The organism is uncultured Brachyspira sp., assembly GCF_944390845.1.
GTDB lineage: Bacteria > Spirochaetota > Brachyspiria > Brachyspirales > Brachyspiraceae > Brachyspira > Brachyspira pulli.
Genome location: NZ_CALXRM010000006.1, coordinates 1 through 57,671 on the forward strand (window position 1 = coordinate 1; position 57,671 = coordinate 57,671).

The 57,671-nt window shown below is 26.5% G+C and carries 46 protein-coding genes and 1 tRNA gene (1 of these 47 running past the window's edge); 19 read left to right on the forward strand and 28 right to left on the reverse strand.

Features of this window, described 5'->3' with window-relative positions; genetic code table 11:
* Positions 1–481 precede the first annotated feature (481 nt).
* From argC to Q0K52_RS02075, 4 genes are all read left to right on the forward strand, one after another.
* On the forward strand, positions 482–1,540 hold the full coding sequence (gene argC / locus Q0K52_RS02060; RefSeq protein WP_297295946.1) for an N-acetyl-gamma-glutamyl-phosphate reductase: 1,059 nt from the start codon (positions 482–484) through the stop codon (positions 1,538–1,540).
* A 369-nt stretch (positions 1,541–1,909) separates the two neighbouring features.
* The gene (gene argJ, locus Q0K52_RS02065) at positions 1,910–3,139 is read left to right on the forward strand and encodes a bifunctional glutamate N-acetyltransferase/amino-acid acetyltransferase ArgJ (RefSeq protein ID WP_297295948.1); all 1,230 of its coding nucleotides are present in this window, start codon (positions 1,910–1,912) and stop codon (positions 3,137–3,139) included.
* A gap of 358 nt (positions 3,140–3,497) precedes the next feature.
* Positions 3,498–4,364 carry an acetylglutamate kinase gene (argB, locus tag Q0K52_RS02070; RefSeq protein WP_297295951.1) on the forward strand — a complete coding sequence of 289 codons (867 nt, stop codon included), beginning with the start codon at positions 3,498–3,500 and terminating at the stop codon, positions 4,362–4,364.
* Positions 4,365–4,396: 32 nt separating this feature from the next.
* Positions 4,397–5,626, forward strand: a complete 1,230-nt coding sequence (locus Q0K52_RS02075) for an aspartate aminotransferase family protein (protein WP_297295953.1) — start codon at positions 4,397–4,399, stop codon at positions 5,624–5,626.
* A gap of 421 nt (positions 5,627–6,047) precedes the next feature.
* On the opposite strand, the gene Q0K52_RS02080 is transcribed toward Q0K52_RS02075, so the two are convergent.
* The 8 genes from Q0K52_RS02080 to Q0K52_RS02115 form a co-directional block, all read right to left on the reverse strand.
* The gene (locus Q0K52_RS02080) at positions 6,048–6,584 is read right to left on the reverse strand and encodes a hypothetical protein (protein WP_297295954.1); all 537 of its coding nucleotides are present in this window, start codon (positions 6,582–6,584) and stop codon (positions 6,048–6,050) included.
* Between the two features lie 8 nt (positions 6,585–6,592).
* Positions 6,593–6,847, reverse strand: a complete 255-nt coding sequence (locus Q0K52_RS02085; protein ID WP_297295956.1) for a hypothetical protein — start codon at positions 6,845–6,847, stop codon at positions 6,593–6,595.
* Positions 6,848–6,889: 42 nt separating this feature from the next.
* Positions 6,890–7,771 (reverse strand): ABC transporter ATP-binding protein, encoded by an 882-nt coding sequence (locus tag Q0K52_RS02090; RefSeq protein ID WP_297295958.1) that lies wholly within the window; start codon positions 7,769–7,771, stop codon positions 6,890–6,892.
* 18 nt (positions 7,772–7,789) lie between these two features.
* A complete protein-coding gene (locus Q0K52_RS02095; RefSeq protein ID WP_297295960.1) occupies positions 7,790–8,404 on the reverse strand; it encodes a TetR/AcrR family transcriptional regulator in 615 nt (204 codons plus the stop codon).
* A gap of 146 nt (positions 8,405–8,550) precedes the next feature.
* Positions 8,551–9,105 carry a GNAT family N-acetyltransferase gene (locus Q0K52_RS02100; protein ID WP_297295962.1) on the reverse strand — a complete coding sequence of 185 codons (555 nt, stop codon included), beginning with the start codon at positions 9,103–9,105 and terminating at the stop codon, positions 8,551–8,553.
* 19 nt (positions 9,106–9,124) lie between these two features.
* Positions 9,125–9,658 (reverse strand): methylated-DNA--[protein]-cysteine S-methyltransferase, encoded by a 534-nt coding sequence (locus tag Q0K52_RS02105; protein ID WP_297295964.1) that lies wholly within the window; start codon positions 9,656–9,658, stop codon positions 9,125–9,127.
* Positions 9,655–10,296 carry an isochorismatase family protein gene (locus Q0K52_RS02110; protein ID WP_297295966.1) on the reverse strand — a complete coding sequence of 214 codons (642 nt, stop codon included), beginning with the start codon at positions 10,294–10,296 and terminating at the stop codon, positions 9,655–9,657. The genes Q0K52_RS02105 and Q0K52_RS02110 overlap by 4 nt, the downstream gene beginning before the upstream one ends.
* Before the next feature lie 16 nt (positions 10,297–10,312).
* Complete coding sequence (locus tag Q0K52_RS02115; RefSeq protein WP_297295968.1) at positions 10,313–10,885, reverse strand: HDIG domain-containing metalloprotein; 573 nt, start codon at positions 10,883–10,885, stop codon at positions 10,313–10,315.
* Positions 10,886–11,076: 191 nt separating this feature from the next.
* Between Q0K52_RS02115 and Q0K52_RS02120 the strand changes: the two genes are divergently transcribed.
* Positions 11,077–12,363 carry an ankyrin repeat domain-containing protein gene (locus Q0K52_RS02120; protein WP_297295970.1) on the forward strand — a complete coding sequence of 429 codons (1,287 nt, stop codon included), beginning with the start codon at positions 11,077–11,079 and terminating at the stop codon, positions 12,361–12,363.
* 7 nt (positions 12,364–12,370) lie between these two features.
* On the opposite strand, the gene Q0K52_RS02125 is transcribed toward Q0K52_RS02120, so the two are convergent.
* From Q0K52_RS02125 to Q0K52_RS02145, 5 genes are all read right to left on the reverse strand, one after another.
* Positions 12,371–13,117, reverse strand: a complete 747-nt coding sequence (locus Q0K52_RS02125; protein WP_297295972.1) for an ankyrin repeat domain-containing protein — start codon at positions 13,115–13,117, stop codon at positions 12,371–12,373.
* 54 nt (positions 13,118–13,171) lie between these two features.
* Positions 13,172–14,116 carry an Rpn family recombination-promoting nuclease/putative transposase gene (locus tag Q0K52_RS02130; protein WP_297295974.1) on the reverse strand — a complete coding sequence of 315 codons (945 nt, stop codon included), beginning with the start codon at positions 14,114–14,116 and terminating at the stop codon, positions 13,172–13,174.
* Positions 14,117–14,274: 158 nt separating this feature from the next.
* On the reverse strand, positions 14,275–15,309 hold the full coding sequence (locus Q0K52_RS02135; protein ID WP_297295976.1) for an NADH:flavin oxidoreductase/NADH oxidase: 1,035 nt from the start codon (positions 15,307–15,309) through the stop codon (positions 14,275–14,277).
* Between the two features lie 157 nt (positions 15,310–15,466).
* A complete protein-coding gene (locus Q0K52_RS02140) occupies positions 15,467–18,172 on the reverse strand; it encodes an ankyrin repeat domain-containing protein (protein WP_297295978.1) in 2,706 nt (901 codons plus the stop codon).
* Positions 18,173–18,701: 529 nt separating this feature from the next.
* Positions 18,702–19,397, reverse strand: a complete 696-nt coding sequence (locus Q0K52_RS02145; protein WP_297295981.1) for a YggS family pyridoxal phosphate-dependent enzyme — start codon at positions 19,395–19,397, stop codon at positions 18,702–18,704.
* Positions 19,398–19,596: 199 nt separating this feature from the next.
* Here Q0K52_RS02145 and Q0K52_RS02150 point away from each other — a divergent pair, with 199 nt between their 5' ends.
* From Q0K52_RS02150 to Q0K52_RS02160, 3 genes are all read left to right on the forward strand, one after another.
* Positions 19,597–20,052 carry a YaaR family protein gene (locus Q0K52_RS02150; protein WP_297295983.1) on the forward strand — a complete coding sequence of 152 codons (456 nt, stop codon included), beginning with the start codon at positions 19,597–19,599 and terminating at the stop codon, positions 20,050–20,052.
* A complete protein-coding gene (gene tsaB / locus Q0K52_RS02155) occupies positions 20,049–20,738 on the forward strand; it encodes a tRNA (adenosine(37)-N6)-threonylcarbamoyltransferase complex dimerization subunit type 1 TsaB (protein ID WP_297295985.1) in 690 nt (229 codons plus the stop codon). The genes Q0K52_RS02150 and tsaB overlap by 4 nt, the downstream gene beginning before the upstream one ends.
* A 156-nt stretch (positions 20,739–20,894) precedes the next feature.
* On the forward strand, positions 20,895–23,078 hold the full coding sequence (locus tag Q0K52_RS02160; RefSeq protein ID WP_297295987.1) for a methyl-accepting chemotaxis protein: 2,184 nt from the start codon (positions 20,895–20,897) through the stop codon (positions 23,076–23,078).
* Positions 23,079–23,162: 84 nt separating this feature from the next.
* Here the strand turns inward: Q0K52_RS02160 and mnmH are convergent, their stop codons facing one another.
* Entirely contained in the window at positions 23,163–24,191 is a 1,029-nt protein-coding gene (mnmH, locus tag Q0K52_RS02165) for a tRNA 2-selenouridine(34) synthase MnmH (RefSeq protein WP_297295989.1), read from the reverse strand.
* Positions 24,192–24,336: 145 nt separating this feature from the next.
* Positions 24,337–24,966, reverse strand: coding sequence for a hypothetical protein (locus Q0K52_RS02170; RefSeq protein WP_297295991.1), 630 nt, complete (start codon positions 24,964–24,966; stop codon positions 24,337–24,339).
* 166 nt (positions 24,967–25,132) lie between these two features.
* On the opposite strand from Q0K52_RS02170, the gene Q0K52_RS02175 reads away from it, so the two are divergent.
* The gene (locus Q0K52_RS02175; RefSeq protein ID WP_297295993.1) at positions 25,133–26,116 is read left to right on the forward strand and encodes a regulatory iron-sulfur-containing complex subunit RicT; all 984 of its coding nucleotides are present in this window, start codon (positions 25,133–25,135) and stop codon (positions 26,114–26,116) included.
* A gap of 22 nt (positions 26,117–26,138) precedes the next feature.
* Positions 26,139–27,137: a tryptophan--tRNA ligase gene (gene trpS / locus Q0K52_RS02180; RefSeq protein ID WP_297295995.1), complete on the forward strand. Its 999-nt coding sequence runs from the start codon at positions 26,139–26,141 to the stop codon at positions 27,135–27,137.
* Between the two features lie 292 nt (positions 27,138–27,429).
* On the opposite strand, the gene dnaE is transcribed toward trpS, so the two are convergent.
* The gene (gene dnaE / locus Q0K52_RS02185; RefSeq protein ID WP_297295997.1) at positions 27,430–31,149 is read right to left on the reverse strand and encodes a DNA polymerase III subunit alpha; all 3,720 of its coding nucleotides are present in this window, start codon (positions 31,147–31,149) and stop codon (positions 27,430–27,432) included.
* 377 nt (positions 31,150–31,526) lie between these two features.
* On the opposite strand from dnaE, the gene Q0K52_RS02190 reads away from it, so the two are divergent.
* From Q0K52_RS02190 to Q0K52_RS02205, 4 genes are read left to right on the forward strand one after another with little or no spacing between them, the layout of a single operon-like run.
* Positions 31,527–32,027, forward strand: a complete 501-nt coding sequence (locus Q0K52_RS02190) for a chemotaxis protein CheX (RefSeq protein ID WP_008726787.1) — start codon at positions 31,527–31,529, stop codon at positions 32,025–32,027.
* Between the two features lie 10 nt (positions 32,028–32,037).
* Positions 32,038–32,727, forward strand: coding sequence for a peptidoglycan recognition family protein (locus tag Q0K52_RS02195; protein WP_297295999.1), 690 nt, complete (start codon positions 32,038–32,040; stop codon positions 32,725–32,727).
* Between the two features lie 24 nt (positions 32,728–32,751).
* Positions 32,752–34,155, forward strand: a complete 1,404-nt coding sequence (locus tag Q0K52_RS02200) for a hemolysin family protein (protein WP_297296002.1) — start codon at positions 32,752–32,754, stop codon at positions 34,153–34,155.
* A gap of 44 nt (positions 34,156–34,199) precedes the next feature.
* Positions 34,200–35,381, forward strand: a complete 1,182-nt coding sequence (locus tag Q0K52_RS02205; RefSeq protein ID WP_297296004.1) for a CapA family protein — start codon at positions 34,200–34,202, stop codon at positions 35,379–35,381.
* 320 nt (positions 35,382–35,701) lie between these two features.
* On the opposite strand, the gene Q0K52_RS02210 is transcribed toward Q0K52_RS02205, so the two are convergent.
* The 5 genes from Q0K52_RS02210 to Q0K52_RS02230 are packed head-to-tail and all read right to left on the reverse strand — an operon-like array spanning position 35,702 to position 42,454.
* Complete coding sequence (locus Q0K52_RS02210; protein WP_297296006.1) at positions 35,702–39,508, reverse strand: ATP-binding cassette domain-containing protein; 3,807 nt, start codon at positions 39,506–39,508, stop codon at positions 35,702–35,704.
* 17 nt (positions 39,509–39,525) lie between these two features.
* Positions 39,526–40,263, reverse strand: a complete 738-nt coding sequence (locus Q0K52_RS02215; protein WP_297296008.1) for a methyltransferase — start codon at positions 40,261–40,263, stop codon at positions 39,526–39,528.
* Entirely contained in the window at positions 40,253–41,149 is an 897-nt protein-coding gene (locus Q0K52_RS02220) for a radical SAM protein (protein ID WP_297296010.1), read from the reverse strand. Before Q0K52_RS02220 ends, Q0K52_RS02215 begins: the two co-directional genes overlap by 11 nt.
* Complete coding sequence (locus tag Q0K52_RS02225; protein WP_297296013.1) at positions 41,130–42,293, reverse strand: radical SAM protein; 1,164 nt, start codon at positions 42,291–42,293, stop codon at positions 41,130–41,132. The genes Q0K52_RS02220 and Q0K52_RS02225 overlap by 20 nt, the downstream gene beginning before the upstream one ends.
* 8 nt (positions 42,294–42,301) lie before the next feature.
* Positions 42,302–42,454, reverse strand: coding sequence for a hypothetical protein (locus Q0K52_RS02230; RefSeq protein WP_297296015.1), 153 nt, complete (start codon positions 42,452–42,454; stop codon positions 42,302–42,304).
* Positions 42,455–42,663: 209 nt separating this feature from the next.
* Between Q0K52_RS02230 and Q0K52_RS02235 the strand changes: the two genes are divergently transcribed.
* Together Q0K52_RS02235 and Q0K52_RS02240 are read left to right on the forward strand one after the other, a co-directional pair.
* Positions 42,664–45,204 (forward strand): helicase C-terminal domain-containing protein, encoded by a 2,541-nt coding sequence (locus Q0K52_RS02235; RefSeq protein WP_367270949.1) that lies wholly within the window; start codon positions 42,664–42,666, stop codon positions 45,202–45,204.
* 11 nt (positions 45,205–45,215) lie between these two features.
* On the forward strand, positions 45,216–45,836 hold the full coding sequence (locus Q0K52_RS02240; protein ID WP_297296019.1) for an N-acetyltransferase: 621 nt from the start codon (positions 45,216–45,218) through the stop codon (positions 45,834–45,836).
* On the opposite strand, the gene Q0K52_RS02245 is transcribed toward Q0K52_RS02240, so the two are convergent.
* The 4 genes from Q0K52_RS02245 to Q0K52_RS02260 form a co-directional block, all read right to left on the reverse strand.
* Positions 45,831–46,724 carry a DMT family transporter gene (locus tag Q0K52_RS02245; RefSeq protein ID WP_297296022.1) on the reverse strand — a complete coding sequence of 298 codons (894 nt, stop codon included), beginning with the start codon at positions 46,722–46,724 and terminating at the stop codon, positions 45,831–45,833. The genes Q0K52_RS02240 and Q0K52_RS02245 overlap by 6 nt on opposite strands.
* A gap of 9 nt (positions 46,725–46,733) precedes the next feature.
* The gene (locus tag Q0K52_RS02250) at positions 46,734–48,203 is read right to left on the reverse strand and encodes a phosphotransferase (protein ID WP_297296024.1); all 1,470 of its coding nucleotides are present in this window, start codon (positions 48,201–48,203) and stop codon (positions 46,734–46,736) included.
* A gap of 117 nt (positions 48,204–48,320) precedes the next feature.
* The gene (locus Q0K52_RS02255) at positions 48,321–50,372 is read right to left on the reverse strand and encodes a sugar-binding protein (RefSeq protein WP_297296026.1); all 2,052 of its coding nucleotides are present in this window, start codon (positions 50,370–50,372) and stop codon (positions 48,321–48,323) included.
* Positions 50,359–52,119 (reverse strand): SpoIVB peptidase S55 domain-containing protein, encoded by a 1,761-nt coding sequence (locus tag Q0K52_RS02260; protein ID WP_297296028.1) that lies wholly within the window; start codon positions 52,117–52,119, stop codon positions 50,359–50,361. Before Q0K52_RS02260 ends, Q0K52_RS02255 begins: the two co-directional genes overlap by 14 nt.
* A 199-nt stretch (positions 52,120–52,318) precedes the next feature.
* Between Q0K52_RS02260 and Q0K52_RS02265 the strand changes: the two genes are divergently transcribed.
* From Q0K52_RS02265 to Q0K52_RS02275, 3 genes are read left to right on the forward strand one after another with little or no spacing between them, the layout of a single operon-like run.
* On the forward strand, positions 52,319–52,993 hold the full coding sequence (locus tag Q0K52_RS02265) for a bifunctional nuclease family protein (protein WP_297296030.1): 675 nt from the start codon (positions 52,319–52,321) through the stop codon (positions 52,991–52,993).
* A 22-nt stretch (positions 52,994–53,015) separates the two neighbouring features.
* A complete protein-coding gene (locus Q0K52_RS02270; RefSeq protein ID WP_297296032.1) occupies positions 53,016–54,188 on the forward strand; it encodes a hypothetical protein in 1,173 nt (390 codons plus the stop codon).
* A gap of 27 nt (positions 54,189–54,215) precedes the next feature.
* Positions 54,216–54,770 (forward strand): hypothetical protein, encoded by a 555-nt coding sequence (locus tag Q0K52_RS02275; RefSeq protein WP_297296034.1) that lies wholly within the window; start codon positions 54,216–54,218, stop codon positions 54,768–54,770.
* Positions 54,771–54,773: 3 nt separating this feature from the next.
* On the opposite strand, the gene Q0K52_RS02280 is transcribed toward Q0K52_RS02275, so the two are convergent.
* The 3 genes from Q0K52_RS02280 to Q0K52_RS02290 all read right to left on the reverse strand — a co-directional run.
* On the reverse strand, positions 54,774–55,676 hold the full coding sequence (locus Q0K52_RS02280) for a carbohydrate kinase family protein (protein WP_297296036.1): 903 nt from the start codon (positions 55,674–55,676) through the stop codon (positions 54,774–54,776).
* A gap of 28 nt (positions 55,677–55,704) precedes the next feature.
* A complete protein-coding gene (locus Q0K52_RS02285) occupies positions 55,705–57,597 on the reverse strand; it encodes a penicillin-binding protein (RefSeq protein WP_297296038.1) in 1,893 nt (630 codons plus the stop codon).
* A gap of 12 nt (positions 57,598–57,609) precedes the next feature.
* A tRNA-Cys gene (locus Q0K52_RS02290) sits at positions 57,610–57,671 on the reverse strand (it continues 9 nt past the right edge of the window).

The following is a 57,671-nucleotide window of genomic DNA, read 5'->3' on the forward strand; positions in this document are numbered from 1 at the left end:
AAATTATGATACACCTATGTTATACTTTAAAAAACTAAGGAATACTTAATGCAATATGTCTGGCTCCTGTGCATTATTTAATAATTAATTCAATAAATATTATAGTATTTTTATTTAACTTTTATAATATAATTTTTATATTAAACTATAGCATTATAAATAAATGATTAAAATAAACTATAAAAAAATATATATTTATTTTTATACAATTAAAACAATATTGTACCAATATAATAAATATTAAAAAATAAATATAAAAGTTCTTGACATTTTTTATTATTTATAATAATATTATTGTCAATAGTAAATGTTTTTTAGGAAAAAATAAAAATGTACACATTAACTAATTACAATTTATTTTTCAACAATTCTTCAAGGCGTTAAGCCTCCAATTCTTATTTTCAAAAAATATAATTCTAAAAAATAATTAACAATTTAAAAAACTAATATTATTCATTAATATTCACAGGAGTATTGTATTATGGTAAAAGTATCTATCGTAGGTGCAACAGGATATGCAGGAATAGAATTAATAAGACTATTATTATCACATAGTCAAGTTGAATTAAAAAATCTATCATCAAAAAGTTTTGTAGGTCAAAATATTGATGAGATATATGCAAATCTAAACAAAAACTGCAGTAAAACATTAGTAGATGAAAATGAAATATTTGAAGATACTGATGTAGTATTCGCTTCATTGCCTGCAGGTTTAAGCGATGAAATAGCAAATAAATGTTTTGAAAAAAATATTTTATTCATAGATTTAGGTGCTGATTTCAGATTAGACAATGAAGAAGATTATAAAAATTGGTATGGAAAAGAATATAAATACAAAAACCTTCATAAGGAAGCAATATATTCTATACCAGAAATAATTAAATATGATAATGTATATAATAAAAAAGAATTAAAGAATGCAAAAATTATAGGAAATCCGGGCTGCTACCCTACTTCTATAGGTTTAGCATTAGCACCCGCATTAGTAAATAAACTTATACAAAAAGACGATATTGTAATCGATTCCAAGTCTGGAGCTACAGGTGCAGGACGTGAATTAAAATTAAATACTCATTATACAGAATGTAATGAGGCATTTGCTCCATATAAAATAGCAGAGCATAGACATACACCAGAAATAGAACAAACATTATCAAATATATATGGTGAAGATATAAAAGTTACTTTTGTACCTCATTTGCTTCCATTAAACAGAGGAATAGTTTCAACAATATATGCTAAATTAGAAAAGAAAGATACAAGTTTAGAAACTATACATAATATTTATAAAGAATTTTACAAGGATTCAAAATTTATAAGAGTATTAAATATAGGTGAAATAGCAAATTTAAAATATGTTAAATACTCAAACTATTGTGATATATCATTACATTTGGACAGCAGAACAAATAAATTAATAATAGTATCAACAATAGATAATATGGTAAAAGGAGCAGCAGGACAGGCAATACAAAATATGAACTTGGCATTAGGCTTTAAAGAAGATGAAGGATTGAATTTCATTCCTCCAGCTTTCTAAAAATAAAAATTGTGAACGTCTGCTAAGTTCACTTGGCAGACACTTAATGTGAACAATTTTTATTAGCAATAATAAAAGATGAAGGTTTAAATATGATACCTCCAGCCTTCTAAAATATAATAAGTTTATAGCTAGTAATTTTTAAAGCAATAAACGAGCAGCTGATAACGAAGTTGTCAGCTAATAATACTAAAATAAAAATTGTGAGTATCTGATAAGTTTACTTATCAGAGCCTAACAACGAACAATTTTTATTAATAATAAATTTATCACTAACAATTTTAAAGTGATAAACGAGCAGCTGATAACGAAGTTGTCAGCTAATAGGAAGCGAGTTTATCACTAACAATAATAGGAGATTTAAATAAAATGATAGATATTAAAAAAATAAATGGAAATGTATGTGCATCAAAAGGTTTCTTAGCAAATGGAATTTACTGCGGAATAAAGAAAAATAAAGAAAAAAAAGATTTAGCAATTATATATAGTAGCACTTTATGCTCTGTAGGTGCTGTATATACTCAAAATAAAGCATGCGGTGCAAATATAACAGTTAGTAAAGAACATTTAAAAGACGGTAAAGCTAAAGCAATTATATGCAATTCTGGTAACGCTAATACTTGTAATAAAAACGGCGTAGAAATAGCAAAAGAAATGTGCAAACTTACTGCTGATGTATTGAATATAGATGAAAAAGAAGTTGCAGTTGCTTCAACAGGAGTTATAGGAGTTCCTTTGCCAATAGAACCTATAAAGAATAATATAAAACAATTAATAGACAATGCAAATCATTCTGAAGAACATGCTAAAAATGCTGCTTCTGCCATAATGACTACTGATACATTTATGAAAGAAGTGGCTTACGAATTTGAAATTGACGGAAAAACTGTTCATATTGGAGGCATAGCAAAAGGAAGCGGAATGATTCACCCAAATATGGCTACAATGTTGGCATTCTTAACTACCGATTGTAATATAACAAGCGAAATGCTTCAAAAAGCTTTAAGTGAAGATACAAAATCCACATATAATATGGTAAGTGTTGATGGTGATACTTCTACAAATGATATGTGTGTTGTACTTGCAAACGGAGAGGCAGGAAACACTTTAATAGATAAAGAAGATGAAAATTATAAAATATTCTGCCAAGCATTAAATATGACAAATACTTATCTATCTAAAGCAATAGCTAAAGACGGAGAAGGTGCTACAAAGTTAATAGAATGCGAAGTAATAAATGCTGAAAGTTTGGCATTAGCAAGAAAAATAGCAAAATCTGTAATAACATCAAATTTAGTAAAAGCAGCTATGTTTGGATGCGATATGAACTGGGGACGTATTTCATGTGCCATTGGATATACTGAAGCTGATTTTGATATAAATAAAGTTTCTATAAATGTAGGTTCAAAATACGGTGAAATGAATGTTTATAAAGACGGATTCGGAGTTGAATTCAATGAAGATGAAGCTTTAAAAATATTAAAAGAAGATGAAATAAAAGTTACAATAAATATGAACTCTGGAAATTATAAAGCTACAGCTTGGGGTTGTGATTTGACTTATGATTATGTAAAAATTAATGGTTCATACAGAAGCTAATAATTTTAACTATATAAGGAAATTATATTTTGTTAGTTTTTTAATTATTCTTTTGTAATAATATTACTATAAAAATAAACTTTTTAATTAATGCGAAAAATGTACTAAATATATTTTATATATAAAATAATTTATACTTGTTTTTAAACAATATTAATCAATATTTAATTGGGGCTTTGCCCCAAACCCCAGTTCTTTTTGTGACCAAAAGAACCAAAAAGACTGCATTTTTTAACAATTTAGATTTAGAATAATTTTAAAACATATTTTAATAATAGAAAATAATATTTTATTAATAAATTATAATTGTATTTATAAAAAAGTATAAATTTTCAATATATAAAAAAAGGAAATAAAAATGGAAAATATTTCAAATAGAGATAAAGCTTTTATATTAAATCAGGCTTTACCTTATATAAAAAGATACGAAGGTAAAACTGTTGTTATAAAATACGGCGGAAGTGCTATGGAAAATCCTGAATTAAAGAAAAAAGTTATGAGCGATGTTGCTTTGCTTTCTACTGTAGGAATAAAAGTTATAGTAGTTCATGGAGGCGGAAAAGATATAACTGCAATGCTTAACAAGATAGGCAAAGAATCTAAATTTATAAACGGACTTAGATATACTGACAAAGAAACTGCTGAAATAGTTAAAATGGTTTTAGCTGGTAAAGTTAATAAAGAGTTAGTTGCCTCACTTGAAAACTGCGGTGGAAAATGTCTCGGAATATGCGGTATTGACGGAAACATGTTTAAAGTAAGCAAATATAAAGGAAGCGAAGATTTGGGATTTGTAGGCGATGTTGATGATGTTGATACAGATTTACTTAATACAATTATATCAAACAAATACATTCCAATAGTTGCTACTGTAGGATGCGATAAAGAAGGAAATGTTTATAATATTAATGCTGATACTGCTGCAGCTAAAATAGCTGAGAGTTTAAAAGCTGAAACATTAATATATATGACTGATACTCCCGGACTTCTACAAAATAAAGATGATGAAAGCACTTTAATAAGTCAGATAAATATTAAAGATATAGATAATTTAATAAATAACGGCACTATATCTGGAGGAATGCTACCTAAAGTTAAACATTGTATAGATGCTGTTGATAATGGAGTGTCAAAGGTATTTATAATAGATGGAAGATTATGTCATTCATTATTAATAGAGATGTTCACTGATGAAGGTATAGGAACTATGTTTTATAAAGATTAATAAACATAAAAAATTATGATTAGGAGTAAAAAATGCCTTGTAAAAAAACAAATAATAATCAAGATAATGAAAAATCAAAATTAAAAAAAGAATATATCAATAATAGTAAAAAATATGTTGCAAATACTTATGCAAGATTCGATTTAGTTTTAGAATTAGGTAAAAATGCAACGTTAAAAGATATAGAAGGAAAAGAATATATAGATTTAGGAAGCGGTATAGGTGTTAATAGTATAGGTTACGGAAATAAAAACTGGATTAATACTGTAACTAATCAAATAAAAACTTTACAGCATACTTCTAATTTATATTATAATAAACCTTATATAGATTTGGCAAAAAAATTATGTTCTATTACAAAATATGATAAAGTATTTTTCTGTAATTCTGGTGCTGAAGCGAATGAAGCTGCTATAAAATGTGCAAGAAAATATTCATTTAATAAATATGGACAAAATGGAGAATACAAAAGAAATAAAATAGTAACATTAAAAAACTCTTTTCATGGCAGAACTATGGCTACAATTTCGGCTACTGGTCAAGACGTTTTTCATAATTTCTTTTTCCCATTTTTGGAAGGTTTCTCATTTGCTGAAGCCAACAATTATGAGGATACTATAGAAAAATTACAAGATAATGCATGTGCTGTAATGATGGAGCTTATACAAGGCGAAGGCGGAGTTATACCTCTTGATAAAGAATACGTACTAAAGGTAAAAGAGTACTGCGAAAAAAATGATATACTTTTCATAGTAGATGAAGTTCAAACAGGAGTTGGAAGAACAGGAAAATTCTTATGCTCCGAACATTTTGGATTCAAACCAGACATCACAACATTAGCAAAAGGTTTAGGAGGCGGACTTCCTATAGGGGCAATGCTTATGGATAAAAAATGTTCCGATGTATTCGTTCCGGGAGATCATGCTTCTACATTCGGAGCTAATCCTGTAGTTGCTGCTGGTGCTTTAGAAGTATTAAATACAATAGACAAAGATTTATTAAAAGAAGTAACTAAAAAATCAAAATACATAAAAAGTCAATTAATGAAGCTTGATAATGTTGTAAGTGTAGATGGTATAGGTTTAATGCTTGGAATAGGTTTAAAAGAAGGATTAAATGCAAGAGAAATAGTAGAAAAATGCATATCAAAAGGAGCTATTCCATTAACTGCTAAAAATAAAATAAGACTTTTACCTCCTCTTACAATAAGTGATAAAGAATTAGAAAAAGCCGTTTCAATACTTTGTGAGTGTTTAGGATAAAGATAATAGACCTGCTTTATAATGATATTTTTAGTATTATAAAGCAGGTTTATATATACCTAAACAACTATATTTTGTCAAAATAATTTTTTTAATTTAAAATATTTTCAGGGCTTTGCCCCGAACCCCAGTTCTTTTACCGAGTAGGTACCTTTCGGTATTGGTATAAAAGAACCTATATCCTCGACAGGCTCGGATACGCTTCGCGAAGAACTGAATTTTTGACCTAAAACTATGATATTACACTATATTTAATATATATTCTTAAAATATAAAGTTCTAGAAATTGCGTTTTTCGCTCTGCGTGCCGTAGGCAGCAACTTTGGCGAAGCCCGCAGAGCGTGTGCGGCAAAAAAGTTGATAATTCTATATAAAGTGCATCGGTTGACAAACTTTAAAATTTTCAGTATATCATAAAAAATTATGCTGATATATCTCTCTTATTAAAAATAATCACAGTAAGTAGATTAGTTACTATTCCAATAACAAATAAGCATATAGTCCCAATTAAAAATATATTAAAATCGGTACTATATTTAGATGGTGCAAATAAACTTATCAAACTTAAATATTTAAAAAATTCTGCTTTATCGCCTACCCTTGATATCATTTGAAATAACATAAATAATATACAAAGTCCAGCACCAGACCAAAGAGAAATTGTAGTAGAAGAAAAACTAACAGAACTCAAAAAACATATACCTAAAAAAGAAAACCATAAACCGAAAAGCCCAATATTTATAATTATGAGTTTTGATATATCAAGTTCGCCTTTAAACATAATCTCGCTTGTAACTATAAGAACTACAGTTATATATAAATTTAATATAAATATTTCTAAAACAGCATTCAATATTTGTGTAGCTATTATTTTTATTCTTGAATTTGGTGTAGCAAATAAATATGCAATACTTCCTTTATCAATATATCTTATTACAAGTCTATTAACTAATAACACAACAAAAACTAATGGAAAATAATAAGCAAAAATGAATATAAATAATCAATTAAAAAGTCAGTTAAATTACTTGAAAAATTATTCATTCCAAATAATGCAAACATCTGAGGCATACTCTCAACCATAGAATTTAAACTATCAACAAGTTTAGGATCAAACATAGAAACTATAATTGCTCCATACATAGTTAATACTGCCGCAAATATTAATAATATTTTTAAATTTGATTTGAATTCTTTTTTAAGTAAAATGAAATTTATCATGTTTATCTCCATTTATAAATAAAAATTATATCTTTACAATTTTTATTTATTATAAAAATGTAAAAATAATTCCTCCAAAGTTTGATTTACAGAATTAATATCCAATATATCATAATTAGCAATTTCTTTTATAAAGTTATTAACTTCATTATTTGAAATTATAACTTTTACAGTATTATCATTTAATTCAGATTTAAAACTAATTTTATTTTTAAAATTTTCAGCATCTTTTTCTGTTTTAAAAAACACTTCAAAATTCTTATTCTTTTTAGATTTTAATTCCTCCATATCTTCTATTGCTATAAGTCTTCCGTCTTTTAATATAGCAGTTCTGTCACATGTTTTTTCTATCTCCTCAAATATATGCGATGACATGAAAATTGTAGTGCCTTTTTTCTTTTCTTCTAAAATTAAATCAATAAACTTTTTCTGCATCAAAGGATCAAGTCCGCTTGTAGGCTCATCCAATATAACAACTTCAGGATCATTCATAAAAGCACATACTATGCCTATTTTTTGTTTTGTACCTTTTGACATACTTTTTATTTTTCTATTAGCATCAAGTTCAAAAAAGTAAGTAAGTTCTTTAATTCTATTTTTATTTTTTATGAACTTCATATCAGAAATAAAATTTATAAAATCATTTCCTTTCATCTCGTCCATAAAAGCAATTTCACCTGGTAAATATCCAAGTTTTGATTGTATATTTTCTCTTTTATCAAAACAATTCATATTTAATATTTCTGCATTGCCTTTATCTGACTTTATAAATCCCATTAATTGTCTTATAGTTGTAGTTTTGCCTGCCCCATTAGGACCGAGCATTCCGAATATTTCACCTTTATTCACTTCAAAGGATAAATCAAATACTCCTCTGCTGCTTCCATAATCTTTAGTAATATTATCTACTTTTATTACAGACATAAATAACCTCCTATGTCTTTATAAATATTCTTTCTTGTATGAAATCTGCTTAAACATTTTCATCCATTTAGAATACTGTTTTATCATATCTTCTTTATCTATTTTGATACTCATTTTTTTTCTGCTTTGCAAATAACCTTCCGATGTGTATGTTATCATTTCTACAATATCTTGCATATTAATATCATCTTTAAATTTAGATGTATCAATATTTTTAAAATAAGCAGCTATATCAATTTGTTTTTTATTTTTATAATTATTAACTATTTCCTTAACAACTTCACTTTCATCAAAATATCCCTGTATCAAAAAATCAAATATAGATTTATGTTTTTCCATCATTTCTAATTTTTTATAAAAAGAATATTCCATAAGCTCAAAAAAATCTGTTATCTTGAAAAAATCAGAATCCGCTACAACTTTTTCTATATATTCATATACATACTTATAAACATATAAATATAAATTTTTCTTATTTTGAAAATGATACAATAAAAGTGACTTTGATATATTGGCATTGTTTGCAATATTTTCTAAAATAGCATGTTTATATTCATGCTTTGCAAACTCATCAATGGAGGCATTAATAATAGCTTCTCTTTTATCTTCTGGTATATTAGTATTTTTATTCATAACAAACCAAATTAATATAAAACTAACTGACCAGGTTAGTCAGTTAGTAAAATTTAACATATACTGATAATATTGTCAATAACATCACAAATATTTTTAAAAAATTTATTTAAGAAATAGAAAATAAAATACTAGAAAAATACAGATCATACTTCATCATTCAATATGGTCATATGAACATGATCTTCCCATTTACCATTAATCTTTAAATAGTTTTTGGCAAGACCTTCATTTTCAAAACCAAGTCTTTTTACCAATTCTAATGAAGGTTTATTATGAGGCATTATATTAGCTTCTACCCTATGGAGTTTAAGTTCTTTAAATACAATTATTATAGCTGCTTTAAGAGCTTCTGTCATATAGCCTTTATGCTGTTCAAATTCATCTAATTTATAACCAACAGTACAAGATAAAAAAGAACCAAGAACAATATTACTAAAATTAATCATTCCTATAATTCTTTTTTTATCTTCAATTTTATAAATCCAAAATTTAAGCATTCTTTTTTGTTTAACTTCTTCAAGCTCTCTTTTTATTATATCTTTATGTGTGGATACTTTATAAAAAACTTCTGGTCTTAAAGGATCAAACACTTCAAAAAAATCTCTGTTTCTGCTATAAAAATCAACTATTTGTGATGCCATATTAACATTTGGCTGAACTAAAAAAAGTCTATTAGTTTTATAAGTTTCTTTAAGCATAAAAATCCTTCAAGCTTCATCAAACCATAATTTTATAATCAACTATATTAAAACCTTCATGTTTAAGCAAATATTCTTTTTTATCAAGTCCGCCTGCATAACCAGTGAGCTTTTTATTTTTTCCAACAACTCTATGACAAGGTATTATTATAGCTATTTTATTTTTTCCTTCTGTCATTCCTACAGCTCTTGATATACTGCCTTTACGGCTTGAGATATTTTTTGCTATATCTGAATAAGTTAGAATATTTCCAAAAGGTATTTTAGAAGTTTCTATCCAAACATTATATTGAAAATCTGTTCCATATATTGCTAATGGTACAGTAAATATCTTTAATGAATTAGAAAAATAATTATCAAGTTCTTTTTTAGTTTTTTTTATAACGGAAGGTTCATCATATTCAATAATATTTTGATTATCATTTAGGGCAAATTCTAATGATGTTATGTATTGACAGCTATTATCTGTTGTAAGTATTAAATCTCCAATAGGGCTTTTATAAATATAGGCTTTATTATAATCTTCTTTTTTTTCAAGCCTAATTATATTCACAGTCTAACCTTTTTAAGATTAATAAGCGGACATGAAGTATATAAAGCTTCAACAACTTCAGGATTAACCGCAACAGATGCATATTCAAGCACATTAACGCTTACTAAATATTCAGCATCAATAGAAGCCACATATTCAGCAGTATCTCTGGCTGTGAAAAATACACAATAATCAAGTGAAACACCTACAAAATCAAGTATTAAAGTTTCTTTGTTTTCTCTGGCAGCATCAATAAATTCTTTGTGCATATAAGAGAAACCAGAATTACCTTCATCATCAGGATCAACACCTTTTTGAACGTATATATAATCCCTTTTCTTTCTAAGTCCGTCAACTATAGCCGAACCATAAGTTCTAGCAACACAATGACGAGGCCATAAAGTAAGAATTTCTTCATCTCCGGTATCTTGATCTATAACTTTTATTTTTGAAAAAGGTTCTTTTTCATGAGTTGAAGCAAAAGATATATGATTAGAAGGATGCCAATCTTGAGTAGCAATTATAGCATCATATTCACCGTTTTTTATAAGGTCATTTATAACAGGAACAAGTTTTGTAGCACCTTTTACTGCCATAGGACCGCCTTCCATATAGTCATTTTGCATATCTACTATTGTTAGTATTTTTATCTTACTCATAACTTATATCCATAATTTAAGAAATTTTTTGAAGCCCTATACTCTCTTGTACAGGAATAAGTGCTTGTATAGTTTCTTTTATAAGTTCGTCCATCGGAATACCTAACATCTCAGCACCTTTATTTATAACTGTTCTATCAACTTTGGCAGCAAATGCTTTGTCTTTTAATTTCTTTTTAACTGATTTTACTTCCATATCATCTAAACTCTTTGAAGGTCTAACCAAAGCACAAGCAGTAATAAAACCAGCAAGCTCATCAACTGCATATAATGTCTTTTCCATATTGCTTATAGGTTCAATATCTGTACAAAGTCCATATCCATGACTTTGAATAGCACGTATAAAATTCTCAGGCAAACCTTCTGCTTCTAATATTTCCTTCACTTTAATACAATGTTCATTAGGATACTTTTCATAATCCATATCATGTAAAAGCCCTACCATTCCCCACTCGTCTTCATCTTCTCCATTCTTTTTAGCAAAATATCTCATTACTGCCTCAACTGATAAGGCATGTTTATATAAAGAATGTTCGTCATTATACTTCTTAAATAATTCAATAGCTCTTTCTCTATCTATACTGGCCATTTAAAAAACCTCCAAAGATTAGCATAAGTATATATTATATTTTTCTATTTTTCAATATTTTTATTCTTATATTTATATAATATTTTATATAAATAAAATAAATATCACAAAAAAATTGTAATAAAAATAAATATAAAAACGAATATTATAATAGCAATTTAGTATACATAATACAATAAATAGGGACTATAATGAAAAAATTTATTATAATAGCTGTATTTTTTAATATAATAACTCTATATGCATTGACTGAAAATGAAAATAAAATGATAAATGCTGTAAAAACCGGCGATGCTAAGACTATACAATTGATGCTCTCTCAAAATGTTAATCCTAATCTTAAAGATGAAAGAGGATACACTTTAATGCATATAGCTGCTGAAAATAATCAAATTACATCTATAAATGTTTTAAGAACTTCAAAATATACTGATTTAAATACCCTATTAGATAAAAATACTAAAATAACAAAAAATAATAAATCAATAGACGGTTCCTATTGTTCTGCTATGGATATTGCAACTATTAATGATAATTTTGAATCTGTAAAATTATTGATTGATTGTGGAGCAAATATTAATTTTCAAATGAAAGAAAAACCAAGAAGTGAATTTTTAGCTTCAGAATATGCAAGTCCAAAAATATTAGAATTATATCTTAATAAAAATATCTATTTGCTTATGAATAGTGAAGATGTTGTATCATTAATTAAATCTGCAAGTATTGGAAACAATGTAGAGAATATAAACTATTTAGTAAAAACTTTAGGAATAGATGTTGATACTAAAGATACTAATACAATGCTTCATTATGCTGTAGGAAATGGATCCATAGAAGCAGCAAATGAACTTATAAAATTAGGTGCTGATATAGATAATACAAATGCAAACTTTAAAACTTCTTTGCATTACGTTATAGAAAATAATTCCAATAAATTATTAGAAAGTGTTAATCTTCTTCTTTCTAAAAATGCCAATCCTAATATACAAGACAAAAACGGAAATACTGCTTTACATTTAGCCGTAATTAATGCTCATAATTCAAAAGAATACAGCAAATATATAGAAGTTATAAACGCTTTAATAAAATACAATGCTAATGTAAATATATTAAATAATAAAAATCAATTAGCATTAAATATATCAGTTTCTAACAATGACACTGAAATATCAAATATATTAATCAATGCAAAATCAGAATTAAATAATATTGATAATGGATATGCCCCAATACATGTAGCTGTTAAAAATAATAATATTTCTATAGTTGAAAATCTTTTATTAAATGGTGCTGATGTTGATATGAAAGATAAAAAAGGATATAGTCCATTGGCTATAGCTGTAGAAAACAATAATTATGAAATGTGCAGAAAGATTATAAGAAGTAATGCAACTGTAGACAGTAAAGCAATAGAATTAGCAAAAAAAAGCAACAATAAAGAAATAAGAAGATTATTAGGTTTGGAAGAAGTAAATTAAAATATTATTATCTCACTGCACCGTATTTAATTAAAAGTTCAGCCATTTTATAATTTTTATTTTCTTCAGCCATTGTTAAAGCAGTTTTATTGTAATTATTTCTCTTATTTACATTTGCACCATTTTCTATAAACATGGTCACTAAATTTTGATAATCCAATATAGAAGCATACATTAAAACACTATAACCATGAATATCTTGAATATTAAGATCAGCACCTAAACTAATAAAAGTATCAATAGTATTAACATCAGCGGTATTTAAAACATTATACATTATAGCCGTTTTACCGTCCAAATTCTGAGCATTAACATCAGCACCAGATTCTATTAATAATTTTATAATACTAGAATCTCCATTTGAAGCATACATTAAAGCTGTAGATTTATAATTATCAGTGATATTAACATCAGCATTATACCATATAAGCATTTGTATAATATCAAAATCGCAATTATTGCATGCATATATTAAAGCTGTTTTTCCGCTGTCATTTTTCATATTCGGATTGGCTTTATTTTTTAATAATAATTCTAATGTATAAATATTTTTATTTAACACACAATACATTAAAGGAGTAACTCCGTATTTATCCTGAACATTAACATTTATATTTTGTTTACTCAATATACGTCTCATAGCAGCAACATCGGAAGTTTCAGCTGCCATAAGCAAATCGTTTTCATCTTGAGTGAATGAATATATAACATTACATAAGATACTGATAAATATAATAACAAATACGGATCTCATAATCTACAGTTCTATTACAAAAAACATAATACTTTATTAAATCAGTAAAGAATTCTATATATTCTCTATTTCTTCTATATTCAGTCCTGTTATTTCACTTATTAATTTTATATCCATATTTTTGTTTTTCATATTTTTAGCAGTTAATATCAAAGCCTCTTTTGTTCCCTTTTCCATACCTTCTTTTATTCCTTCTTCTTTTCCCTGTTTTATTCCTTCTTCTTTTCCCTGTTTTATTCCTTCTTCTTTCCCTAATCTTCTTTCTTCTTCCATCATTATTTGATTGCCGTATAAATAAGCTTCTTTTTTTTCATATTCCATCATCATCAATTTACTTTTTACAAAATTATTATATTTTCTTTGCACTTCTTCCATTATGGGTTTTTCTTTTACTATCTCTGACATAGAAGCCTCCAAATTTTTACTTGTGAATATTTTTAGCCAAGAATTCAAATCTTTAGCTAGCATATTTTTCTTGAATTTTTTTAACTCTATTATATGTATTTGTAAATGATCTGTTAAAAGTTTTTTATTATTCATTTCATAAAGCATATAACAAGAATGTATATTTTTAGTTTTATCCAAATTGAAATTTAATAAATTAATACTTATTACAGGAGTTAATTCATCGTATTTTTCGCCATGTTTTAATAACTTACTATAATTGGCAGCCCAATAATAAAGTATCCTCTCTGGAAATCTTGAATTACCTTGTAATTGTATTTCTATTATAACTACTGAACCATTCTGTGTAAGACATTTTACATCTACTATTGTCTCTTTTAAATTTCTATTCTTTTTCAAATTAAATGGTGTTAAAATTTCAACGGAACGAAAAGTTTTCATATTAGCATTAAGCATTATAGAATTTATAAAATCTAATAATATAGCCTCACTGCTGCCTTTATCAGTAAAAAGATATCGTATAAAATAATCATTTAAAGGATTAAAATATTTTATTTCTTTATTGTTCATTAATTTTTTACTAATATTACTCATAAAAATATTATACTAAAAAGAATATTATTTGTCAAAGTTATAAATATTTTTCAATAACTTTTTATTATAGTAAAATAATAATATTAATACAATTTTTCAATAAAAAAGCCTGACTATGTACAAACATAATCAGGCTAAAAAATTACAATATTTAATGATTATCTTTTGGCTTGTTCATATTGTTTAGGGAATGGTACATCAATACCTAAAATTCTTGCTGCCTGCAATGCCCAATATGGATTTCTTAATAACTCTCTGCCTATATAAACTGCATCAGCAGCTGAATTTCTTACTATCATATTAGCCATTTTAGCATCAGTTAAAAGTCCTCCTCCAATACAAGGAACTTTCATATATTGTTTTAATTCTCTGCAGAAAGGAATTTGATATCCTTCATAAGGAATAATTTTTCCGTCAGCAGTAACAGCACCTGTACTTACATTTATAGAATCAAATAAACCTTCTTCTTCTAATGGCTTTAACATTTGAACAAAATCTTTTACTGTGTTTCCGCCCTCTCTCCAATCGTAAGAAGATATTCTTATTTGTATAGGATAATCTTTTCCAACTGCTTCTTTACCTTTTCTTAAAATTTCTTCTAAGATTTTAGCTCTGTTTTTACCATATTCATCAGTTCTTTTATTTGATAATGGTGATAAGAATGTAGATACCAAATAACCATGAGCAGCATGTACTTCAACCATATCAAAACCAGCTTTCTTAGCTCTTACAAATGCTTTAACAAATGCATCAACAACTTCATTTATATCATCTTGAGTCATTTCAACCGGAGTTCTATATTTATCATTAAATGCTTCAGCAGAAGGAGCATAAATTTTATCAACTTTTGTAGATTCGCATTTTCTTCCAGCATGGTTAATCTGTATACAAGCTGTTGCTCCATTATCTTTTATAACTTTTACAAGCTTGCTTAAACCGTCAATATATTTATCGTCCCATATACCTAAGTCATTATCAGTAATAGAACTTACATAAGGAAGTACTCCTGTAGCTTCAACAATAATTAAACCTGTTCCTCCTATAGCTCTTGTAGCATAATGCTGTAAATGCCAATCATTAACATAACCATCTTCAGCAGAGTACATACACATTGGAGGCATCACTACTCTATTTTTTATTTCAATATTACCTATTTTCAAAGGCGTAAAAAGATTACTTTTTTCTGCTTTCATTTTCAAATCTCCTTCTATTATTTCTTTTTATACTAATATAAAGTATATACATATTAAGATATATTTCAATTTCACAATATAATTAATTTATGACAATATAATATGTAATTATATTGTGAATAAAAGATTACAAATAAAAATAATACATATAACACATTTATTTTTTAAGTAAATCTGATGGAAGAAGTCCTGCATTATTTGTTATATTAGTCTTGGCACCGCTATTTATCAGCAAGTCAATTGTAGAGGCAAATCCATTTTCACTGGCATAATGTAAAGGTGTATTTCCTTCATTGTCTATGGCATTGATACTCAAAAAAGTATTAGATAAATAATATGATATAGCATCATCATTACCATAAATAGCAGCAAAATGCATAACGGTTCTTCCGCTTAAAGATTTTTCTCTAGTTAAGGTATGATCTTTTGTTAATAGGAAATGTATCATATTAGGATCAGAAAATGCAGAAGCATAAAATAAACTGCAATATCCATTATAATCTTTTTTTCTCGTATCAGCACCGCTATCTAGAAGCAAATTAACAACATTAGTATTACCTTTAAATATAGCATACTGCAATGGAGTTGTTCCATTGAATAAAACTTCACCGCTGAAATTTTTACCTTTAACAGAATATATATTAGTATATCCATTAAGAGGCATTTCTATATCTATAAAATTACTGTAACTTAAAAGTGCCTTTACAGCTTCTACCTTATCATAATTTATTGCATATAGCAAAGGAGTAAACCCTTCTGCATTTCTTTGATTTATATTAGTACCATTTTCAATAGCTTTCAACAAATCCGCAATATTATCATTATATATAGCATCGAAAATAGGTTTGCTTGCTTCATATATATCAGAATAATCATCATCTGTATCCGGTTCAACATAATCATCATTACTGTCATCAATACTTCCCTCATCGCTATATTCATATATTAAATCATCAGCAAAAGTATTGGCTTGTATAACTTTAACATTACCAAATATATCATTATTTATATTATATGAATCAGCAGTTATATCATAATTATTTGGTTTAATATTATTATATGAATTTGTACTTATGTTGTTATTTTGTTCGATATAGTTATATGAATTAGTATTATTTGTACTGTTTAAATTAGTGTTATTAAAATTACTATTACTGAAATTGGTATCAATGAAATTTGTAGTTTCTAATGAATTAGTATTGCTATTATTTTTGTTATTTAATTTAGTATTAGTATAATAGTTAGTATTATTCAATGAATTAGTATTCATACTATTACTTATAATACTTTCTATACTTTCAACACCATCGCCATACAATAAATCGGATGCAGTTTTTCCATCATAATTTTTTATAGTATAATCAGCACCCTTTAATAATAAGAATCTATATGTATTACTATTATGATTTTTTACAGCCAAATGCAAAGGAGTATTACCGTCAATATTCTGAGCATTTATATTTATAGGAGTTCTATTCATAAGCGCAGTCAAAGTATTAGTATTTCCTAATAATGCGGCATTATGTAAAGGAGTATCACCATTTATATCAACAACTCTATAAGAATTACTTGAATAATTTAAAAGCGTATCAATAACTTCTGCATTTCCATAACTTGCTGCATACATTAAAGCATTATTTCCTAAACTATCTTTTCTGTTTATATCAGCACCAAGTTTTAAAAGAGTATTTATTATATTAGTATTACCGTTAAATATAGCATACTGCAAAGGACTTGCATCACCTAAATATACATTTCCAGTAAACTCTATTCCATTAGTACTTTCATCAAAATATATTTCTTCTGCTGGTATGAAAGAAGTTTCTATATTTATAATATTTGTACCGCTCATTTTATATCTAAAAAGCTGATTAACCATATCATCTTTTCCAAGATGTATAGCATAAGTGAGAGGAGTGTCATAGGCTATAATTACATCATTCATATTAAAATTAGAATACATCATTATATTTCTTAAAGCATTAGTGTCTGATGTTTGAATAGTTCTTGCAATGAACATATTTTCTTCATAAGTATTCGTAAGTGAATTATTATTTTCTTCTTGATTATTTTCTAAATCGACAGCAGAACTTCCTCCTGATAAAACATATTCAGGCTTTACTCCATAATTATCTCCTATATCTTTATTAGCACCAAGTTTAATAAGAAGATTATATGCCTCTTTTTTTGCATAGTAAGCGGCATAATATAAAGCAGTACATCCGTTTGAATCTCTGTCATTAATATTCATATCAACATTTTTAATCAAGAAATTAATAGTTTCTAAATTATTAAGAGAAGCGGCATAATGAAGGCCATTAACATTAATATTAGGAGTTTTATCATTTACTAAAGTTCTGTCTTTTACAAGAAGCATTCTTATAATATTGCCGTTTCCAAAACCGCATGCATATAAAAATACAGAAGTTCCTTCATTATCTCTAGCTTTAACATTAGCACCTTTATCTATTAGCTGTTTAACTATTCTTGGATTATTTTTGAATATAGCAAACATTAAAGGAGTAGCTCCTCCTATATTAAAGCTATCACCTTCATTTTTATTTATATATGGATAATCTGCAAAATCATTAGGGAGTTTAGCTTCTATATTAACATCATTATATTCAAGCAATACTCTTACCGCTCTTTCATTATTACATTCGATAGCATACAAAAGCGGAGTTAATCCTTTTTCATTTGTAGCATTCAAATTCATTTTATATCTTAAAAGATTTTTTAATTGAGATTCATATTTATTTTCTTTTATAGCATTAAAAAATTCTTGCTCCTTTGAAGTGAGGGCAAATATATTAAAACTGATAGTAAAAAGTAATATAATTAATAAAAATCCGTTTCTAATCATAAAAGTAATTTCCTAAATATATTTATTTTAGTAAACATAATGTCAAAAATTATATAATAATAATAAATTAATAACAATATTCTAAAATCAAAATATTATATACTATAACAGCTATTCATTGTAAATATAAAATATATAGTTATAGCCAATTTATATTGCAATAACATATAATATATTTCGAAATTATTATATTTAAATTATATAGAGTTAATATTTTATAATCAGATAAACTATAATAAACAATATGTCAATATAGTATATAGCTAAACAAATATACTTTTTCAAAAATAATTTTTTTAAATTTTAAATATCTGCAGGGCTTTGCCCCGCACCCCACTTCTTTTGGTGCCCCAAAGAAGCAAAAGGACTGCATTTTTAATTAAATTTAGAATATATCCTATATTTAATAGAAATGTTTTTAATATAAAGTTCTAGCAATTGCGTTTTTTGCAACTTTTTTGTGCGGCAAAAAAGTTGATAATTCTATATAAAGTCATCGATTGACAAACTTAAAAATTTTCAATATATATTAAGAATATCCTAAAAAACTGCTTCCTATTCTAAGCATGTTAGAACCATGCTTGATAGCCAATTCATAATCCGATGACATTCCCATTGAAAGAATTGAGATAGGATTATTATATTTAGAATTTATATCTTTGTATATTTTATTAAGGCTTTCAAATTCATTTTCAATAATGGATAAATCTTCAGTATCTCTGCCAATACCCATTAAACCTTTTACTGAAATATTAGTAAATTGTGTAATGGTATTATATACATCAATGTAATTATTTATACTAAATCCGCCTTTTTGTTCCTCATCGCTTATATTAAATTGAAGAAGTATATCCTGAATTTTATTATTTTTTACAGCTTCTTTATTTACACATTCAGCAATTTCAATAGAATCAACACTTTGTATTAAATCAGCATACCTTACTATATATTTAACCTTATTACTTTGTATGCGTCCTATGAAGTGCCATTTAACATTGTTTTTTATATTTGAAATTTCTGCTGCCCTATCTCTAAGACTTTGAGCTTTACTTTCAGCAAGAGGCAAATCGAGATCTAAAGACAAAAATTCTTTTATAGTTTCAATAGATGAATATTTACTTACAGCAACAATATTAATATCATAATCAATATTGTATTTTTGTTTTATTTTACAAACATTATCTAATATAGAATTATATCTTGTTAATATTTCATTTCTATCCATTTTGCACCTTGATTTCATTATAAATCTTTTTATTTTTTTTTCAATCATATAGAAATATTAAAAAATGTAAAAAATGGTAAAGCAAAATATTAAAAATACGATTTATAATATATTGATATTTTATCCAATCTATGTTAAGTTAACATAATATATTTTAAGTTAACATAACTTTAATAAAAAATAAAAATGGAGAAAAATAATGAGAGTCCAAGAAAGAAGAAACAGAGAGATGAATTTAAACAGCTTATTAATGACTTCGCAAGATGCTTCTATGAAAGTTGCTGTATCATCATCTCCGTTTGCAACAATGTTGGAAGAAGAAAAGGAAATAAGAAAGTATTCTTATGAATTAGATGAATTAAAGAGACAAATTTATGATGCCGGCAATCTTTTAGAAAAAAGTGCTAACATCAAAGACTTTCAGAAATTCAGAGATTTAATTAGATCTTTAACAGACAAATTAGTAAAAGACGCCTATAGAATCAGAATAGTTTCATCATATATGAGGAGAGGGCGTGAATATCAAGTAGTTTCTAAAATCAATGAAGAATTGGATTCTCTATATAAATTGATTATGCAAGAACAAAAAAACCATATTGCAATAGCAAATAAGGTAATGAGACTTAAAGGTTTAGTATTAGATTTAATGTCATGAATAAAAATATATTAGCTTTTGATACAGTATCCTCTAGCTTTTCCATAGCTATACAAAAATCAGAAAATCCAGAAATAATATCAGAATATAATAAAGAGAATGTAAGAAACCATAATGAAGAATTACTTCCAATATTACATAATTTCTTGGAAGAAAATAAACTATCATTAAATGATATAAATTACATAGCATTAGGAATTGGTCCTGGTTCTTTTACAGCTCTTAGAATAGCATTTGCAACAATAAAGACTATATGTTATGCTAGAAATATACCTATAATAGGAATTTCCAGCTTAGATACTTTATATGAAAACATTAGAGAATATAAAGGTATCAAAGCATCTATAATTGATGCCAGAAAAGGAAGTATTTACGCTAATATCTACAACAATGATAAAAAAATAAAAGAAAATTTAGATTTAACTTATGAAGAATTCGTAAACATAATTAAATCCATAGAAACTAATAATAAAGATATCACTTTATGCGGAGATGGATTTGTTAGAAATTATAAATTTTTCAAAGAAAATCTTAAAGATTATAATTTACCTATTTTAGATAATTCATATCACATTATAAGAGCCTCAAACACAATAAAACTATCAAGAGGCAAGGAATTTGATGATATTTTCACACTTTTACCACTATATATAAGAAAAAGTGAAGCTGAATATAAAAAAATCTAATTTTTTTAAAAAACAAGTAAAATTTATACGATAATTTATATGATGTGTAAAAAATATATCTTGACTTCGTAAAAAATATTGTTATTATATATTATTATATATAAGAATATTAATAGTTATATTTTAACATTAATAAAAAATTGTTGGAGTTTGAAAGTGAGAAAGTTACAGTCCTTGAAGGTAAAAATTCCGTTCTTCGTAATGCTACTCGTTACCATTATGACAACTATATTAGTTACCTTACTAATCAATATAGGTGTTCAGGGTATAAGAAAATCGGCTATATTTGGATTTGAAACTACTACAAAAGTATATTCAAGAATGATAAATGTATGGCTAGGTCAGGCAATATATACGTCTGAAGCTATAAGCAGCGGTTACCCTGAATTTATAACATATATTAGAACTAGAACACCAGAATCAAAAGCAGCTGTTGAAGCAAGCTTAAAAAACATTGTAGCTAATAACCATAACGTTGAAGGTATTGTTATACTTGATGGTTCTGGAAATGTAATAGCTGATAATTTAGATGGAAAAGTGGTAAATACTGCTAGAAATTTTAGTAATACAGAATTATGGCAAAAAATTATGGCAGGACAATCATCAATGCATTACACTGTTGATCCTTCTCCTGCAGACAATAATAAATATGTAGTTAAGATTTTTTCACCAATAAAAGACAGTACAGGTAATATAGTTGGGGCAATATCAACTATGATTGATTGGTTAGGATTTATAGATAAAGAATTAAATCTTGTTAAATTTGGTGAAACAGGTCACCCATTCATTGTAGATAAAGATAGATGGGTTATTGCTGACCCTGTTCCTTCACATGTTAGAAATGAAGTTTTAAGAAATGCTGATTATATTAAATATGCGGTTGAAAATGAATCTGGATATTATGAGTTTAAATCACCATTTAATAATAAAGATTCTATAGCTACTTTCTATAGAGAACCTATTTCTGGTTGGTCTATTGTTATGAGTATAGAATCAGATGAGTTATTCTCTCATATTATAGCTATGAAAAGATATGCTGTTATTGGTACTATAGCAATACTTATTTTAGCTTCTATAGTTATTAGTTTCTATATTAGTAAAATAACAACAATATTAAACTTATTAGCAATAGATTTAACTAGCCTTTCTCAAGGTGATTTAAGTTGGTCTACACCTCCTGGATTCGAAAACAGAAAAGACGAATTTGGTGAAATTGCTATTGCTTTAATAAAAATATTAGATCAATTGAATGAAAAAGTAAGAATAGTATATGACAGTGCTTATACTGTAAAAGCATCTGCTAATGAGGTAGCACAAGGTAATATAGATTTATCTAACAGAACAGAAAATCAGGCTTCCGGTCTTGAAGAAACAGCTTCTTCTATGGAAGAGATTGCTTCTACAATAAAATCGTCTGCCGAACATACTTTAGAAGGTAACAATATGATGATCAATTCTAAAGGTGCTATTGAAGATGCTGGAAGGATTATTGAAGAAACTACTCAAAACATTGAAGCAGTATATGAATCTAGTTCTAAAATTAGTGCTATTACAAAAATAATTGAAGATATAGCATTCCAAACAAATATACTTGCTCTTAATGCTGCAGTTGAAGCTGCCCGTGCTGGTGAACAAGGTAGAGGTTTCGCAGTTGTTGCTTCTGAAGTAAGAAACCTTGCTCAAACTACTCAAACTTCAGTTAAAGACATTACTACTTTGGTAGCTGATTCAGAAGAAAAAATAGCTACAGCAACAGAAACTGCTAGAGAATCTCAAGAAATATTCCAAAAATTAAGAGCTCAAATTGAAGAAACTGCAAAAATTATGCAGGACTTAAGTTCTACAGCTATGGAACAGCAAGCTGGTGTTGATCAAGTTAATGTTGCCATCACTCAAATGGATATGACTACTCAGCAAAATGCTGCTTTAGTAGAAGAGGCAACAGCTGCTTCTGAAGCTTTATTCTCTCAAGCTGAAGAATTATTAACTGCTATGGAATTCTTCAAATTAAGAGGTTCTAACTATAAAAAGAATATAGATAAAGTAGAGAAGAAAAAAGTTGAACCAAAAACTGATGCAAAAGCAGTTCAAGAAAATAAACCTTCTTCTAAACCTGCTCCAAGCACTACAACACATTCTTCTTCAAGCAGCAGTACTACTGCTAGCCATACTACAAGCAGCAGTAAACCTGTAACTAAAAAACCAGAATTAAAAAGTCCTATAAAAAAACATCATGAGGAAAAAGCTCCTGCTGTTTCAAATAGAACAGTAAAAGATAGTGAATTTGGAAATACATTTGATACTTCTAAAGATACTTCTGATGGTTTTGAATCATTTTAATCTTTTTTAATAAATAAAAAATTAAAGCGAGAGATTTTAATTAATCCCTCGCTTTTTTATTGCAAAAAATTAAACAAATATATATTAAACTTTAAACAGTATAAGCTCGATTATCTCATCGAAATTTTGATTATTACATTCTATAGATACAAGTCTTTCTTCATTTATACTAAGTTTATAAGCCTTATCATAATAATATAGCATATTTAGTACACATTCATACATCTTACCGCTATCAAGCAGTTCTAAAGACTCTTTTAATCTCTCTCCTCCCAAACGTTTTTTTATCTTTAATATAGATTCTTTTAAATCATCTAAACTATATTTTCCATAAGTATTCACTATATATTCTGCCCTACACTCTTTAGGTATATCTAAATATATTATCTTTTCAGCATCTCTCATGTTATTGAATAAAGGTTTTGGTATTGCTCTTTTTCCTATAAGAAGGCTCTCATCTTCAAACCAAAGAATATCATCTTTATTATATTTTGATAATTCATAAGAAAGATCATTTTCAAACTGCTCCTGACTTGGCTGTTCTCCCTCATCTATCCAACCAAAAGCAGAACCTTTATGTTTAGCTAATTTTTCTAAATCTATTACATTACAGTTTTTATCCTTTAATTTCTTCAATATAAGAGTTTTTCCGCTTCCTGTTCTTCCTGTAAGCAAATATATTTTATAATTCTTCTCAAAAGAGTCTAAAACATAATTCCTATATCTCTTATAGCCGCCTTCCAATACATAAACATCATAACCATAGCTAGAACAAAGCCAAGCTACAGACTCGCTTCTCATACCGCCTCTAAAACAATGCATAAGTATCTTATTAGTATTATTATGATTGCATACTATTTCATCAATACTTTTTAGTATTTCAGTCATTCTAACAGATACAAATTCCAAACCTTTTAAAACAGCCTCTTTTCGGCCTACTTGCTTATAAATAGTACCTACTTCCTTTCTTTCTTCATCATTAAATAAATAAATATTATAAGCATTTGGAATATGGGCATGAGAATATTCTATAGGAGAACGTACATCTATTACCGGCAAATTATCATTTCTTTGTAAATTTAAAAATTCTTCTATATTTATACGTTTAACCATTGATGCTCCAATATTAATAATTTAAAATATTATAATATAAATAAAAAATGTAAAGATATTTAATAAAAATATTATACATAATCACTATACTATTATTTTTTGATAAAATAAAAAATTTCAGACAATATTATTAAAAATCATTTTACTAAAATAATATACCAACAAATTCAGTTTTATCCCAATTAATTTCATGTTCTGTAGGTACTGGATAAGAATCCCAATCAGCATTTATAGCAGGCCGCCATTCTTTACCTCTGCCATAACCATTTTTTCTAAGCCAATATCTTAATTTATCCCTATAGCCCGAATCATATACTTTAGCTATATATAATTTATTATCTTCTACCATTAGTCCTATAGGCATATATATGCTTCTATCTTTGAAATTCCTAGAAAAATAAAAAGAAAAATCAAGATATAATGGAGTATAAGCATTTTTTGTAACAACATCTTCATATAAATTAAGAGAAGGCAAACTCTCTATAATATAATTTTTTAAAGTAAATTTTTTATAATAAAAAGCCTGATTATGCTCTTTCATTAAAAATAATGTATATTTAATTTTGCTTTTATATCCATAAACAATTAAGCTCATATTAGCATTTTTATCAAATCTGTATATATTTTGATAACTATCTGAAGCTACTTTGTTTTTTACAAGTTCCTTCCAATATGAACCATTATTAGTTTTTAAATAAATTTCTGGTACAGTTGCACATGAAAATAAAGAAAATGATAGTACCATTAACGAAAATAATTTTATCAAAAACTGCATATATACTATAATATACTATATGTAATATTTATCAATCAAAAAAATATACATTAATATATATTTTTTTATCCTATATTAAAAAATAATACTTGCAATAATATCAACTTAAAAATAAAATATAATATCTATAAATTTAATTATTTTTAATAAATATTGGAGTATTTTAATGATAAAAAATATAGCCCATATAAAGTTTAGGGGTTCTAATATAGGAAAATTTGAACATTTACACATAGAAAATATAAAAATTAAAGATAACTGTGTTATAGAAACAGATGAAGGTATAGAAATAGGCCAAGTATTAAATTTTGAAGATGTCGATATAGATTCATTAGAAGAAGAAAATAACAATGAAAATAATGAACATATAGAAAACAATGATGATACCTCTGTTGATGACACTATTCATGATGAAGAAATTTCAGAAGAATTAAAAGATATGGTAGCAGAAGAAGAAAATCATCATATCAAAACTAAAAATAATAAAAATAAAATATTCAATATATTAAGAATAGCAGATGAAAAGGATTTAGAACAGCATAGAATAAATACAGAAGATGCTGCAGAAGCCTTTAAAATATGCAAAGAAAAAGTAAATAATCATAATTTAGATTTAAAGTTAATAAGTTCATATTATTTTTTGGACAGAGCTAAACTTCTATTCGAATTTATCGCTGAAGAAAGAATAGATTTTAGGGAATTAGTAAAAGATTTAGCAGCGCATTTTAAAACAAGAATAGAATTAAGACAAATAGGTGTTAGAGATGAAGCCAGATCTATAGACGGATGCGGAATATGCGGACGTGAATTATGCTGCAAAGTAATAAAAGGTAAATTTGAAACTATTACTATAAAGATGGCAAAAGAACAAGGAATGCTTTTAAATACAATAAAAATATCAGGACAATGCGGAAGACTTATGTGCTGTTTAGGTCATGAATATAAGGCTTATTGTTCATTAAAAAAAGACTTACCTAAGGTTGGAACGAAATTGGTATTTAATAGCGTACCTGCTGTAATTAAAGATTTAAATCCTTTAAATAAAAAACTATTAATAGAAACTGAAGATAAAAGACTTATATATATTAATGTTAGCGATTTAAAAACCACTGAAGAAGGTTTCTTAATTGCTAATATAAAAGCTGAATAAATTAATAAAATGGAGTTATAAAATGTCAAAAAAAGTTATGTTAAGCGGAATACAGCCTACTGGTTCACTTCATATTGGTAATTATCTTGGCGCTTTGAAAAATTGGGCTACTATACTTGATGATTATTACGGATTCTTTTGTATAGTTGATTATCATGCTATAACTGTAGAATATGATGTTACTCAAATGCAAAAAAGAATAATGGATGCAGCTACAGAATATTTAGCATGCGGACTTGATCCAAAAAAATGTTCTATATTCGTACAATCTGATGTAAGAGCTCATACTGAACTTGCTTGGATATTTAACTCTATTATACCTGTAGCAGAGTTAGAAAGAATGACTCAATATAAAGATAAATCAAGAAAAAATGTAGAAAACATTAATGCAGCTTTATTAACCTACCCTTCATTAATGGCTGCTGATATATTGCTTTATCACCCAGACATTGTACCTGTTGGAGAAGACCAAGAACAGCATGTTGAATTAACTAGAATGATAGTTAGAAAATTCAATAACAGATATGGAGAATATTTTAAAGAACCAGATACTTATCATGGTAAGGTTTTAAGAATATTAGGATTAGATGGTCAAAATAAGATGAGTAAATCTTTAAATAACCATATTGCATTATCTTTAACAGCAGAAGAAACTGAAAAATTAATAATGCAGAAAGCTATTACTGATACAAACAGAAAATTAAAAACAGATGCTGGAAATCCTGATATATGTAATGTTTATAATTATCATAAAATATTTTCTACTGAAGATGAGCAAAAAGAAATTTGCGAAGGCTGTAAAAATGCGAGCATAGGCTGCGTACAATGTAAGAGAATGCTTGCTAAAAACATCAATAATGAATTAGCACCTATTAGAGAAAATATCAATAAATTATCTAATGATAAAGATTATATTTATGATGTTCTTAAAGAAGGAGCTAAAAATGCTTCTGAAGTTGCTGAAAAAACATTATATGAAGTAAGAGAAAAAATGGGATTAGTAGACAATAAAAGAAAATAATAATTTTTAAATATTGTAAAACTAATTATAAAAATTGTGAGCCTCTGGCAAGTTTACTTGACAGAGCCTTTGAGCGAACAATTTTTATTAGCAATAATAAAAAAATAATAATTTTTAAATATTGTAAAGCTAATTATAAAAATTGTGAGTCTCTGGCAAGTTTACTTGACAGAGCCTTTGAGCGAACAATTTTTATTAGCAATAATAAAAAAATAATAATTTGTATTCCACATAAAAAAGACTGTTAATTAACAAAATTAACAGTCTTTTTTTATATATAATCAATCATATTTTAAGCATATTCTATTTCTATTAAAGATCTTAATGAACTTTTAGCTTCATTCAAGAATCTCTGATTAGGATCAACCTTATAATCCTCACCTATTTTAAATACTTCTGTACCGCTTTCAGATTTTAATTTTAAGAATATAGTATAATCACCAGGATTTAAAGATATGGCATTTTGCAAACATAATAAATCCATATCATCAAATATATTTTTATTTACATAGAGAGCTAATTGTTTTTTACCGCTATTAGAGTATTTAACAGCTATACTATTATTAGGTCTGCTTGTAAAAGGAGTATTTGAAACAACATTATCAGAACGTTTAATATCATTTTCTTTATTAATATTCTTAAATGGAACTTCATTTTGAGATTGAACCTGTTTATTTTCTGCTGCTGTTTCAATTACATTATCTCTCTTTACATTATCTCTCTTTATATTATCTCTTTTAACTTCTTTAAGTTTAAGATTTTTATCTTTTAAGAAAGAATCCAATAATTTAATATCAACTATATTGTTGTATATTTTATCAGAAAATCTGTTCTTCTCTCTGCGTCCTTTTATCACAATACCAACTTGTTCATTTAACATATCTTTAAATTTTTCTATTTGGCTTTTAGCTGTTATATAGAATACATACTCAGAGAATAAATCTATAACTTTTAATGTAAGCATAGGAGTATTTTTCTTTGTAGTTGATTCTATAACATTAAGAACAACGGCAGGAATTAAAAATTCGTCTTTATCTTTTAAATTGTCTATATCTAAAGTATTATTGAAATATTTATAATCAATTTTAGTAATATACCTTGAAAAAGGATGATATCTTAATGAAAATCCTAGAACTTCTTTTTCATTTTCCATCAAAATATTAGAAGCATATTCAACTTGTTTTTCTATTACCAAAGAAGCACCGCCTGTATCATCTTCAGACATAGAGTCAAATAACATAGTCTGACCTGATAAAGTTTCTTTTTGATAATTAGAAGCATGAGCTAATATTGCATCAAGTGAAGAAATCAAAGCACTTTCAGTATGACCGAATTCAGAGAAAGCACCGCATTTTATGAGTGTTTCATATACTTTTCTATTAACTAAATGAACATCAACACGTTTTACAAAATCTTCTAAATTTTTGAATTGTCCATTCTTCTCTCTTTCTTCCTGAATAGCTAAAGCAGCATGAAGTCCAACACCTTTAACTGCATGTAAAGCATAAACTATTTTACCATTCTTTTGAGAAAATAAAGCATCACTTTCAAATACGCTTGCAGTAACTATCTCTATATTTTTCTGTTTAATTTCATTAAGATACAAAGATATTTTATCAGTATCAGCTATAACAGTATTAAGTAAAGCCACATAATATTCCATTGGATAATGTGCTTTAATATAAGCTTCCTGATAAGCAATTAATGCATAGCAAACAGAGTGAGATTTATTGAAACCATATTCGGCAAAACCTTTCATTGTATCGAAAAGATAATTTAACAACTCTTCATCATAACCTCTTTCAAGTCCGCCGGTAATGAATTTCTCTCTCATAGAGTTCATTTTCTCTACGATTTTTTTACCCATAGCCTTTCTTAAGTCATCAGCTTCAGCAGCAGTAAATCCGCCTATAACCCTACTTATAGCCATAATCTGCTCTTGATATATAAGTACTCCCTGACTTTCTTTAAGTATAGGTTCTAAATCTGGGTGTTTATATACTATTTCTTTTCTTTTATTTTTTCTATCAGCATAGTCTTTATCCATGCCAGAGTTCAAAGGACCAGGACGGTACAATGCTACGCTTGATACTAAGTCATCAAAACCTGTAGGCTGAATATTTATAAGCATTTGACGCATACCAGGACTTTCAAACTGGAAAACTCCTCCTGTATCTGCACTTCTAAATATATCGTAAACAGCTTCATCATCTAAAGGAATCTTATCTATATCTATTTCAATATCATATCTGTCTTTTATATCTTTTATAGCATCTTTTATAAGTCTTAAGTTTTTAATACCTAAAAAGTCCATTTTTATAAGACCGGCACTTTCAACATAAGTCATTTCATATTGACAAGCTCTAGTACCTGTCTTAGAATCCTGATAAACTGGTGCTAAATCAGCTATAGGGTGAGAAGATATAATAACACCAGCAGCATGAAGCCCCACATTCCTAACCAAACCGTCAAGTCTTGTAGATATTTCATACATATTTTTTAATTCTCTATTGCCTTCTATCTCCTTAACAAGATCAGCACAATCAGGATGATCATATATATCTACTACTCTTTTTACATCATCTGGTATACTTTTAGCAAGTCTGTCAGCTGTAGCTAAATCTATACCCATAACACGGCAAACATCTCTTATAACAGAACGTCCACCCAAAGCACCGAAAGTAGCTATTTGTGAAACATTATCTTTACCGTATTTATTTTTTACATAATCTATTATAACTTCCCTCTTATCATCTTGGAAGTCAACGTCAATATCGGGCATGCTTTTTCTTTCCGGATTCAAGAATCTTTCAAAAAGCAAATTATAATCAAGAGGATTAACTTTAGTAATTCCTGTAGCAAATGCAACTATTGAACCAGCAGCACTTCCACGTCCTGGACCTACAGCAACATCATGATTTCTGGCATAGTTAATGAAGTCCTGAACTACCAAGAAATAACCTTCAAATCCCATTTTACCTATAACACCTAATTCCATTTCCAGCCTTTCCATAGCTTCTTTAGGTATATTATTGTTATAATATTTATTCAAACCTTCCATACACATATTTCTAAGTGCTGTAGTTTCAGTTTCTCCATTAGGAAGCTCATAATTAGGCATGTAATAGGTTTTTGTCATTATATTCAAATCTTTACATTGCTCTGCTATTTTTACTGTATTTTCAAATGCCTTTGGAAGTTTGGCAAATGACTTCATCATTTCTTCTTCAGTTTTTAAATGGAATTCATTACTTGGGAATTTATATCTTCTAGGAGAATCCAAAGTAGCCTTTGTCTGTATAGCTAAAAGTATTTCATGTGCCTTAGCATCTTCTTTGGATACATAATGCACATCATTAGTTACAACCAATTCTATATTATGATGATTTGCCAACTTATATAAAGCACTATTTAAAGTCTTTTCTTCAGGTATTCCATGATCTTGAAGTTCTATATAAAAATCGTCACCAAAAATAGATTTATAATATTCAGCTAATTTTGATGCCTGTTTATAATCTTTTTTTCTTATAGCTATAGGTATTTCTCCCCCCATACATGCTGATAGACAAATAAGACCTTTATTATATTTTTCTATTAATTCATGATCTACCCTAGGACGATAGTAGAAACCTTCAGTATATCCAAAAGTAACTAATTTACATAAATTATTATATCCCTCTTTATCTTTAGCAAGCATAATAAGATGCATTGCACTTTTTTCTTCTGAGTTTTCTAATTTTTTATCGAATCTAGTTTTAGGGGCAACATAAAGTTCACAGCCTATAACAGGTATAATACCTTTATCTTTAGCTTCAGAAAAAAACTCCATGGCTCCAAACATATTACCATGGTCTGTTATAGCTATTCCAGGCATTCCCAATTCTACGGCTCTGTCTATCAAACCAGGTATAAGTCTTTTCTTCTTATCTGTTTTTGAGTATAGTGATTTTATCCTTGAAGCTCCGTCAAGTATTGAATATTGTGTATGTACATGCAAATGAACAAATGACATAATAAACCCCTATTTATTGTTCTTATTCTATATCATTTAGGTTAAATATCAAGTTAAATTCATAAAAAATATATAAATAGTTTTTATATTTCTACTATAAATATTTACGGTATATTTATTATAAAATTAATATACTCAAAATATTTTATTTCATATTAATAAAACATATACTTCATAAAACAAATCATAAAAAACTTAACAAAATTATTTTAAAAAAGCCGTATAGAAAACATAATTACTAATAACAACAAAAAAATATAACTATAAATAAATCATTTAATTACATAAGTAATAAATATTTGGCAATTTAGATTGAAATAAAAATTAAGTATGTTATAATTATAAGTAAAATAAAATAATATGAAGGAATAAAAAACATGGCTACAACTCCTATAAAATTTATGGATGTTAGATTTATCAATCCATTTATAGTATCTTTAGTATCAATATTTAAAGAGATGGCAGGACTTACAATGGAAAAAGGTACTTTAGTAAAAGGTCAGGGACGTAAGTTGTTTTCTGGATATGGCGTTGCTATAGGAATTGTAGGTGATGTTAATGGACAGGTTCTTTATGAATTCCCAGAGAATTTTTCTCAGCTTTTAACTGAAAATCTTACAGATAAAAAACGCGGTGAATATGACTCTGAAGATGATTTTGAAGACATGATGAGAAGTGTTATAAACGAAATGGGAAACACTATAAGTGGTCTTGCTATAACTAAATTAGCTGAAGAAGGAATAAGCTGCGATATTACTCCTCCTATACTTTATTTTGGAAAAGAGATACAAATAATTCCTAAAAATTTGCAAACTATAATTATACCTTTCCAATCTTCTCTTGGATTCGTTAGCGTTAATATAGCTATGGATGCTTAATTAATATTAAATGTTAAAAAATATAATTGGTACAATATTTATTATAATAACAGTATTATCTTGTAACAACACAATGAGAGATACTGTTATTAATACTAATTATGCCAAAACAAGAAATAATACTCCCAAAATAGATATAAATAACAGTTATAAAATCACACCTAATTCTTTAAGATTAAAATTATTGTCTGATTATACTAAAGTTCATTATGGGCAGCCTTTAATATATTTAGATAATCCTCAAATAATTGTTGTTCATTCTACAGAAACACCAAATCTAAAAATAGCAGTTAATATATTCAAAAATGATTTATTAATTGGAAGACCAGATATAGAAGCTGGAGGAGAAGTAAATGTTGGTACTCATTTTCTAGTAGATTATGATGGTACAATATATGCAAATACTCCAACTGAATATATAGCAAGACATACTGTAGGATTTAATTATACTTCTATAAGTATAGAAAATATAGGATATCCTGATAAACTTACTAAAGAACAATTAGAATCTAATGTCAAATTAATAAAATATTTACAAAGCAAATATAAAAGTATAAAATACGTTATAGCTCATTATGAATACAAAGATAAAAAACTTCCTCATTATTCTTTATATAAAGAACTAAACACAAAATACATAAATCCTGGAAAAAGAGATCCAGGCAGCAATTTTATGAAGGAATTAAGAGAAAGATTATAAAAAAGTAATAAGGTTTATAAAATCATGGAGATTATATTAATTTATTTATTTGAAATACTAACTATTGTCATACTTATAATATTATCAGCATTATTTTCTGGAAGTGAAACAGCATATACTTCTATTGATGATGTTACATTAATGCGTTTGGTAAGAGAGAAAAAAATAAAAGAAGAAGATAAAAAGTATTGGGAAAAATCAAGTTCTATGATCCCTACTCTTTTAGTTGGAAATAATATAGTAAATATCACAGCAAGCTCTATAATAACAGTATTTGCTATAAGGCTGGCAGATGCTTTGCCATACTTAACAACAAATGTTATGGTAACAATATCAACAGCTACTATAACAATATTAATTATCATATTTGGTGAAATATTGCCAAAAGTATTGATGAGAGTAAATGCTGAAAAAGTAATGCCTTATCTTTTATATTTTATGAAATTCTGTCATTTCATATTCAAGCCTATAACTTTTTTAATGGATAAGGTAACAACTTTCATAATGAATTATTTTGTACCTAAAAAGTTAAGAAATGCAGAAAAAAGAAGTGCTTTATCAAGTATGGAAGATATCACCACTATAATTCATTTAGGACATAAAGAAGGTATAATAAAAGAATATACCCATGAACTTCTTACCGGTGTTATAGATTTTAGAAATAAAACTGTAGAAGAAATAATGACTCCGCGTGTTGATATGGTATGCATAGAAGCTGAAACAGATGTTGATGAGATAATTAAACTTACTGTAGAAACTGGTCTTTCAAGATTTCCTGTTTATGAAGAAACTGTTGATCATATAATAGGTATATTTCATACAAGATCATTATTTAAAGAATATGTTAAAGTAGGCGGTAAAAAAGCAAACAAGATAAGAAAAAAAGCTATTGATTATATTATGCTTCCATATTTCGTACCTGAAACTAAAACTATAAGCAGTTTATTTAATGATATGCAAAAAAAGAAATTACAAATGGTTATTACTATTGATGAATACGGCGGAACTGCCGGACTTGTTACTATGGAAGATATAATAGAAGAAATTATGGGCGATATAGAAGATGAAAGCGATAAAAAAGAGGCTGATGTAATAAGATTTAAAGGAAAAAGAATTATAATAAACGGAAATGCTTCTATAGAAGATGTCAATAAAACTTTAAAATTAGAATTAGAGCATGAAGAATATCAAACTATAGCTGGATATGTTCTTGATATGCTTGATCATATTCCAGAGACTAATGAACGTTTTATACTAAAAGGTTATAGAGGAAGAATAATGAAAGTTGAAGACAGAAGAATTGTAGAAATGGAATTTACTCCTCTAAAATACACAAGAGGTAAGGATAATATAGACAATACTGAAAATAATGAACAAATAGATATGCATGATATGGAAAAAAATGATTTAGAAATTGCAAATGAATAAGATAATAAAAATAACAAACTATAAAAACAATTAGGTAAAAAACTATGATAAAAAATATTATTGCTATTATATTCTTCTTATCCTTATTAATTTCATGTTCCGACAATGAAGCAAATAAAAAAGAAGAAGAAAAAATTCCTGAGCCGCCTGAAAGTATTAAATTGGTATTTACTGGTGATATAATGACTCACCCTACTATAGTTAAGGCTTTTGAAAGTAATGATGTTTTAATAGATTTAAAAGATTACTTTCAAGGAGACATTGTATTTGCCAATTTAGAATTTGTTGTTAATACCAATAAACCTCCTATGCCTTATCCTGAATTTAATGGTTCATTGGATTATTTAAAATATTTTTTCAATTATTTTAATACATTTTCTATTGCCAATAACCATGCCTATGACCAAGGGGCTCAAGCAGAATCAGAAACGGTTGCTGAGCTTCATAGAAATAATAAATTAACTTTAGGAGGTTCTACTAATTCTCCTAGCATAGCTCCTATCATAACAAATATTAACAATGTGCCTCTTTTCATATCAGCATATACAATGCTTGATAATGGATTAAGTCATAAAACAAATAAAAATGATCATTTCTATTTTATGAATTTTTTCCCTAAACAAGAAGATTTAATAGAAAAAGTAAAATCAGATTTGGCACTTGCTACAAACAATGAAATAAAAATAATATCTCTTCATTTCGGATTAGAATATACAACTGCTCCTGAAGAAAAAACAAAAGAAACTGCAAGAGCTTTAATAGAAAATGGAGTTGACATAATAGTAGGACATCACCCGCATGTTCCTAGACCTGTAGAAATATATGAAGGTACAAATCATAGCGGCATAATAATATATTCTTTAGGAAATTTTATAGCAAACCACAAAGGAAGATATCCTTATCTTGATATAGGTACTGTTGTTTCATTAGAAATTAATGAAAATAAAGAAATTAATTTTTCTTATGTGCCAACTTATTATGCATTCTTCAAGAAAAGCGGATTTGATTTTGTTATGAAGCCTATCAAAGAAGATCCTAATATAAATATGCCTACTCTATCAAGCAATCATATTTATAGTGCTTATGATACCAATGCGATAAAAAAAGGTTATGAACTTATACATAATTTTTACTCTCCTCTAACGAATGAAAAAGTAAAAACTATGTTTGCTGATAATATAACTAATAACAGCATTGTATCTAATAATAGTTTAGCTCATAGATAATTTATAATACTATAGAAAATACAAATAGCTTCATTAACGCACGGTAAATAAAATTATATTTACTTATTAGATTATAATTCAAAACAATCATATATAAAAAAATTTTATTCTGCGTGCGTTGTATAGATTATAAATTTAAACTAAATTTGGGTGGGTGTTTTTAAATTCTAATTAAAATAATAAAAAATAAGAAAAACATAAATTCAAAACTAAATTAACAAATCTAAAGGGCGGGCAATGAAAATAAGTTTTAAAACTTTATTTACATACCATGCCATTTAGTACTTGCAATAATGATTATGTTATAATAAAAATATAAATTAATCTATTAAAATAGTATTAGTTTCACTCAATATTTTTATATACTTATCTAAAAGACTTCTAATTTTTTTATCATTAACTGAATCAATATTTTTTATATATAAATACGTACCATATAAATTATTTCTTAAATAAGATATAAATAATAATAATGTTTTATCTATATCCTTAATAGATGATACATTGGTATTAAAACTATATTTATTAAAACCAAATTCCAACATAACATCAATAACACTAATAATATTATCTAAATATATATTTGTAATTTTTTTATTTTTTATTAATTTAGATAATTCTTCAAAATTTAAATTTATAAAATCACTAAAACTAATTTTATCTAATAATTTATAATCTAAATAATCCTTATCAATTAATTTTCCTTCACACAAAGTACATTCAACATTTTTTCTGCTTGATTTGATATTGTTAATAAGGTTTTCATCTGGAAAATATTTACCCTGTGTAATTAATAATGGTATTATTCCCTGCCAGTATACATTTTTTCCATCTATTTTAAATACTTTCGAAAAATCACCGTATAGAAGTAAATACTTATCTTCATCTGACATTTTATCAAAATCTTTATCTATTTCATTATTATATATCTTTTTTAATTGTTTTACAGCTTCAGAATAATTTGAAATCTCTTTTAGAAATTTTAAAATAGACTTATTTAAAATATTCTTATCAAATATTAAATTTAAATCTATCTCATCAACACTGCCGCTACCATAACATAATTTACATTTACCAACTTTACTATCGACATCAAAAACATTCAATAATAAATTTCTATTATCTCTATTTTCAGAAAATGCTAAAGATATCATATCTTTAATATTAAGTAAATCTATAATTGAAGATGATTTTAAATATCTATTTTTAATATTATTAAAATCTATTATATTTATAATAGGTAAATATGTTTCATTTTCATAAATTTCATCATTGTGCTCATAATTAGGAAAAATAGAACTAATATATTCTGTATTTGAATATTTAGCTAATTTTTCAAACAGATTAGTATTATTTATTTTATTAATATCAAATTCATTAATCTTAGTTTCAAATATAATTTTTTGATTATTTACTTGTTTTATATTATCTATTTTTTTATTTTCATTTTTAATTTTACTCTTATTTTTTACAGCAATAGTTGTAGGAGTATCACAATTTAAAAAATCATCTAATTTACCGCAATAAAGCAAATATCCTCCATCATCTCCTGCTTTAGGCCCTATTTCAATAATATAATCTGTTTGCAAAATAAAATCTAAATTATGTTCTACATTTATTATTGTATTATTATTTTTTTGTATATCTCTCAACATTTCAAGTAATACTCTAATATCTTTATTATGTAAACCGCTTGTAGGTTCGTCTAATACTATAATATTATTTTTTAACTCATTAGAGAAAATATGAACAAGTTTTAAACGTTGATATTCACCTTTGGATAAACTAGAAGCACTTCTATTTAATGTTAAATGTCCTATTCCTATTTCAATGCATTTTTTAAAAATATTATTAAAAGTTTTATTATCCGATAAAATATCATATAATTCAATAATTGAAAAATTTAACAAATCATCTATATTATAACCTTTATATTTATATTTTAATGTTTCATCATCAAATCTTTTACCTAAACATTTAGGACACATACCTAAATATTCATTATAAACACTTTTTATAATTCCATTTCCATTACATAAAGTGCATTTTCCTTTATTTGAATTTAAAGAAAATATTACACTGTCTGTTTTTGAAAGCCCAAAAAGATTAGAAATTAATTCTGTTAATTCTAAAATAGAACATACATTTGAATTACTTGATCTTGCATATAATGATTGTGATAGATAAAATATTGAAGTATTTTTTTTATTTATATTATTATTTTCGCAAAATGGAATTAGATGATTCTTTATAAAACTGGATTTTCCGCTTCCTGATACACCGCATACAGCAGTTAAAGAATATAAAGGTATATCCACATTAAAATTTTTTAAGTTGTTAGAATTACAATTACTAATTTTAAGCATTTTATCTGACAATATATTATATTTATTTTTATCATTATCAATAATACTGCTATTCTCTTTTAAGTATAATACTGTTGGAGTTTTATATTTATCTATATTGTATATATAGTCTTGAAATAATAAATTACCGCCATATTTTCCAGCACCCTCACCTATATCTATAATATAATCACAAAATGTCAATATATCTTTATTATGCTCTATTATAATTATAGTATTTCCTTTTTCCTTAATTTTATTAAACAAATTTATTAAATCCTTTATATCAGATGAATGCAAGCCTGATGTTGGTTCATCTAATATAATCATACTATTAGATATAGATAATGATATATAAGAACATAATCTTATCCTTTGAACTTCTCCTCCGCTCAAAGTTTTGCTTAATCTATTCAAATTGAGATATCCGCATGACATCATATTATATATATTTAAATTATTTTTTAAAATTTTTAATTCTGTAGTTAGACTATTGTCATTTGACAATTCTATCATATTGCTTATAACATTATATAATTGATTAATTGATAATTTTAATAAATCTCCAATAGAATAATCAAATAATTTTATATTAAATACAATATTATCAATTCTAGTGCCGTTACAAGAACTGCAAATCTTTTTTTCTATTAGAGGTTCAATATATTTTAATCCTTTTCCTTTCAAATAACCTTCTATTAAAGAATTAACAATACCATTAAAATTCAGTACATATTCTATACCTCTTACTTTATATTTTATAATATCATTTCCGCCGTAAAATAATAAATGTTTCTGATTATCATCTAAATTTGAGAATTTAGCTTTAGAGGTAAATCCGTAATGTTTTGCAAATATTTCTATATCCTGTACAGTAGTATTTGAATATTGTACTCCTTTGTCACTTACAAATTTAATAGCACCTGATATAATAGATTTATTTTCATCATTCAATAATTTTAAATAATCTATAGTTATTTCTTCACCGCTTCCACTACATTTACGGCAAGCACCTCCGCCATTATTAAAATCAATATTAAATGAAAATCTTTTATGCAATTTTCTTTCAATTATACTATTACATGAACTGCATATAGTATGAGTTTTTGGATTAATAGCAGAATACAACTTAGGTATATCAATAAGCACTTCTAAATTCAATTTATTATAAATATTTTTTATTATATTTTTAATATTTTTACTTGGCTTATCTAATAATATAGTAATATATCTTGCTGTCTTTTTATTCTTAGTTTCTTTCTTATCCTTATTAAAATATTTCAATTCTTTTATTTTAATAATTTCATTTATAGAATTAAAACATTCATCTATATTATCAGCCATTTCCATTTCTATTAATAAATTAAAATCATAATTTTCTATTACAGTAAAAATATCATCATTAACCTTATTACCGCAATTACAGCAATACAAATCTGCATATTCAACAAATATATTTCTCAAATTCTTTAATATTCCTGAAATTGTACCTAATGTAGAATTTCTATTATTTATAGAATTTTTTACTTCTATCCATATAGCAGGAGGATTATTATTTATGCTTGCCACATCTGTTACATTATCATCTATTAATTCATTTCTTAAAGACTTATTTTTATTTATTAAAAATTCTTTATATGAATATTGAGCTATTATATCTCTAGCCAATGTAGTTTTACCGCTTCCTGATACACCTGTAATAGCTATTATTTTATTTAAAGGAATGTCAATTGATATATTATTCAAATTATTTTTTCTAGCATTATTAACTTTTATACACATAATAATCTCCTGCCTGACTATTGATTTTGATAATTCTTTTCTAATACCAAAATATATGAATCTACAAAATCATCTTTAGGTATTCCAACATCTTTTAATATAATTTTATCTTTTATAAGATAAACTATATTATAAAAAAACTTATTAGACAAATTAATAATATAATCAAATATATCTTTATATAGATCAATAAATATAACTATAATTTTAGAATCATCATATAATAATTCATTTGATTTAATAAAAATATTAGTAAGCAAATCATTATTATTTTTATCTTTACAACTATTAGTTAAATATTCAAAGTCTTTAGGACTAATTTTAGAGTTTAAAACATCATTAATATTTATTTTATAATCTAATATCTCTACATCAAGAGGGGGATTGGTTACTATAAAATTATACTTTGATTCAAAACTATATGTTGAAAAATCATTTCTAATAATATTTATAGAATTATTAAATCCATATTTATCAATATTTTTTTTCATTAAATTACATGCTATGCCATTAATCTCTATACCATCAATTTTATATCCACTATCAGCCAAAAATATACTTATAGGACCAACTCCGCATCCAACATCTAAACCATAACCATTAATATAATTTAAAGATTTTAATTCATCAAAATGTTTACAAAATAGTTCAGCTATTCCAAATTTATTACAAACTAAATCATTAACAAATAATTCATAATTTTTATCTTTGCATTTTAAAATAGATATAAATTCATTATTAATTTTATTTTGCATTTACAGCCCTTGATACTAATGACAAAAACTCTAATTTATTCTCTTTCCATACACCATTACATATATCATTAAAAATACAATCATTACAAAAATCAGCTTTAAATCTCATACCGCAATTAACTTGATTATAATCGAAAATATTTTCTTCTTTACTGTTAAATAAATCTATCTCTGAAGGCCAATAACTTTCTCCTACACATTTTTCTATACCACGCATCAAACAGTACGGAATTCCCTCAGTGCGTAAAATATCATGAGAAATATAATTTTTTATAGAATGTATAGCTTTAACTGTTTCTAAAAGTCCTACCGCATATTCATTATCATTTTCAATATGCATAACAGAGAACTGCATTATAGAAGGTCTAAAAGGAATAACTATATCAATAATACTTTTTAATTCATTTATGTTTAAAGAAGAAACAACGGTATTTGTATATATATTAGCATTAGTATACAATGATATATTATCAATAGACTTCATTAATCTATAAAAAGAATCACTATTTCCTGTAGCTTTATTATGTGTATCAGCAGAAGCACCAAGTATAGAAAATGATATAGAAAAATTATAATTATCTGATATAGTTTTTATTGATTTAAATAATTCAGAATTAATATCTATAAGACCATAACCATTACTCTGAATTATAATTTTTTTATATCCAATTTCAACAGCATAATTTAATATAGAAATTAATTTTTCCTCATCGTATGTTGGTTCTCCTCCGGAAAGGATAATTGATTTACATCCTCTATTATATCCATCAAAAACAGCATCTTTTAATTCTTCTAAACTTATATTAATATTTTTATAACTATTTGAAAAACAATAACTGCATTTATTACAGCATTGATATGTAACTTTAATATTTAGGCAATGCATAATCAACTACTCTTTTCATATAGCAAATCAATTGATGTTTTGCTGCACAATACTCTGAAAATAAATTTTCTGATTTTTTTAAGAATATATCTCTATAAGCTATACAGCCGCCATGACATATATTATTGATATCACATTTACTGCAAGCTGTATGTATTTGATTATAAAAATTTTCATATTGAGGATATTTTTTAGAAGAAATAAATTCTTTCAATTCATCGTCTGTAACATTTTCTAAATTGCAGATATATGCTTTATCTCTTTGTATATCATGTTCAAAGGAATCGCAAAACCATAATTCTTTATTAGGAAACAATGTCAAAAAATTATTACATTTATCCTCTCTATATTCACACCAAGTAACCAAAGTACCTGTTATAGAAGCTATAATACTAGCTATAGGATCTATAACAAATTTTTTATATAAATCTTTATTTTTTCCAATATCTTTAATCCATAAATCAAAAATATCTATCATAAATTTAGAATATTCAAGAGGTCTTATACCATCTTTTTCAACTTCTCCATAATTATTAAAATTATAACATGGAATAAATTTAACAAAATGAGGCTGTATACTTCTTAAAAAAGTATAAATTTCATTGGCATATTTTAAATTATGGTTACCTACAACTGTTATAGTTGTAATTTTTATATCAGTTTTTTTTAATAAATTAATAGCATTAAAGACATTATCAAATGAACTTTTATTATTTTTAGTCAATCTTGCTTTATCATTGACTATTTTATCACCATCTATACTTATACTTATGATTCTTTCACTAAATATATCTTGATATTTTGAAAATAATTCTATCCATTCATCGTCTATTAATGAGCCATTAGTTTGCAAGGCTACATTAAATAATACATTATATTTAGAATTGACTTCTACTAATTTGGAACAAAATTCATCAAAAAATTTCTTACCTTTTAATAAAGGCTCTCCGCCATGAAGCATCCATAAAATTTCAGAATCAGGGAACAAAATTGCAAACTTTTCAATAAGCCCGCATAAAAATTCTATTGACATAGAGGTTAAATTCAAATCTTCATATTCATCTCTTTTAAACTCATAACAATAAGAACATCTTAAATTACAATCTAAAGTAGTTTTTAAAACTATGGTTTTTATTAACCCCATAAAATTTATTAATAACCTTTATTATATTTAGCGTAATTACCCCAGCATGCAAGCTCACTTCTAGTTTCATCATTCTTTATAGTTTCTATAAAAGAGGCTAATGCTGCTATCTCTTCCTTTGAATATTTTTCATTGATTACAACATTATCAATATCATTCATATTTATCCTCCAGACATTCTATGATTATAACATATAGGTATATTATTACAAGCCATAAAAGCAAAAATATATTTTATTTTTTAAGCATATAAACATTAAATGTAATCTAAATATTATAATTAAATAATATTTAGATTACATTTTTATATAAATAATAATTTTTTAATTATTGACAAAGATTTCGATATATACTATATTATTATACTAATATGAGTAATAATTATGCAAGAGAAATAGACAGCGTATTTTCCATAGACGCAATTAATTTTATGAGAAAGTCGATAGTAGACGCTTATGGAAATGAAGTATATTTTGGAATAAATTTTAATGCTTATGGTATACTTGATTATATAGAAGTAATGGCAAGAGGAAATAAAGACTCTGTACCTGCAATTATATCATTATCATTAGAATTTGATGCTGTAATTCATAATCACCCATCTGGACAGCTTACACCTTCAAGAGCCGATTTAGCAATAGCAAGCGAACTTGGAAATAATGCAGGAGTTGGATTCTATATAGTAAATAATGATGTTGATGAATATTATGAAGTTGTAAAGCCTATAAAATCAGAAAATGTAAAAACAATAGATACTCCAGATGCTTTATATATGTTTACTGAAAATGGAACATTAAGTAAATTATTAAAAAAATATGAATACAGACAGGAACAAACAGAACTTGTAGAAGCCACAATAGAAGCATTCAACAATAATAAACATTTAATATCAGAAGCTGGTACAGGTATTGGAAAATCTTTTGCATATTTAGTACCTGCCCTTTTATGGCTTAAAGAAAATAAAACCAGAATAGTAATATCTACTAATACAATAAATTTACAAGAACAAATAATTTCAAAAGATATACCATCTATTATAGGCGGAATTGCTCCTAGTGTAAAATACGCTTTAGTTAAGGGACGCAATAATTATGTATGCATTAAAAAAGTAAAAGAAGCTTTAAACGATGCAGACAGATTTGATTTTGAAGAACAGGTACATTTTTTTGAAGATATAAATAATTGGCTTAATGTAACTAAAGACGGATCAATCACAGATTTAGGATACAAACCTAAAGGCGAATTATGGGAAATGGTTTGCTGTGATACAGATACCTGCACACATAGAAAATGTGAATATTTAGAAGACTGCTATTTTTATAAGATGCGTAAACAATTAAATGCTGCTCAATTATTGATAGTCAATCACCATATACTTTGTGCAGATTTATCTTTATATGCTGAAACTGCTGGAAGATATAGTCTTCTTCCTAGATACACAAAAGTTTTAATTGATGAGGCACATAATTTCGAGAATTCTGCTTCCAGTTACTTTGGTGATGAAGGAAGTAAAAACGGTATACTAAAAGCACTTTTCTATATTTCAAGAATAAAAAAGAATAAAAGACTTGGGGTTATAGAAAGCATTAATATTATGCTTAATGAAAAAAAAGCATTAATTGAAAAATCAGAATATGATGAAATAATAGATTTAATAAATAAAGCACATGATTATACAGCAAGATTAAAAAATGTTGTAGATGATAAATCAAAAGAATTTATTAATTATTGTCATAAAAACATACAAACAAAAGAAGGATTGGGCTACAAATTTAGAATAAGTCCTGAACTTGTTAGTACAGCTCATTGGAAAAATGACGGGTTAAAACCTCTCAGAGAAATGGTATTATCAATGACTTCGCTTGTAAATACTTGCGATAAATTATATAAAAAGTTTTTTGATATTGCTATAGAAAAAGACTTTGATTATGAAGAAATAGCACAGATGTCAAATGCCTATTTAGAAAGATTAAAAAGACAATTAGTATCATTAAATGCTGCAATAGATTATAAAAAAGATGAATATATAAGATGGATAGAAACAAGACTAACTAAAAAAGGAAGTCTTATACTTAATTGGCATTTAACACCTGTTACAGTTGCAAAAAATTTGAATGACTATTTATATTCAAGATTTGATACTGTTGCAATGTACTCAGCAACTTTAACAGTTTCAAAAAGTTTTAATTTCTTTTCTAATAGATTAGGTTTTGATTTTATAGAAAAAAATAAAAAAATAGAAATATATTTGGAATCTCCATTCAATTATGAAGATAATGCAAGGCTTTATATTGCAACAGATATGCCTGATGTAGCAAGCGATACATTTAATGACTTCACATCAAAAATATTATTAGATGTATGCGATATCACTGGAGGCAGAGCATTTATATTATTCACTTCATTTTCATCTCTAATGAGCGTTTATGAAAATACATCTGAAAAATTAAAAAAGAAAAATATAAATGCATTAGCACAAACAGCATCAGTACATAGACATACATTATTGGATATGTTCAAATCTTCTTCAAACAATGTACTTTATGGGGTTGATTCATTCTGGGAAGGTGTGGACGTTGCAGGAAAAAATTTAGAAGTTGTTATAATACCTAAATTACCATTTGCAGTACCAACAGATCCTATAAGTGAAGGAAGATACAGATTCATTGAAGAAAATGGCGGCAATGCATTTTTAGATTATGCCCTACCTTTTGCAGTTATAAAATTCAAACAAGGATTCGGAAGACTTATAAGAAGCAAAGATGACAGAGGTGTTGTATTTGTTCTCGACAGAAGATTATATACCAAAAATTACGGAATTCAATTCATTCAATCACTTCCTAATGCTACACTATTAAGAGGAAGCATGAAAGAAATATTTAAAGATATGAATAATTTTTTTGATTATTAAAACAGCAAATTATGAGTCACAATATTAGTTACAGAGAATATATAGAAAATGATTTCCCTATTTTAACTGACATTGTAATAAAAGCTTGGGGATTCGATAATATACTATCAGAAAAAAATGCAAAACTTACAGCTCAATTAAATTTATATTCATTTCTTAATACTGCAACATTCGCTAATATAGCTTTAAAAGATGAAATACCTGTAGGATTTTTAATAGGTAAAATAACAAATTCAAAAACAAACGATTTATACAAAAATCAAATACAAAAAATAAAATCTAAAATGTCAAAGAATATTGAAGGTATAATTTCTTTATTGGTATATAAAAAAATAAAATCAATAAATAATAATCTATACAAAGAAACTAATAAAAATTATGATGCTGAACTTTCATTTTTTGCAGTAAGCAGAGATTGTCAAGGTCTTGGTATAGGTAAAGCACTTTTTCAGCAATTTAATGATTATCTAAAAGAAAATAATATTAACAATCTTTATTTATATACTGATACTTATTGTAATTATAAATTTTATGAACATCTTGGAATGCATAAAAATCAAGAAAAACATTTCTCAATACCATTCACTAAAAAATACGATATAGATTTTTATTTATACGACAAAGAATTATAATTTTTTATTCAATCTTAATTCTGAAACTATAACTCCAATCAATGTTAAAGTTATACCAATAAAAGCAGTAAAAGTCATTCTTTCTTTAAGCACTATTATAGAAATAATTATAGTAATTATAGGAGTCAAATAAACATATACATTAGTCTTTAAAACTCCTATTAAATCTGTTGCCTTATTCCATATAATAAAACATATACCGGAAGCAAAAATAGCTACAAACAGCATATTAAATAATACTATAGGATTTTTTAATGCCGCCCAATTTGGATTAAAATCAAAAAAGAAAAATGAAGGAATCATAAATAAAATTCCATAAAATATAATCTTTCTAGTAGATAATATAAAGTCATATTTCTTATCTGTAATCTTTACTATAAATACCGAATAAACAGCCCAGCCTATACTAGAAATTACAGCCATAATATCTCCTAAAGGTTTTAACTGCAATTCTATTTTTCCATTGAAAGTTATTATAATAATACCAACTATCGATACAATAAATCCAATAAAAAAATTGAAATAAGGCTTCTCTATTTTTAATAAAAAACTAATTAAAGCAGTAAATAAAGGAGATGCTGCAATTATAACACTAACATTAGAGGCTAAAGAATAATCTATAGCAATATTCAAAAATAAATTGTATATTGTAATACCGAAAAGACCGCAAATAATAAAATACATTTCATCTTTTTTATCTTCTAATATAAGTCTTTTAGGTTTAATAATAAAAAGAAAAATATAGCCTATAATAAATTGTAAAAATAATAATTCAAATGCATTAAAATATTCTAATAATATTTTTGTGGAAACATAAAGTGCTGACCAAATAAAAACACTTATAAAAGCTAAACTATGACCTAACAAATTTTGTTTATTATATTTCATAAAAATCATTTAATCATTAAAAATATTCATATTAGCATGAAACCTGCTTAAATAATTTCTTCCTAATGATATATGATCGCAAATCCACCCCCATAAAGCCCATACATAATTAGATATCAATTGTCCTATCATAATTTCACGATAAGTAATACCGCCATATAAATTTATAACTTTCTCTATCTGTTTTTGATTCAATTCTAATTCTGCAGTAAAATTACCAAGCTCCCAAATAATAGAAGAAAATCCTGCATATTCAAAATCAACAAACTTTATATCTTTACCATTATACATTATATTAGGCAGCTGCAAATCCATATGACATAATACTTTCGGTGAATTATCTATCTTTCTGGCTAAATCAAGTATAAATTTATGTTCTAATCTTGTAACTAATTGAATTTTTGCAAGTCTTTCATAATTATTTATTTGTTCAACTATTGAAATTGTTTTAAAAGATTCAAAATCCTCATGTTTTAATGAATGCAATTTTTTCATCTGTTCTATTATAAGAGGCAGAACAACATCAAAATCATTTTTTATATCATGGAATTCTAAATTTCTATATCCTTTTAAAAAATCAGTTAATTTTAAATCACTGTCATAAAATTCACTTTTAGGAACTATATCTTTATCGTATATAATATTCAAAATTTTCTTTTCAGCATTTCTATCTATTATACATTCTGTTCCTTTTCCAGGTATTCTTATAACTTTATCCTGACCCAAGAATTTTATTTTATAATTAATATTTGTAATTCCGCCAAGTTTTTCTGCTCTATCATTATCAGAACATTGCTCTGCTAATTCCTTTGGTGTAAGTAAATTATCATGATATAAAGCATCTCCAAAAGAATTAATTCTTGTATAAAGATTATCATGATCAAAAACATAAAAATTTATTTTATCAATAGAATTTAATATGCAATACTCCCAAGCATCATAATCAGGTGTATTCATAAGTTCATTTTTCAAAATCTCAATATCTTCTTCATTATCTAATATAGCAATACCATCTCCATATCCATTTGTAGCATTGGCATCTATATCAACAAGCTTTGAATTTCTATCAGATATATAACCAAATGAAACAGCATTATCTATTATTTTTTGTGATAAGAATTGCGATATATCAGGTCTAATATATTTAAAAAAGTTATCCTCTAAAAACATATCTCCATTAAGTATTATTGTACCCTTTTCTATTTCATCTATAACCAATTTTAATGAGTCACTTGTATTTTTGGTATAATAATCTTTATGTACTACATTTTTAAAACCTAATTTTGTTTTGTATTCATCAAATAATTCATGTTTGTATCCAGTAACAACAGTTATATCATCAACGTTTTCTTTTTTTAAAATATTAATCATATTTTCTAATATTGTTTTCCCATTTATTTTTAATAATGCTACTGGTTTAACAAGACTGAAAGGAGTAAGTTTTAAAGTTCTCGAATCTGCAAGTATTATAGCCTTCATTTTACCTCCGCCATTTTTTATATATCAGATAATATATTTTATTTATTTAATTATATACAAATAAAAAAGAGATAGTAAATATAAATTCACTATCTCAATAACATTTAATTTATAAAATTATATCAAAAAAGAATAATATTTAATATTACCGTCTGCATCAATTACTTCAATAGTTACAGAACCAGCATCAGGCTCATCTATAGTAATTGAGAATGTTTCATTCATAGAATCTAATAATTTATCATCTGGAACAATATATCTCCATTCTCCTGTTATAGTAGAATATCTAACAGTTTTAATAAAAGATAATTTATCTTCTACTCTGAAAGTAATTCGTCTATTAGCACCATCACCAGAAACATTAAAATCAAGAACTTCCGGAGGATCATTATCATATTTTACATTAAACACCTCTAAAGTTTTTGTTTTTATCTCTCCAACTGGGTTATCATATTTATCACTTGCAGTTATTTTGAAATCATAAATACCAGAAGGCATTAAATAAGCATTAAATTTATAATATGATGTTTCTAAATTACTAGCTAATTTTCTATAATTTTTTTCACCTTTTAATCTATACTCTAAATCATATATAAGTTTATCACCATTAGGATCAGAACCTTTCCAATATACCATAGCTTCATTTTCTTCAAGCTGAGGACTTTTAGCAGTTTCAGAAGAATCATTTTGCTGACGATATCTAGTAGTAAGTCCGCCATTCAAAACTTCAGGTTCTAAATTGTTTTCAACATAAGTAAAATCCATAGAATTCAATACTGGTGTTAATTCTTCATCAGTAGTTTCCATTGTAACTTTAAATTGCATGAATCGGCCGTTTGGAACATTTACTTTTCCATTAGCATCAACTGGAGCAAAATCACTCCAAGTATTATCTACTCTAGCCACATTTCCAGTTCTAACTTCAACAGTTACATTTGCACCATCTGGAATAGTAGTCATAGTATTTAAACTTCCTAATTTACTTAAAAGTTTTAAATCAAGTGTATCGCTTGTAAAGCTTCCTTGAGTTGGATATCCATGTTTTATTTTGTATATTTCGCCTGTTTTTGATATAGCAAAATAAAGTCCATCTTCATTAACAGCAAATGTAGAAAGTATTTTATTTTTCAATCCGCCTATATAAGATAGAAGTCCGTCATTTCCATTTATCTTATATATATCAGCAGTATCTCCAGTAACAAAATATACATTATTATTTTTATCACTGCTTAATGCTAAAACTAATGTTTGGTTTAAGAAGAATAATCTTTGAACAGTTCCATTAGTATCAGCTTTATATAATGAATTTCTAAATTCTTTATCACTTTCATTAGGTCTTTTATCTCCATCTATTATAGAAGGAAGCATTAAATAAGCAGGTTCTCTAGTAGCTGTGCCGAAATATAAATTACCTATATTATCCATAGTAATAGCATAAACTTCATTTTCAGCAGTATCATAAACTACTTTATGAGAAGGATTTTCTAAATTAGTAGCCAAATCTATGCATAATACAAGACCTCTGCCTGCAGTTCCTACATAAAGTTTATGATTTTTAGAATCAAAATATAATGACATAGCATGCTGTTCATCTGTTTTTAATATTTCTTTAATATCTCCATCAGATGTAATTTTCAATACTCTGGCATTATTACCGCCTGCAGCAGCAAATAAATTACCATTGTTATCAAACTTCATATCCCATACATAAGTGTCATCTAAAGTTTTACTCCAAATCTCATTTCCTTGACTGTCATATTTAATAATTTTAGCATAAGGACCAGTAGCAGCATATACATTGCCGGCACTATCACTAATAACAGCAGTAAAAGCACTTTCATTACTTAATGCAGCAAAAGAAGTGAAATTCGTAGAATCAGCTTCTCTTTTATATAATTCTGCACCTGTTCCGCTTATAGCAGCAAACATAGTTCCGTCATTAGCAGGATAGATTTTCCAAATATCTTTTCCATTAATAGAACCATTTTGCTCTATAACAGGAGCTAAAGTTAAACTGCCCTGTTCTGTAAGCATTATTCCATCATATATACCATTATCATAAAAACCTCTTTTTGTGCTAGATAATGTTCTAGTAACAACACCAAAAACATTAGCAGAAGTTAATACAAATATTAATTGCAGTATAAAAACAATCTTAGCGATTTTCATATTTTCTAGCCCCTTCAATTATTATATCTATTTTCATTAATCCAAGTATAGAACATGGCATTTTATAATTTCCATTTATAGCAGTAATAACAGCAGCTTTATCAGATGTAGCATTTTTTGCCATTATACCGTATTTAGATGGAGGAAGTGTTGGAAATGAATCCTTTCCTATTTGAACACCTCTTGATGATGAATAAAGCCATACTTTCAAAGCACTATCATCATAACTCTTTCCATATATACGCATTACATCATCTAAACTTCTTATTTCATATTTACTAGGCATAAACAATTTTTCTGCATAGTAATAGATATACTCATTAGCAGCATAAATACTGTAAACATCTGTTTTCAAATTAACAGGAAGTTTAACCGGTATATCTATGTATTGTTTTTCCTTTCCATAAGGAGTAACACCTACTCTTAAATGTATAGTTTCACCAGCAACTGCTCTAGGCTCTACTAAAGTAATATCATTTAAGAAAGCATATTCAAGATTATTTCTTTTTATAGACAATTTTACTGATTTTATGCCTACTCTATTGAAATTATTATAAATGAAGAAATCAATAGGAGATATTAATTGTTCTATAGCTGATTTAAAAGCATCAGTAGAAGAATAAGCTAATATTTTATCAGTTACTTTATAAGGTTCAGCAAAATAATCAGTTTCTATTTCATAACTAATACTGAATACACCTTCTTCATCTCCGCCGGCTGTAGAACTGATAGCACTGTATATAGCCATAGAAAGTATATCTGTAAAATATGTAGGATCATTTAATACTCTAAAATTATAATCTCTAGTAAGGAATGTTTGATCTTCTATTTCCAGTTTTACTGGAACCATAGTATTTTCAGGTACTTCCCCATAAACTCCGGAAACACCAAATACACCGTCATAAACTGTATATCCTAAATAATTAGAATAAGCAGCACCCAATTTAAATGAAGAATCAACTGATGCAACTATATGATTTATATATGCCCTTGATACCGGAGCTCTTAATCTTCCCTTAGACCACATTGAGTGACCGAAAAGTAAGAATTTTTCATCATCTGTATGTGAAACTGTACCTATTCCAGCAAGAGAAACATCACCGTCAGCCATAACTATAGCAACAGAATCACCAAACAAGAATTTACTAGCTTGATTAGTGTCTGAAACTGAACCGCCTGCCTGCATAGGATAAAAACCGCTTTTCTTAAATGAAGAAGAATATTCATTAAAAGCCTTGCTGCTTATACCTGAGAATATAAGAGGTGTCTGAAGCGAATTATCATCAGCAAAACCTAAGGCAGGAGCTTTGGTATTAGTATCTTCATATAGTTTATACATTTCTTCTATAGGAGTAACTCCGGCTATAGGATCCTTTGCATAATTCCAACCAAAAGCTAAAGCACCAGCTATTTTACCATCAAAATATATAGGCGAACCGCTCATACCTGCTACAGTACCTGAATGCTCTAAATTTAATCCTTCACACTGTATAAGTATAGCATCACTATTATGCCATCTTTTTTTCAAGATAGATAATACCCTAACTTTAAAAGGCTGTACATTAGTACCATGTATAACGGTATATCCTACTCCTTCCATTCCTTCATGTATTTCACTCATAGGAATAACCTCCGGATTTTCGGGAGGCAAAGGAGGTAAATCTTCAGTTGACTGTGCTAACAAATTAAATGTGAAAAATATTGTTAATACTAAAATAAAAAATATTTTCTTTCTCATAGATTCCATATTTATAAATTATATTTTAAAGTGATTATAACTTTTATTAAACTATATTTCAATATAAATAGTAAAATATTATAATATAATAATTTTTAATTATCGACAAGTAGAATATTAAATAAAATTTACCTTGACAAATAATATATATATATTAATATTATAGTAAGTAAATATAAGTAATAGGTTTAAAAACGAGGTTTATAAAGTGGTAGAAGCAAAAATACTTAATTTAGCAATAACAGATAAAGGTTTTGTTGTTATATTAAAACCAGAAAAGTCTGATAAAGTTGTCCCTATATCTATAGCATATTTAGAGGCTCAGTCTATAATGTCAAGTCTTATAGGATATAAAATTGAAAGACCTCTTACACATGATATAGTAGGAAGTATATTTGAAAATTGTAATATAAGACTTATAAATGTTATAATAGATAATGTACATATAGATACATTCTTTGCCAAATTAGTTATTGAACATAATGGAAAAAATATATTTATTGATTCAAGACCTTCTGATGCTATAGCTCTTTCTCTTAAATGCAGAGCTCCTATATTTATAGAAGAACATGTTGTAGATAAAGCAGGAATAGTATTAGAAGAAAATGATACTTTAATGAAAGTAAAAGACAGTATACCTTTCACATATCAAAGATTTGATAGAGAAGAATTGAAAGAAAGCGGAAGTGAAAATATTTTCTTAAAGAGAGAACCTGAAGAAAATAATAACAATAATAATATAAATCAAAATAATCAAAGTATTAAAGATAGCGGCAAAAAAAACAAGGAAGAATTACAAAGATTATTGGATCAGGCAGTAAGAGAAGAAAGATATGAAGATGCTGCCAGATACAGAGATGAACTTGATAATTTAACTGAATAATTTTTATAACTTTAGAGGTTATATGAAAAGCTATATTAAAATACTTTTATTTCTTATATTTGTTTCATATTCAATAATATATGCTAAACCATCTGATAAAATAAGATTTGATGCAGACGAACTTACTGAATTGGAATATGACTTCTTTACAAAAATAGATAATGGTGAAACTAATGATTTAGAAATACATTATGATGGTTTCATAATTGCATCTGGTATTACAGATAAAGATGAATTCGATTTTTTCAGAGGAAAATTAGATGAAATAAGAAATCTTGCCAAAAAAGAATTATCTCAATATACTAAAGAAGGTGCTTATGATTTTGGTAAAAGATTATTAAATTGGCTATATTCCAGCGGAGTTTTAAAGCAGTATTTTGAAACATCTACCCTATTCCAAGATTTAATATATAAAGGAGAATATAATTGTTTATCTTCAAGTATATTATACTCTTTACTATATAGCGAATTCGGATTTAAAGTTACAGGTGTATTAACATCTAGCCATTCTTTTTGTACAGTATATACAGATCAGGGAAAAATAGATGTGGAAACAACTATATCAAGAGGATTTAATCCGGGACAAAAGGAAATAAGAAATACTGGAAATTCTACAATAGTTACATTTGTGCCTCAAGGAAATTATAGAGATAGAAATGAAGTAGATATTTTTACTTTAATAGCAACTTTATACCCTAATTCCATATCATTAAAAAAAATTGAAAAAGATTTGGAAAAACAATTAGTAATGGCCAAAAAAGCTTATTATCTATCACCAAATACAAAAATGTATAATAATAATCTAGTTAATGCTTATAATAGATTAGCTTTAGATTATTTAAAAAGAAATAATTATGAAGCAGCATATAAAACATTAGGAGAAGCATTTGCATTTGATCCTTCAAATCCTATGACAAAAAATAATAGAATACATTATTATAATACAATAGGCACATCATATTTAAGTCAAAAAGATTATCCAAATGCTATACAAACATACAAACTTGGTATTGCTGATATAGGTGATGATGCTAAAGTATTAAGAAATAATTTGAAAGTTTCATATTACAATTATGCTGTTACTGAATATAATGAAAGAAGATATAATAATGCCAATGATATATCTGAAGAAGCTTTAAAATTGTTCCCAAATGATAAAGATTTTATGAGATTATTATCATCTATCCCAAAATAATAAAAAAATAATTCCGAATAATAGTATATGATAAAATATTTTACATTGTTATTATTAATTTTACCTAGTATTTTACTATATTCGCAAAATACATTTAATTATAATCTAAATATTAAATTTAGAATAATAGAAAAATTTGATAAACTTTTATCATCAGACAATAAAGAATATACTTTTTATATAGATGCTAATTATATTTTTACTGATGAAGGTAAAAGCATATATAGTAATAATATATATAATATTCAAAAGACATTAACTGACTTAGAAAAAAGAGAAAAAGAGGCAAAAACTCAAGAAGAAAAAATGTCTATAAATCAAAACATTAGAATACAAAAAGCATTACTTGCCTATAATACTCCGCCTAAAAAATTCATAACTTTATTAATAAATAGGCAAATCTACCAATATATTTCAAAATATCCATCTGCATATATAGATAACATGCTGCAAAATAACCTGCAAGAATTCTATGATAATATAAGATGGACTATCATAACTAATGAACAATATACAGGTAAATTCACCTCTTTAAGATTTCTAACTAAAGAAAAGTTCAAATATTATACTGGAAGAACCTAAATATTATAAACCGAATTTAGATTTAACTTTTTTAGTATCATATTTTGCAGTACCGCCTTTTACCTGCACCATTTCTTCTGAAACACTTGAAGCAAATTTTAATACATTATTTACATCAAGATTTTTAAGTATAGCATAGCTCAAAGCAGCACAGAAACTATCTCCGGCCCCAACTGTATCAATAACATTTACTTTATTTGATGGATTAAATATATATTCATCATTATGTAATACGCTTGCTCCTTTTGCCCCAAGAGTAAGAAATATATAATCAATATTAAAATCTTTGTTAATTGCTTTTAATAAAGTTTCATTATCATTTTCTAAAGAAGGATAGAAAAGCTCTTTTATAACAGCAAGCTCGTCATCATTAATTTTTAATATATTAACAAATTCTAAAGACTCTTTTATTTTATCTTTTGTATAGTAATTCTTTCTAAAAGTAACATCGCATACTTTATATTTAGAATCTATGTTTTTAAATATTTTTTTCAATGTACTGTATGATTTTTCATTTCTTTGAGAAAGTATATTAAAATAGAACATATCATACTTTTCTTCTAAAGCTTTTTCAATATTTTCATTATATTCTATATTATCCCAAGCAACATTTTCATGTATTATATAATCAGGAACTTTTTTCTCATTAAGAAATACAGTAGCTTTACCTGTTTCATAATTATCTAATATTTCAATTAATGAAGAATCTATATTCTCATTATTTATAAAATTAATAGCATCTTTTGAATAATCATCATTACCTAATGCTGTAATAAATCTTAACTTATCTCCGTTATCTATAAGTCTTGATAACTGTAATGAGTAATTAAAAGGTGCCCCTCCTATCACTGAAACATTATCATATACATCATATAAAAGTTCACCGAAATTAAGTATATTATTCATAAAAAAAACTCCAAAAAAATAATAATTATCATTCACTTAATGGTGCTTTTAATAATAATCTTATCACAGAATTATTTGTTATAGAAGTTCCAGCCTGAGGAGAAAATTCAGACACATATCCTTCACCCTGTATAGCTATTTTAGCATTATTATTAGATACAATATAAGATATATTATTCAAAGCATCTCTTAAAGAAAGACCTGTTATATTAGGCATTATATTATTAGTAGTATTACTAGGTGCAGGAACTAAAGATAAAAAGTCATTTGTATTTATTGAGTATATTTCTCCGTCAACCAATCCCAAATAAGGTATAATTTGATTAGCAATTTTAGCAAAAAGAGGAGCTGCTACTCTTCCAGCTGCTCTGCTTCCAGAACCTAAAGGGTCATCAAGCAAAACAAGTATTGATATTTTAGGATCTTCAAGAGGAAAGCCTCCAACAAATATGGACTGATAATATTTTTCCGGCTTATCGCTGTCATTTCCCCTATAAACTTCTGTTATAGCAGTACCAGTTTTTCCTACAACATCTATATTAAGCAAATTAGCCCTATGTCCTGTAGAACCAGACTCAACACCTTTTCTAAGAAGAACCCTTGCTATTTGCGAGTACTGTTCATCAATAATTCTAGTTTTTTTCAATCTATTTGTAACGCTTATTTTTTCTATTCCATCGTATAATGAATCAACTACATGCATAGGAACTTTCCAACCGCCATTCAATAATGGTAAATAAGAAGCAGCTATCTGCATAGGAGTAACACTCAAATCGTAACCTATAGCTAAATAACCTCTTGAAAATCTATGCCATTTATTTAATGGGTGATATATTCCGCTCCATTCATTTTTATAAGGTCCGACACCTGTAGGCTCTCCGAAACCAAATCTCTTTAAATAATCATAAAAAAATTGCTTGTCTATTCTTTCTGCTATAGTAACAATAGCATAGTTACAACTGTATTTTAATATATCATTGAAAGCTACATCTCCATGAGGATAATCACAGTGTATGCGTGTCTGTCTGCTGTAATCATAATATCCTTTACAATGAAATACCTCATCGCTATTTACAACTCCCTGCTCTATTGCGGCAAGTTCTGCAAATATTTTCATAGTACTTCCCGGATATATAGTACTCATTATACTTCTGTCCATTCTTTCATTATTAACATAAACAAAAGGATTATTAGGATCAAAAGAAGGATAAGAATAATTAGCTATTATTGCCCCAGTATTTACATCTGATACTATAACTGTAACAGATTGAGGAGATTTCTCAGCAACTGTTTTCAATACTTCATTACGTACTATATTTTGAACATCTCTGTCTAAAGTTAATACTATATCCTTAGGATTATCATTCTCTGAAGAAAGTATTGCTTCATAAGTTGCCTCAAGACCTGCATAACCTTCTGTTTCAGTTCTATTCATATAACCTATAACATGAGCAAAAACATCTTTATAAGGATAAAATCTTTTATAACTTTCTATTCCATAAATACTTCTTACAGTATATTTATCTTTTATTTCTTTTATTTTTTTATATGAATCCAAATTAATATTTTGGGCTAGTCTTATAGTTCTTCTTTTTGTAGAAAGCAAATCTGTAAATTTTTCTTTAGTAATACCAATAATACTAAAAATCTTTGTATAAGCTTCATTAATATCAGTATCTTCATTACCATCTAAAGAAACAGATTCAGTATCAAGATAAATTGTATAAGCTGGTATATTAATAGTTAGAGGATGCATTTTTGAATCATATATAGTTCCTCTTGGTTTATCTAAACCGTCTAATGAACTTAATGATTTTCTGTCTTTAACTGTAAGATTAAAAAGTCTGAAAAGAATAGCAATAGTTACTATAACAAAACATACGAGAAATAAATATAACTTTTTTATTCGAATTTCATTCATAATTAGAAAATGAGGCGGCGAACGGATTTGAACCGATGATAAGAGTTTTGCAGACTCCTGCCTTACCACTTGGC

Bases quoted from the DNA above. Each gene is read 5' to 3' on its own strand.
- argC (WP_297295946.1), top strand. From the start codon at position 482: ATGGTAAAAGTATCTATCGTAGGTGCAACAGGATATGCAGGAATAGAA.
- argJ (WP_297295948.1), top strand. From the start codon at position 1,910: ATGATAGATATTAAAAAAATAAATGGAAATGTATGTGCATCAAAAGGT.
- argB (WP_297295951.1), top strand. From the start codon at position 3,498: ATGGAAAATATTTCAAATAGAGATAAAGCTTTTATATTAAATCAGGCT.
- Q0K52_RS02075 (WP_297295953.1), top strand. From the start codon at position 4,397: ATGCCTTGTAAAAAAACAAATAATAATCAAGATAATGAAAAATCAAAA.
- Q0K52_RS02085 (WP_297295956.1), bottom strand. From the start codon at position 6,847: ATGATAAATTTCATTTTACTTAAAAAAGAATTCAAATCAAATTTAAAA.
- Q0K52_RS02090 (WP_297295958.1), bottom strand. From the start codon at position 7,771: ATGTCTGTAATAAAAGTAGATAATATTACTAAAGATTATGGAAGCAGC.
- Q0K52_RS02095 (WP_297295960.1), bottom strand. From the start codon at position 8,404: ATGAATAAAAATACTAATATACCAGAAGATAAAAGAGAAGCTATTATT.
- Q0K52_RS02100 (WP_297295962.1), bottom strand. From the start codon at position 9,105: ATGCTTAAAGAAACTTATAAAACTAATAGACTTTTTTTAGTTCAGCCA.
- Q0K52_RS02110 (WP_297295966.1), bottom strand. From the start codon at position 10,296: ATGAGTAAGATAAAAATACTAACAATAGTAGATATGCAAAATGACTAT.
- Q0K52_RS02115 (WP_297295968.1), bottom strand. From the start codon at position 10,885: ATGGCCAGTATAGATAGAGAAAGAGCTATTGAATTATTTAAGAAGTAT.
- Q0K52_RS02120 (WP_297295970.1), top strand. From the start codon at position 11,077: ATGAAAAAATTTATTATAATAGCTGTATTTTTTAATATAATAACTCTA.
- Q0K52_RS02125 (WP_297295972.1), bottom strand. From the start codon at position 13,117: ATGAGATCCGTATTTGTTATTATATTTATCAGTATCTTATGTAATGTT.
- Q0K52_RS02130 (WP_297295974.1), bottom strand. From the start codon at position 14,116: ATGAGTAATATTAGTAAAAAATTAATGAACAATAAAGAAATAAAATAT.
- Q0K52_RS02135 (WP_297295976.1), bottom strand. From the start codon at position 15,309: ATGAAAGCAGAAAAAAGTAATCTTTTTACGCCTTTGAAAATAGGTAAT.
- Q0K52_RS02140 (WP_297295978.1), bottom strand. From the start codon at position 18,172: ATGATTAGAAACGGATTTTTATTAATTATATTACTTTTTACTATCAGT.
- Q0K52_RS02145 (WP_297295981.1), bottom strand. From the start codon at position 19,397: ATGGATAGAAATGAAATATTAACAAGATATAATTCTATATTAGATAAT.
- Q0K52_RS02150 (WP_297295983.1), top strand. From the start codon at position 19,597: ATGAGAGTCCAAGAAAGAAGAAACAGAGAGATGAATTTAAACAGCTTA.
- tsaB (WP_297295985.1), top strand. From the start codon at position 20,049: ATGAATAAAAATATATTAGCTTTTGATACAGTATCCTCTAGCTTTTCC.
- mnmH (WP_297295989.1), bottom strand. From the start codon at position 24,191: ATGGTTAAACGTATAAATATAGAAGAATTTTTAAATTTACAAAGAAAT.
- Q0K52_RS02170 (WP_297295991.1), bottom strand. From the start codon at position 24,966: ATGCAGTTTTTGATAAAATTATTTTCGTTAATGGTACTATCATTTTCT.
- Q0K52_RS02175 (WP_297295993.1), top strand. From the start codon at position 25,133: ATGATAAAAAATATAGCCCATATAAAGTTTAGGGGTTCTAATATAGGA.
- trpS (WP_297295995.1), top strand. From the start codon at position 26,139: ATGTCAAAAAAAGTTATGTTAAGCGGAATACAGCCTACTGGTTCACTT.
- dnaE (WP_297295997.1), bottom strand. From the start codon at position 31,149: ATGTCATTTGTTCATTTGCATGTACATACACAATATTCAATACTTGAC.
- Q0K52_RS02190 (WP_008726787.1), top strand. From the start codon at position 31,527: ATGGCTACAACTCCTATAAAATTTATGGATGTTAGATTTATCAATCCA.
- Q0K52_RS02195 (WP_297295999.1), top strand. From the start codon at position 32,038: ATGTTAAAAAATATAATTGGTACAATATTTATTATAATAACAGTATTA.
- Q0K52_RS02200 (WP_297296002.1), top strand. From the start codon at position 32,752: ATGGAGATTATATTAATTTATTTATTTGAAATACTAACTATTGTCATA.
- Q0K52_RS02205 (WP_297296004.1), top strand. From the start codon at position 34,200: ATGATAAAAAATATTATTGCTATTATATTCTTCTTATCCTTATTAATT.
- Q0K52_RS02210 (WP_297296006.1), bottom strand. From the start codon at position 39,508: ATGTGTATAAAAGTTAATAATGCTAGAAAAAATAATTTGAATAATATA.
- Q0K52_RS02215 (WP_297296008.1), bottom strand. From the start codon at position 40,263: ATGCAAAATAAAATTAATAATGAATTTATATCTATTTTAAAATGCAAA.
- Q0K52_RS02220 (WP_297296010.1), bottom strand. From the start codon at position 41,149: ATGCATTGCCTAAATATTAAAGTTACATATCAATGCTGTAATAAATGC.
- Q0K52_RS02225 (WP_297296013.1), bottom strand. From the start codon at position 42,293: ATGGGGTTAATAAAAACCATAGTTTTAAAAACTACTTTAGATTGTAAT.
- Q0K52_RS02230 (WP_297296015.1), bottom strand. From the start codon at position 42,454: ATGAATGATATTGATAATGTTGTAATCAATGAAAAATATTCAAAGGAA.
- Q0K52_RS02235 (WP_367270949.1), top strand. From the start codon at position 42,664: ATGAGTAATAATTATGCAAGAGAAATAGACAGCGTATTTTCCATAGAC.
- Q0K52_RS02240 (WP_297296019.1), top strand. From the start codon at position 45,216: ATGAGTCACAATATTAGTTACAGAGAATATATAGAAAATGATTTCCCT.
- Q0K52_RS02245 (WP_297296022.1), bottom strand. From the start codon at position 46,724: ATGAAATATAATAAACAAAATTTGTTAGGTCATAGTTTAGCTTTTATA.
- Q0K52_RS02250 (WP_297296024.1), bottom strand. From the start codon at position 48,203: ATGAAGGCTATAATACTTGCAGATTCGAGAACTTTAAAACTTACTCCT.
- Q0K52_RS02255 (WP_297296026.1), bottom strand. From the start codon at position 50,372: ATGAAAATCGCTAAGATTGTTTTTATACTGCAATTAATATTTGTATTA.
- Q0K52_RS02260 (WP_297296028.1), bottom strand. From the start codon at position 52,119: ATGGAATCTATGAGAAAGAAAATATTTTTTATTTTAGTATTAACAATA.
- Q0K52_RS02270 (WP_297296032.1), top strand. From the start codon at position 53,016: ATGAAAAGCTATATTAAAATACTTTTATTTCTTATATTTGTTTCATAT.
- Q0K52_RS02275 (WP_297296034.1), top strand. From the start codon at position 54,216: ATGATAAAATATTTTACATTGTTATTATTAATTTTACCTAGTATTTTA.
- Q0K52_RS02280 (WP_297296036.1), bottom strand. From the start codon at position 55,676: ATGAATAATATACTTAATTTCGGTGAACTTTTATATGATGTATATGAT.
- Q0K52_RS02285 (WP_297296038.1), bottom strand. From the start codon at position 57,597: ATGAATGAAATTCGAATAAAAAAGTTATATTTATTTCTCGTATGTTTT.